Origin of the sequence: Pontibacter anaerobius, assembly GCF_026241195.1 — a bacterium.
GTDB classification, from domain to species: domain Bacteria; phylum Bacteroidota; class Bacteroidia; order Cytophagales; family Hymenobacteraceae; genus Pontibacter; species Pontibacter anaerobius.
In genome coordinates, this window is sequence record NZ_JAPFQO010000016.1 from 1 (window position 1) to 57671 (window position 57671).

At 51.9% G+C, this 57671-nt stretch carries 42 protein-coding genes, 1 rRNA gene and 1 pseudogene; 14 read left to right on the plus strand and 30 right to left on the minus strand.

Annotated elements, in window-relative coordinates; translation table 11 throughout:
- A 5S ribosomal RNA gene (gene rrf, locus OO017_RS19245) occupies window positions 1-93 on the plus strand; the annotation flags it as partial.
- A gap of 213 nt (window positions 94-306) precedes the next feature.
- Here the strand turns inward: rrf and OO017_RS19250 are convergent.
- The 5 genes from OO017_RS19250 to OO017_RS19270 form a co-directional block, all read right to left on the minus strand.
- On the minus strand, window positions 307-1590 hold the full coding sequence (locus OO017_RS19250) for a M16 family metallopeptidase (RefSeq protein ID WP_266054336.1): 1284 nt from the start codon (window positions 1588-1590) through the stop codon (window positions 307-309).
- A gap of 17 nt (window positions 1591-1607) precedes the next feature.
- Entirely contained in the window at window positions 1608-2741 is a 1134-nt protein-coding gene (porV, locus tag OO017_RS19255; protein ID WP_266054338.1) for a type IX secretion system outer membrane channel protein PorV, read from the minus strand.
- Between the two features lie 50 nt (window positions 2742-2791).
- Window positions 2792-6241, minus strand: coding sequence for a type IX secretion system sortase PorU (porU, locus tag OO017_RS19260; RefSeq protein ID WP_266054339.1), 3450 nt, complete (start codon window positions 6239-6241; stop codon window positions 2792-2794).
- A gap of 255 nt (window positions 6242-6496) precedes the next feature.
- A complete protein-coding gene (gene pssA, locus OO017_RS19265) occupies window positions 6497-7204 on the minus strand; it encodes a CDP-diacylglycerol--serine O-phosphatidyltransferase (RefSeq protein WP_266054340.1) in 708 nt (235 codons plus the stop codon).
- A gap of 24 nt (window positions 7205-7228) precedes the next feature.
- On the minus strand, window positions 7229-7864 hold the full coding sequence (locus tag OO017_RS19270; RefSeq protein WP_266054341.1) for an MBL fold metallo-hydrolase: 636 nt from the start codon (window positions 7862-7864) through the stop codon (window positions 7229-7231).
- 84 nt (window positions 7865-7948) lie between these two features.
- Between OO017_RS19270 and OO017_RS19275 the strand changes: the two genes are divergently transcribed.
- The 4 genes from OO017_RS19275 to OO017_RS19290 all read left to right on the plus strand — a co-directional run bounded on the left by OO017_RS19275 (window position 7949) and on the right by OO017_RS19290 (window position 13906).
- On the plus strand, window positions 7949-9040 hold the full coding sequence (locus OO017_RS19275; protein WP_266054342.1) for an NAD(P)/FAD-dependent oxidoreductase: 1092 nt from the start codon (window positions 7949-7951) through the stop codon (window positions 9038-9040).
- A gap of 4 nt (window positions 9041-9044) precedes the next feature.
- Complete coding sequence (locus OO017_RS19280) at window positions 9045-12248, plus strand: hypothetical protein (RefSeq protein WP_266054343.1); 3204 nt, start codon at window positions 9045-9047, stop codon at window positions 12246-12248.
- A gap of 14 nt (window positions 12249-12262) precedes the next feature.
- The gene (locus OO017_RS19285) at window positions 12263-13414 is read left to right on the plus strand and encodes a serine hydrolase domain-containing protein (RefSeq protein WP_266054344.1); all 1152 of its coding nucleotides are present in this window, start codon (window positions 12263-12265) and stop codon (window positions 13412-13414) included.
- A gap of 162 nt (window positions 13415-13576) precedes the next feature.
- Window positions 13577-13906 (plus strand): hypothetical protein, encoded by a 330-nt coding sequence (locus tag OO017_RS19290; protein ID WP_266054345.1) that lies wholly within the window; start codon window positions 13577-13579, stop codon window positions 13904-13906.
- A gap of 215 nt (window positions 13907-14121) precedes the next feature.
- On the opposite strand, the gene OO017_RS20110 is transcribed toward OO017_RS19290, so the two are convergent.
- From OO017_RS20110 to OO017_RS19300, 3 genes and pseudogenes are all read right to left on the minus strand, one after another.
- A complete protein-coding gene (locus tag OO017_RS20110; RefSeq protein ID WP_439651334.1) occupies window positions 14122-14400 on the minus strand; it encodes an STAS domain-containing protein in 279 nt (92 codons plus the stop codon).
- Window positions 14401-14577: 177 nt separating this feature from the next.
- A pseudogene (locus OO017_RS19295) lies at window positions 14578-15663 on the minus strand (SulP family inorganic anion transporter); the annotation flags it as partial.
- Window positions 15664-16111: 448 nt separating this feature from the next.
- Entirely contained in the window at window positions 16112-16255 is a 144-nt protein-coding gene (locus tag OO017_RS19300) for a hypothetical protein (RefSeq protein WP_266054347.1), read from the minus strand.
- 208 nt (window positions 16256-16463) lie between these two features.
- On the opposite strand from OO017_RS19300, the gene OO017_RS19305 reads away from it, so the two are divergent.
- Window positions 16464-17345 (plus strand): YicC/YloC family endoribonuclease, encoded by an 882-nt coding sequence (locus tag OO017_RS19305; protein WP_266054348.1) that lies wholly within the window; start codon window positions 16464-16466, stop codon window positions 17343-17345.
- Between the two features lie 69 nt (window positions 17346-17414).
- Here OO017_RS19305 and OO017_RS19310 read toward each other — a convergent pair whose 3' ends face one another.
- The 17 genes from OO017_RS19310 to OO017_RS19390 all read right to left on the minus strand — a co-directional run bounded on the left by OO017_RS19310 (window position 17415) and on the right by OO017_RS19390 (window position 42637).
- Window positions 17415-18719, minus strand: coding sequence for a M28 family metallopeptidase (locus tag OO017_RS19310; protein WP_266054349.1), 1305 nt, complete (start codon window positions 18717-18719; stop codon window positions 17415-17417).
- Between the two features lie 748 nt (window positions 18720-19467).
- The gene (locus tag OO017_RS19315; RefSeq protein ID WP_266054350.1) at window positions 19468-19803 is read right to left on the minus strand and encodes a VanZ family protein; all 336 of its coding nucleotides are present in this window, start codon (window positions 19801-19803) and stop codon (window positions 19468-19470) included.
- Between the two features lie 60 nt (window positions 19804-19863).
- On the minus strand, window positions 19864-20244 hold the full coding sequence (gene gcvH, locus OO017_RS19320; RefSeq protein ID WP_266054351.1) for a glycine cleavage system protein GcvH: 381 nt from the start codon (window positions 20242-20244) through the stop codon (window positions 19864-19866).
- Between the two features lie 59 nt (window positions 20245-20303).
- On the minus strand, window positions 20304-27476 hold the full coding sequence (sov, locus tag OO017_RS19325) for a T9SS outer membrane translocon Sov/SprA (protein ID WP_266054352.1): 7173 nt from the start codon (window positions 27474-27476) through the stop codon (window positions 20304-20306).
- 17 nt (window positions 27477-27493) lie between these two features.
- Window positions 27494-28084: a Holliday junction branch migration protein RuvA gene (gene ruvA / locus OO017_RS19330; RefSeq protein ID WP_266054353.1), complete on the minus strand. Its 591-nt coding sequence runs from the start codon at window positions 28082-28084 to the stop codon at window positions 27494-27496.
- Window positions 28085-30358, minus strand: a complete 2274-nt coding sequence (locus OO017_RS19335) for an NADP-dependent malic enzyme (RefSeq protein ID WP_266054354.1) — start codon at window positions 30356-30358, stop codon at window positions 28085-28087. It lies immediately after the preceding gene.
- 257 nt (window positions 30359-30615) lie between these two features.
- Window positions 30616-32130 (minus strand): lytic transglycosylase domain-containing protein, encoded by a 1515-nt coding sequence (locus OO017_RS19340; protein WP_266054355.1) that lies wholly within the window; start codon window positions 32128-32130, stop codon window positions 30616-30618.
- An 8-nt stretch (window positions 32131-32138) separates the two neighbouring features.
- Window positions 32139-33575, minus strand: coding sequence for an Asp-tRNA(Asn)/Glu-tRNA(Gln) amidotransferase subunit GatA (gatA, locus tag OO017_RS19345; RefSeq protein ID WP_266054356.1), 1437 nt, complete (start codon window positions 33573-33575; stop codon window positions 32139-32141).
- The gene (locus OO017_RS19350) at window positions 33572-33790 is read right to left on the minus strand and encodes a Sec-independent protein translocase subunit TatA/TatB (protein ID WP_266054357.1); all 219 of its coding nucleotides are present in this window, start codon (window positions 33788-33790) and stop codon (window positions 33572-33574) included. Before OO017_RS19350 ends, gatA begins: the two co-directional genes overlap by 4 nt.
- A 36-nt stretch (window positions 33791-33826) precedes the next feature.
- Complete coding sequence (locus OO017_RS19355) at window positions 33827-34039, minus strand: Sec-independent protein translocase subunit TatA/TatB (RefSeq protein ID WP_266054358.1); 213 nt, start codon at window positions 34037-34039, stop codon at window positions 33827-33829.
- 808 nt (window positions 34040-34847) lie between these two features.
- On the minus strand, window positions 34848-36083 hold the full coding sequence (locus tag OO017_RS19360; protein WP_266054359.1) for a murein hydrolase activator EnvC family protein: 1236 nt from the start codon (window positions 36081-36083) through the stop codon (window positions 34848-34850).
- Window positions 36084-36159: 76 nt separating this feature from the next.
- A complete protein-coding gene (gene lolB1, locus OO017_RS19365) occupies window positions 36160-36912 on the minus strand; it encodes a lipoprotein insertase outer membrane protein LolB1 (protein WP_266054360.1) in 753 nt (250 codons plus the stop codon).
- A complete protein-coding gene (locus tag OO017_RS19370) occupies window positions 36905-38668 on the minus strand; it encodes a tetratricopeptide repeat protein (protein ID WP_266054361.1) in 1764 nt (587 codons plus the stop codon). Before OO017_RS19370 ends, lolB1 begins: the two co-directional genes overlap by 8 nt.
- Before the next feature lie 3 nt (window positions 38669-38671).
- Window positions 38672-39679: a sugar phosphate nucleotidyltransferase gene (locus OO017_RS19375; protein ID WP_266054362.1), complete on the minus strand. Its 1008-nt coding sequence runs from the start codon at window positions 39677-39679 to the stop codon at window positions 38672-38674.
- A 176-nt stretch (window positions 39680-39855) separates the two neighbouring features.
- Complete coding sequence (dut, locus tag OO017_RS19380; protein ID WP_266054386.1) at window positions 39856-40305, minus strand: dUTP diphosphatase; 450 nt, start codon at window positions 40303-40305, stop codon at window positions 39856-39858.
- Window positions 40306-40323: 18 nt separating this feature from the next.
- Entirely contained in the window at window positions 40324-41820 is a 1497-nt protein-coding gene (locus OO017_RS19385) for a lipopolysaccharide biosynthesis protein (RefSeq protein ID WP_266054363.1), read from the minus strand.
- A gap of 34 nt (window positions 41821-41854) precedes the next feature.
- A complete protein-coding gene (locus OO017_RS19390; protein WP_266054364.1) occupies window positions 41855-42637 on the minus strand; it encodes an enoyl-CoA hydratase/isomerase family protein in 783 nt (260 codons plus the stop codon).
- A gap of 173 nt (window positions 42638-42810) precedes the next feature.
- On the opposite strand from OO017_RS19390, the gene mscL reads away from it, so the two are divergent.
- The 3 genes from mscL (at window position 42811) to OO017_RS19405 (ending at window position 44666) form a co-directional block, all read left to right on the plus strand.
- Entirely contained in the window at window positions 42811-43260 is a 450-nt protein-coding gene (mscL, locus tag OO017_RS19395; protein WP_266054365.1) for a large-conductance mechanosensitive channel protein MscL, read from the plus strand.
- 15 nt (window positions 43261-43275) lie between these two features.
- Window positions 43276-44223 carry a DUF3078 domain-containing protein gene (locus OO017_RS19400; RefSeq protein WP_266054366.1) on the plus strand — a complete coding sequence of 316 codons (948 nt, stop codon included), beginning with the start codon at window positions 43276-43278 and terminating at the stop codon, window positions 44221-44223.
- A gap of 92 nt (window positions 44224-44315) precedes the next feature.
- Window positions 44316-44666, plus strand: a complete 351-nt coding sequence (locus tag OO017_RS19405) for a hypothetical protein (RefSeq protein ID WP_266054367.1) — start codon at window positions 44316-44318, stop codon at window positions 44664-44666.
- Between the two features lie 129 nt (window positions 44667-44795).
- Here the strand turns inward: OO017_RS19405 and OO017_RS19410 are convergent, their stop codons facing one another.
- The 4 genes from OO017_RS19410 to rimP all read right to left on the minus strand — a co-directional run bounded on the left by OO017_RS19410 (window position 44796) and on the right by rimP (window position 50011).
- Window positions 44796-44987 carry a hypothetical protein gene (locus tag OO017_RS19410; protein WP_266054368.1) on the minus strand — a complete coding sequence of 64 codons (192 nt, stop codon included), beginning with the start codon at window positions 44985-44987 and terminating at the stop codon, window positions 44796-44798.
- Between the two features lie 108 nt (window positions 44988-45095).
- Window positions 45096-48155: a translation initiation factor IF-2 gene (infB, locus tag OO017_RS19415; RefSeq protein ID WP_266054369.1), complete on the minus strand. Its 3060-nt coding sequence runs from the start codon at window positions 48153-48155 to the stop codon at window positions 45096-45098.
- 121 nt (window positions 48156-48276) lie between these two features.
- Window positions 48277-49530 carry a transcription termination factor NusA gene (nusA, locus tag OO017_RS19420; RefSeq protein WP_266054370.1) on the minus strand — a complete coding sequence of 418 codons (1254 nt, stop codon included), beginning with the start codon at window positions 49528-49530 and terminating at the stop codon, window positions 48277-48279.
- A gap of 7 nt (window positions 49531-49537) precedes the next feature.
- On the minus strand, window positions 49538-50011 hold the full coding sequence (gene rimP, locus OO017_RS19425) for a ribosome maturation factor RimP (protein ID WP_266054371.1): 474 nt from the start codon (window positions 50009-50011) through the stop codon (window positions 49538-49540).
- Between the two features lie 341 nt (window positions 50012-50352).
- Here rimP and OO017_RS19430 point away from each other — a divergent pair, with 341 nt between their 5' ends.
- The 3 genes from OO017_RS19430 (at window position 50353) to OO017_RS19440 (ending at window position 54092) form a co-directional block, all read left to right on the plus strand.
- On the plus strand, window positions 50353-51492 hold the full coding sequence (locus OO017_RS19430) for an endonuclease/exonuclease/phosphatase family protein (RefSeq protein WP_266054372.1): 1140 nt from the start codon (window positions 50353-50355) through the stop codon (window positions 51490-51492).
- A 100-nt stretch (window positions 51493-51592) separates the two neighbouring features.
- Window positions 51593-53089 (plus strand): cysteine--tRNA ligase, encoded by a 1497-nt coding sequence (gene cysS / locus OO017_RS19435; RefSeq protein ID WP_266054373.1) that lies wholly within the window; start codon window positions 51593-51595, stop codon window positions 53087-53089.
- Window positions 53079-54092: a M28 family peptidase gene (locus tag OO017_RS19440; RefSeq protein ID WP_266054374.1), complete on the plus strand. Its 1014-nt coding sequence runs from the start codon at window positions 53079-53081 to the stop codon at window positions 54090-54092. The genes cysS and OO017_RS19440 overlap by 11 nt, the downstream gene beginning before the upstream one ends.
- A 93-nt stretch (window positions 54093-54185) precedes the next feature.
- Here the strand turns inward: OO017_RS19440 and OO017_RS19445 are convergent, their stop codons facing one another.
- The gene (locus OO017_RS19445; RefSeq protein WP_266054375.1) at window positions 54186-54734 is read right to left on the minus strand and encodes a hypothetical protein; all 549 of its coding nucleotides are present in this window, start codon (window positions 54732-54734) and stop codon (window positions 54186-54188) included.
- Window positions 54735-55016: 282 nt separating this feature from the next.
- Here OO017_RS19445 and OO017_RS19450 point away from each other — a divergent pair, with 282 nt between their 5' ends.
- Together OO017_RS19450 and OO017_RS19455 are read left to right on the plus strand one after the other, a co-directional pair.
- Window positions 55017-56318: an amidohydrolase family protein gene (locus OO017_RS19450; RefSeq protein WP_266054376.1), complete on the plus strand. Its 1302-nt coding sequence runs from the start codon at window positions 55017-55019 to the stop codon at window positions 56316-56318.
- Between the two features lie 99 nt (window positions 56319-56417).
- Window positions 56418-57632, plus strand: a complete 1215-nt coding sequence (locus OO017_RS19455) for an amidohydrolase family protein (protein ID WP_266054377.1) — start codon at window positions 56418-56420, stop codon at window positions 57630-57632.
- Window positions 57633-57671: the final 39 nt, after the last annotated feature.

Genomic DNA, 57671 nt, shown 5'->3' on the forward strand with positions numbered 1-57671 from the left:
GTGAGCACCTCTTCCCATTCCGAACAGAGCAGTTAAGCCCGGGTGCGCCGATGGTACTGGGGTCACACCCGGGAGAGTAGGTGGCCGCCAACCCATCAAGAGGACCGCCCCCACAGGGAGCGGTCCTTTTTTTTTGGCCCACACCCGACAGCCTTCCCCGTGGAACGGCAGGGGGGTATAAACACTGCGTTTTTACCTAGTGCCGCACATTATTATAAGCGCTTGCCTTGCGCAGCGTTAGCAAATAGCAACAGGAAAGCCCCTGCAGTAACGCAGGGGCTTTCCTGTTTTTAGAGGTTAATATTGCTAGTCTTTTCTACCTGCTACAGAAGTATAGAAGTCCTCCTCCTGGAGGTACTCATTAGCTAATTCTTGTAATTCAGGAGCGGTTACAGTTCTTACAGTAGTTACAAACTTGTTGTAGTGTTCTGGGGATAACTTATGTAAAACAATGCGCTTGTATCTGTCACACTGATCGAAGATGGTGTTAATATCGTTCAGGAACTTGCCAAGCATGTAGTTCTTTACTGTCTCTAGCTCATCTTCAGGAATTTGCTCCTGCTGCAACTGTTTAACTTCTTTCTTTACTTCTGAAATAGTGTTTTCTGTAACAGCGTAATTTACGTCAGTACCGACATAAAAAACACTGTCTTTTTCCTTAGGCGATATAACAGAGTAAACTCCATACGTATAGCCTTTGTCTTCTCTGATGTTGCGCATTAACCTGGAGCCGAAATAGCCGCCCAGTACTTCGTTAAGCACTAACAATTTCTGGTAATCAGCGTGATCAATTTTAGGGAAGCGTTTACCCATACGGATGGAAGACTGCAAACTATCGGCTATTGAAACCAGTTTATACTTGTCAGTGGCTGCTACTTCTTTAACTGGAATGGTTCCTGAAGTTGTGGTTGGTTGTAGTAGTAGTTTTTCTACCTCATGCTGAAGCTGTTGCTGCAGCATATCATCTATTGCTCCGCAGGCGAAAACCTCAAGCTCCTGCGTTACAAACCTTTCACTATAATAGGTGGCTACATCTTCTTTTGTAATAGCCTCCAGGACGCCTTCATCAAACCCAAAAGTATAAGGGTGGCTACTGCCGTACACTTGTTGTGTGAAATTGTGGGTGGCCAGGTAACTGTTCTTCTGGCGCTGCACCTTGAGGGATTGAACAGTGCGTTGCTTTAGCAGGTTGAACTCTTCTTCCGGGAAAGCAGGGTTCTGCAGCACGTCCAGGACAAGTGTAAGTAATTCTGAAGTATACTTTGCCAGGCAGTAAAGTGTAAACTCTGTGCGGTCGTAGCCGTGGTTGTTTTCGAAAGAGGCGCCATAGTAGCCGACCTTATCGGCTATTTGCTTGGCGGTATGGTTAAGGGACCCTTCCAGCAGCATTTTAGCAGCAAGGTCAGAGGTACCTTTCTTTTCTTCGAACCATTTACCGGCCTTAAAAACAAAATCCAGCCTGACAACAGGCTGGGTTTCGCTTTTGATAACATGCAGTCGGGCTCCATTGCTTAGGTGTGTTACCTCGGCTATCTGGATACTAACGGCATCTATTTCATATGTTTCAGGAGCTTTTGTTCTATCAAGCATTCTTTAAGTTGTATTTATTATTCCAGGTTAAGGGCAAGTGTAAACCGCCATGTATCGGCAAGTGGGTTGCCCTGGTCGTTCGGGATGAGGTAAGCAGCATCCAGGCCAAACTTCTGGTAGCGGATACCTAAACCGGCTGAGAAATATTTTCTGCCGCCTTTATCTGGGTGCTCGTAGAAATAACCTACGCGCGCTGCAAACAGCTCATTATACCAGTACTCTACTCCCGTAGAAAGGTTTACCTCCTTCATTTCTTCGCTGGCACCGCCCTCTGCATCTCCAAAAGATGAGAAGATACCGCCGATCACGCTTTGGTCTGTATCAGCACCCGGTGATGGTACCAGCAGCTTATTGGCATCGAGCAGCAACGTAAGCGAGTTATAAGCATCCAGGTTATACTTAAGAGCGGTACCTAATTTCAGGTTTGTAGGCAGGAAGCTTTTATCCTCGTCTTCAGAATAAGCTATTTTACCCCCGATGTTGGAGATATTGCCAGCCAATGCAAGGTTCAGGTTCTGACTTAGGTCTTTGTTATAGTACACACCCACATCTACTGCAGCTGTATTGCCTGGCTGCGACTCTGTGTTGCTTCCGCTCACGTTTACATCACCGGCAAGGTTAGAGTGAATAAAGCGGGCAGTTACACCAACGCTGAAGTTTTCGCTGAGGGCCTGACCATACGATACAGCCACGGCATACTCCTTCGGGTTATAGTTCTGAAGCGGGTTTTGCTGCGCATCAATAAACTGGATCTCGCCTAAGTCGAAATACATTAAGGACACAGCCAGAGCAGATGTTTCGTTCAGTTTCTTATACCCTGAAAGGTAGTTTAGCGACATATCGTCCACGATGTTGCGCAACCACGGCGAATAAGAAAAAGACACGCTCAGGTCGTTCTGCACAAAGCCGAGTTTTGCAGGGTTCCAGTAAGATGCGTTGGCGTCAGGCGATAAAGCCACACCAGCATCACCTAAAGCTGCTGAACGCGAATCAGGGCCAACAGTCAGGATCGGAACGGCAGTAGTAACCGCGTTAAGATCAGAGCCGGTAGAGGTGGCAGGCGGTGGCGTCTGTTGTGCAAAGGCAGCTGGCGCTGACGTTAAGGCAAACGCTAAAGCGGCGGCCTTCAGTATCTTACTATGTTTCTGCATATAAAGGGTATCAATAACTATATCAAATATAGAAAATATGTACTACTATTCTAATTCAAAATTACAAGTTTCTCAATTTTGGAGGCCTTGGCCCCGTCCTGCCGCGACTGTACATTTACTCTATAGATGTAAACGCCCGGAGTCAGCATATCATTGTACTCATTCCTACCATTCCAGGATATTTCTGCTACGCGCGTTTTGCTGCTGCGGCTGGTGGCCTGTAGCGTTTTAACCAGTTTGCCTGATATATTGTAAACCTGCACCTGGATATCCAGGTCTTGGCCGGCTCTGTTATGGTCAAAAAGGAATGTTGTTTCGGATGAGAACGGATTCGGATAATTTAATACATGCTCTAACGCAAGAACGGCATCATTAGATACATAAAATTCTATATAGGCTTCTGAAGAATTATTATGCGTGTCCCAGGCCTTCAGGCGGATGGTATGCGGGCCGGGCGGCAGATCTTTCAAAGTATACTTTACCTCGCCCTCCTGATAGCTGTCCGAGGCTGCCGTGTAGTAATCATTCAGAACAACCATTGAGCTCTGATTTTCATCTAGGATGGCTGTTATCTCATGCCCAATACCTATACCTGCCGTGTTAATGCCATTGTCATCGAACAGTTTTGCCAGCAGGGTAGTGGTTTGGCCGGTGGTGCCCCCGGACACAAAAGACTCATCATCCATGAACAAGTTAACGGTAGGAGGGGCATTATCCACAGGAACATTCTTGGCTGTGCCGCCAATTACTACCTGCTGGTTGGCACCCATGGCATCGTGGGTGCTGTTGCTGGCATACATACTTATCTTGCCCTGCCCATACTTGTAGGAGATATCTTTGGGAACCACAAAGGTTATCTCAAACTGGCCTTGCCGCACACTGGCTTTGCCATCGTAAAGTATGCTTTCGCGCACCTGTACCGGCACCTTCTGGCTACTTTCATCGCCAAGGGTTTGGAGCGTGGTCGGCTTCTCGTATACTTTCAGGTGCAGATCGCCGGAGAAATCATTGGCTAAAGTGCCGGAGCTGGTCTGTACATGCCCTTTCAGGGTTACCTTACTTAACGCGTTGAGTGTGTCAGAAGAAATTTCCTTGCCATTTATACTTGTAATTCGGGTTTCCAGGGCAGGGTAAGCCAACTGCATGGAGGGGTCGGAGAGGAGAGAGAAGTTGCGGTTGTTCACGCCCCTGGAGCCACTCGCATTATCCAGAATGCTGTTGTTCTTGGTAAGCATCACCAAATCGCCGAGGCGTGGCATACGGCCGTTAACGGGTGTAAAGGCAGTTTTAAAGAAGTTACGGTTGAGTACGCGGTTGCCATTGGAGTATACCGGCCGGGTGGTTGTAAGTAAGCCCACGGCGCCGCCCTCGCCATGCAGCAGCGCCAGTTCGGCACCGGAAGGACGGCCGGGGTCATCGTAGCGGCCAAACTCGCAGGTGGCGGTAAGCAGAAAGGTGAGGTTGCCTTTGTTCTTCCAGTTGCTGACCTGGGGCAGCGTGAGTACCTGCTCCGAAGCCCAGCTTACCTCGTTGCCGTGGCCGGTATAATTCGTGATGAGCGAACCTTGCTCTACAGCTTTATTGAGGGCAGCGGAAGCATCGGGTACGCGCTGGCCATTTGCCACGGCCTGCTGCTGGTACAAGTCAATGTATACTTTATCAGGGTTATACTTTGGATGGTGCTCCACCAGGTAGTTTGCCAAAAACTCTGCATCGTTCTGGTGCTCGTTGTAGTCGCCGTCGTCTGCTACAAATGTAACCCTATCGCGCCAGCTACCGAAGTGGCTGGGGCTATCATAGTTGATGATCTTGCTGACCATAGTGGCTGCCTCTGCCGTTGTTCTGGCCGGAAGCCTGCCTATGCCAATGTCCAGCAGGTGATCTCCCTGCGTATTTTCTGCCCAGTCGCCCTCATCCTCATCCAGAAAACCAAAATAATCCTCGGAGCTGTAGCTGGTAATCGGGTGCAGCGACTCTCTGGACTCATACACGGGTACAAAGTTGGTGTTGTTGCTAAGGCGGTTCTTGTAATCGTAAGAGGCATCGCCGAAGAGCAGCAGGTAGAGCACGTCGCCATTGGTTTTGCTGCTGCGGCTGTAGAGCATACGCATAAAGTCTCGGATGGCCGTTACGTCCTGCGCCCCCGACGAGAACTCATTGAATACTTGCTTGGTGGTAACCACCTGCACCTCCATGTGGCTGTGCTGCGCCCGGTGGTTTGCCAGCCGCTGCGCCTCCAGCAGAAATACCGGGTGCGCTACAATAACAAAATCCAGGGAGCCGCTCTGGTTAAGGCTGTGCAGGTTCTGGTTCTCCACACGGCCCACAGGTATAGGTTTTCTGTTGATGCTCTGGAACACCACAAACTCACGCAGCACATCGGTGGCGGCACTGAAACTGCCATTGCTGTGCTGCTGGTTTACAGGTTGCGTCGGCTGCGTGACATCCCAAACCACCATGTTTGCCGGGGCACCGCTGACGGTGAACCTGCTGACGGGCTGGGTTATACTTTGAAGGGAGCGAAATGCTGTCTGCTCACCGTAAAGTTTCAGCTGGCGCTGGTAGTGCAACTCCAGGTAGTTCAGGTAGCCCATGGCCGTAGAGCTGCCGCCGGTGTTAAAATTGAGCCCAACCGTAACCTCGCCCGGGTTGCCAAGTTTCTGCTGGTTTAAAGTATAGGACTTGGTGCTGTTTACGCCCTCCGGGTGGTAACTGTGCGTGCCGCGGCCGGAGATGTCCTGCGAGCCGAGCGCCTGGTTATTGAGTTGTACCGTAAAGCTACTGCTGGATGGAGAGTTGGCCATGAGTGCGGCCTCCAGCTGTACTTCAGAGCCTGCCATCACATCCGAAACCGGGAAGTTGAAACTACGGCTCGTCTGAAAGGCGCTGAACTCCTCTCCATACCACTCCCTACCCGAAAAAACCATGTTCTTCAGGTCCTTCTCATAAAAAAGGTGCTCGTTGTAGCTGTTTATACTTTGTGATGCTCCCACTGCCTGCCCGCGTGTGGCAATGCGTGCACCGGCGCTGTGGTTGAGCCGCAGGAAGTAGAAAGCGGTGTCGGAGTAGACGTTATACTTGTGGCGGAACTGCTGCGTAGCTTCGTCGTACTGCCAGGTGTGCGGGCCTTTTGCATAGAAAAGTATGTAGTCCGCATCGTCGAATTTGCCACCTTCCTCACCAATCACGGCAATGGCATTCTCCTGGAGGTCGTCGGGGCGTGGAGCACTGTTGGGCTGGGGCAGCATGCCGCCGCCGTTACCGTAGAGCTGTATTTTTGCTGGGTCTATACTTTGGGCGCTGATGCCGAGCGCCTGTAGCACGCTTTTATCGATCTTGTAAACACCGCTTTCGGTTACAGCCAGCTTATACCACTCGCCAGTGCTGAGGACGGAGTTATTGGTAAAAGAAGTGGGGGCTGCGGTTTGTGCGGAAGCGCTTGTCAGGCAGGTAAGCAGACAAAGAGCACATGCATAAACCAATCGCTTGAGCCACATCATAAGCAAGTACAAATTATGAAAAGCTGCCCGAACTATATAACGTACAGGCAGGCAGCATACTTATATCTTAATCAAAGATACGGTTAAAATATTGGAATACAGCAAGCTTTTGTACTTGCTTAGGCTTGGAAGTACGAAGCCCCATAATCGGCTGGGATATAGGTTAAAGGTTATAGCAGGCCTTCTTACCTTCTAGCAATTTCCGCCTCCAGGTTCAGGGTGATATTCGCTCCAAGGCGCACATCATCACTAACGCTATGGTGTATGCGATGTCTTCTTAATAACGGACAGTAGTACGTACAGCAGGATGATCAGCGGTATGGCCGCGAATTGAAGCATGGCCGCCAGGATTACCGACAAGCCCAGGAAAACAAAGCGAACAGCGTTATCCTGCCACGTAAAGTTCTTGAACTTAAGGGCAAACAGCGGCAGCTCCGCCACCAGCAGGAAAGAAAGTATAACTGTTAGCGAGAGCAGCACCGGGTAGTTCAGAATAAGCTCGAAGGCTAGCAGCCCCTCCGTCTCCAGGATTACCGGCAGTGAGGCCACAAACAGCGTATTGGCCGGCGTTGGCAACCCGATAAACGAGGTGGTCTGGCGGGTATCGATGTTAAACTTGGCCAGGCGCAGCGCCGAGAAAATAGTGATCAGAAAGCCGAAGAAGGGTATGATATCCGCAGGGATGCCTAAAACCGGTGCCTCCAGGCGGTGCAGCAGCATAAACATAACGGTGCCCGGCACCACGCCAAACGATACCATATCGGCCAGCGAGTCCAGTTGCTTGCCAATCTCGGAGTAGGCGTGCATCACACGGGCCACCATGCCGTCCAGAAAATCGAACACAGCGGCAATGCCCACCAGGTAAGCAGTGGTTACCAATTCCCCTTTAAAGGCAAAGTATAGCGCCAGGCAACCCGCGAACAGGTTAAGGCAGGTGATAGCGTTCGGAATGTGTTTTTTCATGCAGCAGCAAGTATGGCGGCAGGGTTACCGCAGAAAAGGGTTATACTTTTTCTCGTAGCCGATGGTGGTCTCCGGGCCGTGGCCGGGATAAACCGTCACCTCGTCGGGCAGCGTGAAAAGCTTGGTTTTTATACTTTGGATGAGCGTGTCGAAGTCGCCGCCGGGCAAATCGGTGCGGCCGATGCTGCCCTGGAACAGCACATCGCCGCCAATCATGGTTTTATCGGCCTTGCTGTAGAACACCACATGGCCCAGTGCGTGGCCCGGCGCAAAGATCACCTCCAGCTCCGTGTTACCAAACTTTATACTTTCACCCTCCTTCAGGTAAGAGGCCGGCAGCTGCTCTGCGTACTGCGCAAAGCCATAGTTAGACGAATAGGCAGGCACCGAGCGCAGCGTCTGCTCATCGTCCGGGTGTATCTCCAGCCCCACGTTGTAGGTATCGGCCACAAACTTATTGCCCAGCACATGGTCTATGTGGCAGTGGGTGTTCAGCAGGCGCACCACCTTCAGGCCGTTATCCTCGATATACTTTCTCAGCTGCTCCTGCTCCTGGCGATCATAGCAGCCGGGGTCTACCACCACGCACTCCTTGGTGTCGTCGTGCAGCAGGTAGGTGTTCTCCTGAAAGGGGTTAAACGTAAGGCAGGTAACCTTCATAGCTATCTCTTTTGATGATCGGGTATGCGCAAAATCAAAGCTCTAAGTTACTAATTTACGCGGTACATCTCGTAACTTGGCCCTATGAAATACGATTTTATAGTAGTGGGGCACGGCCTGGCGGGCGCTATTTTAGCGGAGACGCTACGCAGCCGCGGCAGCAAGGTGCTGGTGATAGACGAACCGAAAAAGAACTCTGCCTCCAGGGTGGCGGCCGGGCTGCTGAACCCCGTAGCGGGCAAGCGCTTTGCCAAGTCGTGGCTGGCCGATGCGTTTATACCTGCCGCCGATGCCTTTTACGATACCCTGGAGGCGCGCTACGGCCAGGAGCTGTTCTTCCATAAGCCCATCTATAAGATTTTCTCGTCCATAGAAGAGCAAAACACCTGGATGGCCAAGAGCGCCGGCGGTAACTGGGGCGACTACATCCTGGCCACGCACACCCAAAGTATGAACCAGCCGGGCATCGACGATCCATTTGGCGGGATCATGATCGGGCGCGGCGGCTACCTGCACGTGTTTGCCATGCTCGACCTGCTAACCGAAGACCTGCTGCGCCAAAACCTGCTGCTGCCGGAGCGGTTTGACATGGATAAACTGCAGCTGACGGAGAGCGGCGTAAAGTATAAAAGTATAGAAGCCGATCAGCTCATCTTCTGCGAAGGGTACCAGGTGGTGAACAACCCATACTTTAAATGGCTGCCCATACAGCCTACCAAAGGCGAGGTGCTGGAGGTGCAGACAGAGCAGAATTTCAGCCCGGAGTGCATCTATAACAAAGCCGTTTACGTTGTTCCGGAAGGAGTAGGTCGCTTCATCATTGGGGCCACCTACGACTGGCGAAACCCCGACGAGGAGCCAACACCACAGGGGCAGGAGGAGCTTTCGGAGCGCTTCAGGCAGATTACTTCAAAGCCGTTTCAGGTAACTGGGCACTGGGCAGGCATCAGGCCGGCTGTGCGTGACCGCAGGCCGCTGGCAGGTACGCACCCGCAGCACCCGCAGCTGGGCGTTTTTAACGGAATGGGCTCTAAGGGCGTGCTGATGGCCCCTTTTCTGGCGCAACGCTTCGCAGCCGCACTGGCCGGAGAAGAAGAGCTGATGCCGGAGATACACATTTTTAGATATTTATCGTTATATTACCAGTATATAGAACAACAGAACCAGCAACCCTAAGCGCATGCGTCTTTCCATCAGATTTCTACCGCTGTTCATCCTTTGCCTATTGGCGGCTTCTGCTGTGCAGGCGCAGCCTAACGTAGATTCATTCGGCAAGAGCCGGATACAGTACAAGAACTTTGACTGGAAGCTCTACAGCACCCAGAATTTTAATGTATACTTCTACCAGAACGGTCAGGAGGAAGCTGTAAACGCGGCGGCCTATGCCGAACGGGAACTCAAGCGCATTACCAGCCTGATCGGCTATTACCCCTACTCCAAGATCACGCTCATTCTTTACAATTCCCCTTCCGACCTGCTCCAGAGCAACATCGGCCTCAACAACGACCAGTACCAGACCGGCGGCGAGACACTTTTCATGAAGAGCAAGATCGAGCTCGCTTACGGTGGCACCCAAACCGAGTTTAAGCATGACCTGAATTACCAGCTGACGGAGCTGCTGATGAACGACATGATGTATGGCGGCAGCCTGAAGGAGGCGCTGCAGAGCAGTTACCTGCTGCGCCTGCCGGAGTGGTTCATTAGCGGGGTGTCGGCTTATACGGCAGAGGGCTGGAGCCTGGAAATGGACAGCTTTATGCGAGATATGTTGCTGAAGCAGGAAAAGCCCCGCCCGGAGAAGGTATTCCTGAAAAGCCCGAAGCTTGCCGGCCAGAGCGTCTGGAACTACATTGCCGAGCGCTACGGCTACACGGCCATCCAGAATATCCTGAACCTGACCCGCATTACCCGCGATGTGGAGATCGGCATTACAAGCAGCCTGAACATACCCTACAAACGTTTTCTGCAGGATTGGTATAACTACTATGTGCAGATAAACACCAGCTCTGAGAGTCCGTTGGTGCAGCTGCCCGCAGGAGCGAAGCTGTTTAAAAAGAATAAGGAAGGGCACTACTACGGCAAACCGGTACTAAACCCGGATGGCACCATGCTGGCTTACGTGAAAAACGACAACGGCATTTTCAAGATCTTTGTGCAGGATGTGCGCACCGGTAAAGACCGCGTAATATGGCGTGCCGGCTACAAGAACCTGGACCAGCAGGTTGATTTCGATATGCCGGTAATGGCTTGGAGATCTAACGCACAGCTGGGCTTTATGGAGTCCAGGAGGGGGAAGGTGGTGTTGCGCCAGGTAGATGCCCGCAACAGGTACTCCTTCATTCCATTTTATGAAAACCTGACCACCCCCGCCGCTACCCTGGAGCAGTTTGTACATGTAAACGGCATGGGCTACTCCGAAGACGGGCAGAATATTGTGGTAAGTGCCGTGCGCAACGGGCAGACGGACCTGTTCCTGCTGGGTAGCAACGGCCGGCTGGAGCGGCAACTTACAAACGATATTTTTGATGACGTAGACCCGGTTTTCCTGCGCAACAACGGCGGCATAGCCTTCAGCTCTAACCGCTGGGAAGATACCACGGGCACGGCAGCCCAACCAGACTTCAACAGCATTGTCAACAATTACGATATTTTTATACTTCAGCAGCAGGGCCCTGACAACAGTATCCGACAGCTCACCAGCTCTATTGCCAGCGAAACGGAGCCACGGCCAACCGCCGATGGCAATCTGGTGTACCTGGGCGAGGAAAGCGGCATCCGGAGCGTGTACCGCTACGACCTGAGCAGCGGCACCAGTAAGCCGGTTACAAACTTTGTGCAAGGTATAGAGCAGTTCGATTATGTGCCGTCGGCCAATGTGCTGGCCGTAGTAGCCAGCGACGAGGGAAACAGCTTTGTGTACCTGCTCCCCAACTATGAGCCCACCAGCCTGGATCAGCTGCCCCAGACATCACGCCAGATCATACTTGAAACACGGGCACGTACCTCTCAGGAGGCCGCCGCAGCCGCTACCCAACGCAGACTACTGGAGCAGGAAAAGAAGGGGCAGACTAATGTGCGCGAAGAGGGCGAGATCAACATTGAGGATTATGAGTTTAACGAGGCGCAGCGGCAAGCACAGCAGCAAAAGCGAAGCGCTGCACCCGTACGTAGGGCAAGCAGCGGTAGCAGCAGCGTAGACCTGGTAGGCCCACTGAATTACGACCTGCGTTTCAGCGTGCAGGAAATCATTACCTCGGTGCATGCCGATCCGCTACTGGGCTTTGGCATTGTGGCCGGCGTAGAAATGTCTGACCTGTTTGAGAACCACCGTATCCGGGGTACGGCCTTTATGCGCACCGATTTTGAGACGAACAACTTCTTCGCTGAGTACATGAACCTGACCAGCCGCGTAGACCTGGGCGTGCAGTTTGAGCGATCTACTCTGAGAGGAAGCCTCTTGAATGCGCCGGGTTCTATTGTGAACTTTACTAAAAACGAGCTTACTCCGGTACTTAAATACCCCTTCAGCCACAGCACCAGCCTGCACCTGAAGCCAAAGTTCGTGAGCACGCGCTTTACGTATAAAAACGATTTCTCTATACCTGACACGGTAGAGTCTTTCTGGGGTGGTAACGCGGAACTGGTGTACGACAACAGCGTGATTACAGGGGTAAACCAGCGTGAGGGCACCCGCTTTAAGTTAGGCTTTATGTCGCTGAAAGGCTTTGAGGGCTCACAGGGTAACTTTAACAAGTTTTACGCTGATTTCAGGCATTACCTCAAAATTCACAGGCAAATCATACTTGCCACGCATATTAGCTACGGCCGGTTCTTCGGTAACTCATCCAAGAAGTTCCTGATAGGCGGCATGGATAACTGGTTGCTGGCCGATGAGGACGAAGAGGCCGAGCTGAACGACGTGCAGGTAAACTCCCCGGCAGACCTGTTCTACCTGGAGTATATCACACCGCTCAGAGGCTTTAACTTCAACGTGCGCAGCGGTAGCAACCACTTGCTGGCCAATGCCGAACTTCGCATCCCGATTGTGCAGTATCTTTACAATGGCCCTATCGGGTCGGGCTTTTTCCGTAACCTGCAGCTGACGGCCTTTGCCGATGCGGGCTCTGCCTACAGCGGTGCCAACCCATTCTCTGGCGATAACTCCATCAACACCCGCATCACCGGCGGCTCCACCGGCCAGCTGAACGTGGATAAATTCGACATCACCGTGATCAACTACCGTAACCCGTTTCTGGTGGGGTATGGCTTTGGTGCCCGCACTACCTTGCTGGGGGTATACGGCAAGCTGGATGTAGCCTGGGGAGAGGAAGAGGATAACCGCGTAGGCCCCAAGTTCTACGTAACATTGGGCTACGACTTCTAAAACAATCATACCGCATGAACCTCAAAACCAAGCGCTATGGTTTGGGCGCATTGCTGTTGCTGGGCCTGATGGCCGCTTGGTTGCACATGGCTGATAAAAACTATGTGTACAAAGCCTTAATCTACAACCTAGCCAACATTGACGACAACACTATTTTTGACCAGCGCAAGATAGATGCACCCTTTACCGCGCAGCCCTGGCCGCTTGCAGAGAAGTATAACCTGGTGCAACTGCCGCAGGAACTGGAGCAGCTGAACGAGGAAATGGACCCGGTGGCATTTTTGGTGGTGAAGGATGACTCTATACTTTATGAGCAGTACTGGGATGGGTATTCGGATGAATCGCTGAGTAACGCTTTTTCTGTGGCTAAAAGTATCGTAAGCATGCTGGTGGGCGTGGCGATAAAAGAGGGCCATATTAAAAGTGTAGAACAGCCGGTGGGCGACTTCCTGCCCAGGTTCCGAAAAGGCGATAAAGCAAAAATCAAGATAAAACACCTGCTCTGGATGAGCTCCGGCCTGAACTGGGATGAATCCTACATTAACCCGCTTTCCATGACGACTGAGGCCTACTATGGCTCTAACCTGAAGAAAGTCATAAACAGGCTGGAAGCGGAGGAGGAGCCTGGAAAAAAGTTTATCTATAAAAGCGGCGATACGCAGGTGCTGGCCTTTGTGCTGCAGCAGGCCACCGGCATGAGCCTGAGCGAGTATGCGGAGGAGAAGCTATGGAAGCCGCTGGGTGCCGCCCAAGACGCAGAGTGGAGCATAGACCAACCCGAAGGCATGGAAAAAGCCTACTGCTGCTTTTTCTCCAACGCCCGCGACCTTGCCCGCCTCGGCAAGCTGTACCTGCACAACGGCGTCTGGAACGGCGATACCATTGTGCCACCCGCCTATGTAAAAGCCTCCCTCACACCTAACGGCCTTATTAACTCAGAAGACGGCAAAAAAGTGGATTTCTACGGCTACCAGTGGTGGTTGGTGCCGGACTACAAGGGGCAGGATATTTTTTACGCACGCGGCATACTGGGGCAGTACATCATTGTGATCCCGGAAAAGGGCATTATACTTGTGCGGCTGGGCAGGCAACGTGGCGGCTGGACCGGCGAACATCCAAGCGATCTGTTTGATATGATCGACGGTGTGAATAAAATGGTGGACTAGGATAAAAAATAGCAGCTTTTATACTTTGTGATTGCTGCAGCTATACTTTTGTAACTGTTCAGGGCCTGAGGAAATATGTAGTTTACCTCCTGCTGTTGCGATAGGCTCTGTAGGTGTTGTACCTGCATGAGGCTCATCTTTAAAGTAAAAACTAAACATTGCATGAGGACCTTGCTCATATTTGCCGCACTTATACTTTCTCTGGCTGTAAATAGCTGCGGCACACAAAACAAGAGTAAGCAGTATGATAAAAGATACGAGGATGCATTTTCAGAAAGCTTTAAAACCCTAAGCTTCTGTAAATGCCTTGAGTATGGCTACAGCAAAAAAATAGATTTACCCTCTGAAGATGCAAGTTGCCGGTATCCTGACTACTTGTATGGTGAAGGAAGCCTAATTGATAGTCTGGCAAGGTTAGAGAGCTTAAAATCAGGCAAGATTCTGTTAAGAGTATTGGGAGAGTGGCCGAAGGTATGGAGGGCAAGAAAGTAATAGCTGCCTGCATGGATTTTTACAAAAGCAAAGAACTTGATGCTTTGGCCAAGGCAAGGTATCAAGCTAGTCGTGAAATCAGGAGCCTTTAAATTTTTCCGTATACTTGAACCTGAGAGCACACTTATAGCAAACCGGCAAGTATAAAGTAAAAATCCCGCCGCCGTTCGTACTTAGAACAGCTGCGGGGTTTTTACTTTGGCAGCAGCCATACTTTATGCCAGCTTATCAGTTACTACAGCGTAGTGCGGGTCTTCCAGTATGTTCACGTCGATCACCTCCTCAGCATTTTTCAGCAGCAGGCGGCAATCCTCGCTCAGGTGCTTTAGGTGCAGTTTTTTGCCTGCCTTCTGGTAGCGTTCCGTTAACTTGTTCAGCGCATCTATGCCAGACATGTCCGCTACCCGACTTTCCTTAAAATCGATGATCACTTCCTGCGGATCATTCTGTACATCAAACTTCTCCGAGAAGGCTGTAACCGAGCCAAAGAACAGCGGCCCGTAGATCTCATAATGCTTCACACCGGCTGCATCGGTATACTTTCTGGCCCTGATGCGCTTGGCGCTCTCCCAAGCAAACACCAGCGCCGAAATGATAACCCCGATCAGCACAGCCTCGGCCAGGTTGTGTCGCCAAATGGTAATAGCAGCCACCAGAATGCCCACAAACACATCCTGCTTCGGCATTTTATTGATGATGCGGAAGCTGATCCACTCGAAGGTGCCGATCGCTACCATAATCATGACGCCCACCAGCGCAGCCATCGGCACAAGCTCAATAACGGGTGCGCCGACGAGTATGATTGTCAGGATGGCCAGGGCGGCAACGATGCCTGCCAGGCGCGCTCTCGCACCGGCCGACAGGTTAACCAATGTCTGGGCGATCATGGCACAGCCTCCCATTCCGAAGAAAAAGCCATTCAGCAGGTTGGCGCTGCCCTGGGCCACACACTCCCTGTTTCCGTTTCCCCTGTTTCCGGTTATCTCGTCAACCAGGTTCAGGGTAAGCAAACTTTCTGTTAAGCCCACGCCTGCCATAATCAGGGCATACGGGAAAACCACCTGCAGCATCTCCAGGCTCAGGGGCACCTCAGGTATATGGAAAGGGGGCAGGCCGCCGCTCACGGCTGCAATGTCCCGAACAATTTTGGTATCAATGCCAAAGCCAAGCACAAGGCTGAAAACAACGATGATGGCCACCAGCGATGGCGGAACGGCCTTGGTAATCCTTGGAAAGAAAATGATGATGGCAATCGTGAGGGCCACCAGGCCGAGCATTGTCCAGAGGGCAGTGCCAGACAGCCAGGCTAACTCGCCGTTCTCCATGGCCTTAAACTGATCCAGTTGCGACATAAAGATGATCACTGCTAGGCCGTTCACGAAGCCGTACATAACCGGCTGCGGCACCAGCCGGATGAATTTACCCAGCTTAAACAGGCCAACCAGGATCTGCAGGATACCGGCCAGCGCAACGGCTGCAAACACATACTCCAGCCCATGCGACTGCATCAGGGCGATCAGCACCACCGCCGTGGCGCCTGCCCCGCCCGAAACCATGCCCGGCCTGCCGCCAAAAACAGCCGTAACAAGGCCCATGATAAAGGCAGCGTACAAACCAACCAAAGGCGGAAAACCAGCCAGTATAGCAAAAGAGAGCGACTCCGGGATCATGGTCATAGCCACAGTGAGGCCTGCCAGCACTTCAATTTTATAATCAACTTTCTGGCTGAAGTCAAAGAGTCTCAGGTATTGTTTCATTTTTGTGATTCAGGAAGTAACGGAGCGGGTACTGCAGGCGCACAAGGGGCTATAGCCTTTAGCAACAACTGCCCTGATAAACGGGCGCCGGGGCAAAAACACATTGCAATGAGTTACTACCCAGACTCGCTCTTAAAGTATAAGAAAAAGGTGATGTTGAATGATGAAAAGCCGCCGATAGAGCAGCAAAGGTATGTTTAGGTAATATGGATTACCTGTTTACGGCACTATCAAGGTGGAGTAAGTAACATAACGTAAGGCGTCTTTCTCAATGGGAGTGCAAAAGTACGGTTTTTCTGCTTAAAATCAGTGAGTTGTACGCAAATTGGTCATTATGAGTGATTTAATGTGTGGGTAAAAGCAAACGAAAAGCCAGATGACAGCAGCTGTGGCTATCATCCGGCTTCAGGATTTTTATCAGGAAAAGATTTCTTTTATAGCGGCTAAACTAGGCGTTTGCCAGGTTCAGGTTATAGTCGAAAATGGCTCGGCCATTAGCGTTGCCCTGTTCCGGGTATACGGCACGCTCCGGGTGCGGCATCATGCCAAAAATGTCTTGCTGCACCTGCACATGATCTGGTCTTTGTGCCACAGCTTTTCGAATGCTTGGCCCTGATGGTATCAGCAAGGTCTTGGTCAGAGTTAGACCCCGGAAAAGCGATTACAACAGATTTTATACATTAAGGCCCAAGTAATTTATACTTGGGTCGCACATATTATCAGCGGCATTTAGCGGCGCTGGCTGCGCAAATCTGAATAATTATAGCTAATTTGCCAAAGTATCATTTTATAAAGAGCTTATGTTGCAGTCCATGACAGGCTTTGGCAGTGCCCGCCTCGATGCCGACCAGTATTGTATCTCCGTAGAAATCCGCTCGCTCAACTCCAAAAGTATGGACCTGAGCGTGCGTACCCCGAAAGTGCTTTCTGATAAAGAGTATGAGATCCGGAACATGGTGCAGAAGGCGCTGGTGCGTGGCAAGGTGAGCGTAAATGTGGAGTTCACGAAAAACAGAACGCAGAAGGCGCGCAACACGGTGAACAAGGAGCTGCTGAAGGCCTACTACACAGACCTAAGCGAGGTAGCCGACCATTTGGGAGCCGACAAGGGAGAGCTTTTCAGGCTGGCCCTGCACATGCCGGAGGTGATGCAGCAGGAGGAGCAGGACGAAGAAACCGCTGAAGCTGAGTGGAGCCTGGTGCAGCCGCTGCTGCAGGAGGCGCTGCAAAGTATAAATACCTTCCGGGCAGATGAGGGCAAGGCGCTTACGGCGGAAATAATGTCTTACATCGACCGTATCAGAATCCTGCTATCCGAAATAGAGAAGCATGACCCGGTGCGCATGGAGAACATTCGGACCCGCATCCGTGGCCACATTGCCGAGATCTCCACCTCCGAGCATTTTGACCAGAACCGCTTTGAGCAGGAGATGATCTACTACATGGAGAAGCTCGATATTGCCGAGGAGAAGGTACGCCTGGTAAACCACCTGCACTACTTCACCGAAACAGTATACCTGCCAGAGCCAACCGGCAAGAAGCTAGGCTTTATCTCGCAGGAGATTGGCCGCGAGATTAACACCATCGGCTCCAAGGCCAACGATGCCACCATTCAGCACCATGTGGTGGAGATGAAGGAGGAACTGGAGAAGATAAAGGAGCAGATCAACAACATCCTGTAAGTATAAAGTATAGCTTACAAAGTATAAAAGGCGAAGGCGCTGCAATAGTTTTGCAGCGCCTTCGCCTTTTTAGTTTATCTCTTCCTGATTTATTTCATCTGCCATCAGCGCCTCCGCAAAACTGGTTATCAGCTTAAACACCTCCGGGAATTTAGTGAGCGGTAGCTGTGCGGCATGGTCCTGCGGGTTGTGGTAAGCGGCAGTGCCACCCAAGGTATAAAAGAAGAATGCCGGTACGCCTGCCTCTGAAAAAGGGTAATGGTCGGAGTTAGCGGCCTTGCCCCGGCTCTTGATCTGGGGCAGGTAGTGGTGCTGCTCGTTCAAGCGCTGCAGCAGACCGAACTCCTGCTCGTGTACTTTGCCATTCACTACCATCAAGCCCTCATCGCCGGTGCCCAGCAGGTCCAGGTTCAGCAGGAAGGAAATCTGCTGAAGTGGGAAAAGCGGGTTTTGTACATAGTGAAACGAACCTAGCAAACCGGCTTCTTCGGCGGCAAAGGCGATAAACACCATACTATACTTTGGCTGATTTTCGGGGCGGCTGTAGTGCTGCGCCAGTTCCAGCAGCATGGTGGTGCCGCTGGCGTTATCGTTCGCACCCGGAAAGTATACCTCCTTGCCCTGGCTACCTAAATGATCGTAGTGGGCTGAGAACACCAGTACGGAGTCCGGCTGTTGGCTACCCGGTATAAAGCCGATTACGTTTTGTGTCTGGTGCTGCGGATTCAGGTCGGCCTGCACCGTAAAGTATACTTTCTCTGCTTGTTGCGGCCATGCGTTTTGCAGCACCTCCAGCACGGGCACCGCCTCCTGCTGCTTTGCTACGGTGGTTAGCAGGCTCTTAGGCTGAAGTATGATGTGCACTTTTGCCTGCTGCAGTTTTTGCTGGTAAGGCGCCGGCAGCTGGGCCAGCCGCTTCTGCTCCTGCTGCGGGTATACCAGGGCTTTATTCGTGAAATTTTTACGGAAGAACTTTTGGGCTACCCTGGCATCGGTAAAGACGAGCGTATCCAGCGGCAGCACTTTAGCCTTACCCGCTCCTGAGGCTGAGGAAGACCGGGCCACAAAATCCTGCCCCGGCACCAGCGTCCGGCCGTTTACCTGCAGCTGCGGCGTCTTCACAATGCGGTTTACCGGAAAACTGAACTCCTGAAAGTATGACTGGCCTTCCAGTGGTTGCAGCCCCATCTCATCAAACCGGTTCTTGATGTACAGGGCGGCCTTTAAATCCCCCTCGAAAGTATAGCCGCGGCCATACATGCTTTGGGAGGTAAGCGTATCTAAGGTCTGGCGTGCACGCGCCATGTCCTGGGCCTGCAGAAGAGTGGGAGCAGCAAGACAAAGGGTCAGCAGGAAAGTGAAAATTTTGTTCATAGTGCTAAGATAAGGGATAATCCGTAGTGTAGGCGCAGGAGGGCAACTACCATTGGCCCTCTATGGGTAAGGCGTAGGGCCGTTATTGCTGTGGGTAAAGTATAAGTTGCATGGTTGCTGCCGTTGCGCGGACAGGTCGCGACCTGTCCCTACGAAGGTGTAAACCCACCCCTGCCCCTCCTTGTCCAAGGAGGGGAATCATACCTCTCCCCAGCCCTCTCCTTTTCTCGAGGGCCCCTACCCCAAAACAGGAGAGGGAGTCCGGTCCCAGTGGTATAGCAACGGCTATCGAACTGATCCCAGTCTTTCCGTTGAGCGCCTTGTAGATTTCCGGTTTCGCTTCAGCGAAATTGCGACGCAGGAGCAAAGGAAATGTACACAGCGCGATGCGGGAAGACGAGCCCTCCCGGGCTGAGGGAGCCAAGGCTAGAAATGAAACGATGGGTTCATAAGGCTGTGGATTAACAGCAGCTAGCAAGGATAGCTTGGTTCAAATTGCAGGAAGCAGCGACTAAAGTATAAATTGACAGGTATAAAGTATAGCCAAAGTATAAAGTATGGCTACAGTTGAGTTACAAACGCAACATCATTGTAAGACACAAGTCTGAAGACTTGCGCCACCAGAGTTGGGGAAGTATAAATATGGCTCTGTAAGTAAGTCGTGTCCCAGACTTGGTTTCATAAGTAAGGAACAACTACAAATACTTGCGCCAGGAAAAGGGCAGCAGCTTAAGTCTAACTACTCCCGCTACCACACATAAATCAGCTTAAACAGCACAATACCCAGCAAACACCCGATCGTGTTAGCGAGTACATCGATAATATCGCCTTGGCGGCCATAGATGAAAAAATGCTGCATCAGCTCAATGGAAATGCCGAATAAGGAGCTGATAAACAGGCTGGCCCTGATAGCATAGTGGTGCAGGTGCGGGAAAGTATACTGTTTGGAAAGGCCCACGATCATCAGGAAGCAAAGCACACTGAACATGAAGGCGTGCGCAAACGAATCGAAAGAAATGAGCTCCCAGATAGAGAGGGTAGGAGGAAGGGAAGAAGAGGGCAGCAGTGTCGTCAGTAAGATCACTGCTGCCCAAATGAAAGTGAATAGATTGTAACGTAGTATCAAACCTATTCCTGTATTTTATTATTGACCGATTACCTCACGATAACCATCAGCTGTCAGCAGACCGTCGATTTCGCTAGCTTCGCTGATAGACATTTTAATGATCCAGCCATCGCCGTATGGGTCAGAGTTTACCAGCTCCGGGTTGTTCTCCAGCTTCTCGTTAAACTCCTGCACTGTGCCGGTTAGTGGGCTGAACAGGTCAGAAACAGTTTTTACGGCTTCAACAGTACCAAACACATCGTTCTGGTTGATGTCTTTGTCTACTGTGTCGATATCAACGTAAACGATGTCGCCAAGCTCGCTCTGAGCAAAGTCAGTGATGCCAACGTAAGCTACGTCGCCTTCTACGCGCACCCACTCGTGGTCTTTTGTATACTTTAGGTTTTCAGGTAGGTTCATGTGATATGTGTTTTTAGATTACTTTTCAAAAATACGGCCTTTTTCCGAATGCCAAAACTTTATTGCAGGCTTACCCGCAGCTGAACGCCTCCCTCGGTTACACTGTTGCGGAACGAGGTGGAAATCTTCGGATCTGACACCGTGCGCAGCACATAGAACTGCAGGTTCAGACGCTGGCTCAGCACATAGTCTATGGTAGGGCGCAGCTGCAGTTGGCGTGTGCCGTTGGTTATCTGGTTCTGGCTTCGCTCCGTGCCGGTGTCGTCGGTAGAGATGGCACGCTGCACCGTCTGGTTGTCGCGCACCTGCAGGTCCAGGCGCATGGTCAGCTCGTTATCCAGCGTGGTGCTGGTAAACGGTATCTTAAAGCTGGTGGTGCTGTAACCAAAGCCTACTACGTAGTCCTTCACATTCGTTTCGGTTATCTGTGCGTTCGTCAGGTTCAGCGACAGGTTTCGCTCCAGCTTATACTCCAGTCGGCCGGTAAGGTTAGTCTTTGTCCGGAAGTTAACGCCCAGCAGCGGGGCCAGGCGCTCTACCACTGTCAGCTGGTTTACGATGTAGTATGGCTCTATGCGCCCGAACTCGTTGAGCTGTGTAGGGAAACCGCTCGGCTCCTGCTGGTAAGCCAGCGAGGTAGAGTAGCTGGTAATGTTGTAGCTGGAGTTATAGGCATGCAGTATGCTGATCTGGCTAAACCATTTCTGGAAGAGCGGCAGGCGCTCCAGGCCGTTGTAGGTTACGCTCCAGTTAGGTATCGGCAGGCGGCTAAACGGGCTCTCAGCCTTGGCCTCGTAGCCGTTTATCTCCCGGCCCTGGTAAGCGTACAGGAACGACTTAAGCAGCACCTCCTGCGAGTTGAGGCTATAACCTGAATCTCCTGCGGCGGCGTTGGCATCTGTCAGCCTGTCGCGCACCACATGGCGGTTGCGTATAAACTGTTCAAAGGCATCTGATAAACCATCCTCTGTAGACTCAAACAAAGTTCCCAGTGCCAGGAACGAGGTGCTGAACGAGCCGGAGGTAAACGGATTCTGGCGCTGGTCCACAGTGCCTACGTCTCCGAAGTCATCAAACTCCTTGCGGTAAAACACTTCCTCTATCTCAGACTTGGCGCGGCGCACATCCACTGTCACGTTAAAGTTACGGAACGGCTCCAGGTTGGCACGGCCGGTAAAAGTTTCGCTGTAGATGCCGCTGAACGGAGTGTTCAGGTACTGGCTGCTGTCGGTGTACCAACCGTTGTTGTAGGCCCTGCTGTACAACTGGCTCAACTCATACTGCTTGCCAAGTATAAACGGCAGCCCCGGCGCGTTAAACTCATCATCAAACCCGAAGAACTCCGTGTCCGGTAAATAGCCCGGCAGCATGGAGCCGCGGTTCTCCAGGTAGGTCACGTTCAGGGTGCGCGTCATCATCAGCACGCGTGCCAGGCCTTTCAGTAACTTCAGGTCAGCCGGTGCCTTGGCAGCCGTGGTGTCATTAACGGCGGCCTGTGCTGGTTTGGCCGGTGTCGGCGAGTTCACGGCTTTCAGGAATTTTACCTTGTTGTATAATTTCACCAGGTCTACTCTGCCGTTCACGCTGAACTCCACGTTGTTCTCGGCAGTGTTGCCCAGCCTGAAAGTAGTATCCTGGTTCAGGGCTGTGGAGCCCGCCGTCCAGATGTAGGTGGTGGCGTAGCGGGTGTCCGCGCTCAGCCAGTCCGTCAGCGGAAACTTGTCGAATGGCAGTTTATAGTTCAGGGCAATCAACTGGTTGAAGTTGGTGTTACGACCGCCTTCCAACAGGTTCTCCCGGATGGTTTTGTTTTTATACTCCAGGGAGTCTATCTCGCTGTTGATGCGGCCATCCGGCTCATCTATCACGGAGCGGTTGGTGGCAGTATAATCCAGCGACAGGCTTTTGGTCAGGTCCCAGCGCATGTCATAAATGCGGTTAAAGAAGAACGACTTCTGGAACACCGGCTCTATACCACGGGTAGTTACAAAGCGTGTCTCAGGGTCAGGGCGCTGCAGGTAGGTTTCATTATAGAAACGGTTCAGGTCAGCCCGGAAAGAGAAGCGGCTTGGCAAGAGCGAGAAATTAAAGTCCTTGATCAGGCGCAAGTATGGCGAGTTTAGCTTTTCGCTTTTGGCAAAAGGCTGGTAGCTTCTCGGGGTGTTGTCATAAGTATAAGCAATACCACCGGTATAGGTTTTGGTATAGTCGCGGTCTGTTTCGATGTTGGTGAACAGGCGCTCCGAGTAAGAGTAGGAGAGGGCGAAGTTCTCGATGTCGTAAACCCGTACTTTGTCCTCTGGGTTTGTTCGCTCCTTGCGCACGTTCAGCAGGCTTATACTTTTGCGCGTCTCCTGGGTAATTACTTCTTTTTTATACTCGTCGCGGGCCTCATCGTTATCAAACTTTGTAAGCGACTGCTCCAGGGGCATGTCTTTGTCCAGCGGGTCGTACTGCGGCTCGGCAGAAGTAACACCATACTGCACCGTCATCGGCACTTTAACGCCCCACTGCTCCGGCAGGAATTTATCCAGCACCATGTTGGCGCTTACATCAAACTGGGCGATGTCGTCGCGGGACCGCAGGGAGAGTGGCTGCTGCAGTCCTCCAAAACCCACGGTAGTATAGGCACCGGTAGCGGTTACGTTGGCAAAGTCGGCTAGTTTCGCATTCAGGCGCGCGTTAGAGGCCCAGCCGGTTCGGTTCACAAAGTCAGCCACACGTAACTCGTTTACCCAGATACAGGCCGAGTGCGGACGCGCATCGGCGTTTGCCTCGGATGGATTTCGGATACCGATCATGATTCCCTCCACCTCACTAAAATCCGGGTTTCCCACCACGCGTATCAGCTTACCGTCGGCAGTGGTTACAGTATAAGGTACAAAGATGTTGCCCGGGGCATTCATGTTACGTTCTGCCTTGGCGTCTACCAGGTCCTGCAGCGGTATGTTCACTTCGTTCTCGGTTGGCCAGATGGAGGTTGCTGTGTTGCTGCCCGGCTGCGTGAATTTCAGCGGCACCACATACTCGTAGTAGTTCTGGGTAAAGTCTGTGCCGATGCGGATAAAGGCTTGCATTTCACCGTCCTGAATGCCCGGTTCATCCGACTGCGCATGTACAAACATCTTCAGCTCCTTATATGCCAGCAGGTCCAGGGAGATGTTCTTGAATACGGCTTTCGAGAAAGAATCTTTCAGGTCCTCTACGCACAGCTGCAGCGATTGCTCGTTTTGGCGGCGGTCGTTGGTAGAGGCATAATCGCGCAGGCGGTTGATGCCCGGAGGAACCACGTATGGTATATCGTTCTCCGAAACCTGTTTCTCCGGCCCATTCTCCTCTATATTAACTGTGGATACGGTAAAGCTGCGGGCATCGTCGGTACAGGTAAGGCAGGGCGTACCCTCTGTCAGCGGCTGGTCGAACTTGCGCCACTGGTTGGCTACAAACTGGAACTGGGCCATACGCAGCACCACCGGGTCAGCAAAGCCGGTCATGTAAAGGCGCATAAAACGGATGGATTTGAAGCCGTTGATGTTGCCTACTGTATTGGTTGGCTGGCGCACCGGTACCCGAAACTGGTACCAGGTGGTACCTTCTTCGCCTTCTACCTTATCTACTATGTAGTTCTGGCCTATTTCCAGCTGGCTTGGCGCCAGGTTTATCTTATACTCGTAGTACTGCTCCAGGTCCGTGATGACGTTGTCGCCGTTCAGGTCCTCTTTATCAGGGAAAGTATAGTTGGCAAAGCGGCTGTTTTCCGGAGAGTTATTCTCCATGCCGTTAAAATTCTTATAGCGCTGCAGTACACCGGCATTCTGCTGGTCATACACCGGGTCGAGGTGGTGGAAGAAGTTATCAGCCGAAGGGTCGTCTATTATAGATTGCGGCGGCGTGCCTGGTATGCGGTTCAGGAAGGAGCTGCGGAAGTAGCTGGCCTCATCTGCATCATTCAAACCATCCAGGCCAATATCCTGCAGTTGCCGGCCGCCGGGTATACCTGTAAACGCATCTGTCAGGAACTGTTGCTGCGTTACGCGGCCCCAGATCGTCTCTTCCAGGTTCTGTACATCTTCGGCATCGGCTGGCAGGCCGTTTTCGAAAGCGTATTCATTGTCTTTCAGGATGTCTTCTGACACACTGCCCAGGTTCAGTACCAGCTGGCCCGGATCCTGGCTGTTAATGTTGCCGCCAAAGGCACCGTCCCTGCCTTTGGGGCCTTCCAAAAACGGATCCATCAACCAGAACTCCACATACTCGATATTGGCATTATCAAAGTCGGTGTCGAAGGAGATCTCGCGGCTGATGCCGCCCCAGTTGTTGCGCGGGTCTCCGGCAAGCAGCCCTTGCGGCGTCAGGTTCGGGTTATAGTTATACTGGCCACGCTCACGCGGATAGTAGGCCAGGTCAAACGTATATTCATAGTTGTTAGATACCTCTGCATCGCGGCCCGGGAAGATTTCGGTACGACGCACGCCCCGCACATAGTGGTTGGCCAGCTCCTCATCCGTGATGTTATCGGGCTTCAGGTTGTTATTATCGCGGTAGAAGATCTGATCTATGGTGTACCAGGCCATTTTAGCTCGGTTGTAGGAGTACTCCAGACCCTGACCAGGTATAAGCGGGGCAGGGGTGGCTGCCACGCGCCAGGGGCTATTGGTAAAGCCACCCAGGCTGTAAGGCGTTTCGGCTCCCTCAAAGTCGTCTAAGTATGAAGCGCCGTCTTCGTTGGCGTTGGATTTAGACTTAGCCGGTACCAGCTGCGCAAACTCACTACTGAACGTGATCAGCGAGGGAGCTTTAGTCTGTATCAGCGGAATGGCATCTACAAAGCGCGTCAGCATCCTGGACTCCTTCTGCATGTTCACATCAAAGCCGTAGATGGTATTGTTGGTCGGCTCGTCGCCTATACTTACCCGGTTAATGAAGGTCTGCTCGTTCAGGTGCAGCACGGTGGCGCCCAGGTTCACGTCATCGTTCAGGCGGTAGTCGAAACGGGCGCCTAGCATGGTGCGTGGCTGTATGTTCAGCAGTTCGGCCTTCTCATAGGTTACACGCAGGTCGTTGGCTGAGTTCAGGTAACTAGGATTCAGGATCTTGATGCGGCCCAGGTCGTAAAATACCTGGTAATCAGTGCCCTCCTGCAGGCGGGTGCCTCCAGAGTATACCACTACAGAGCCTTCCGCAATCTGGAAGCCCGGCAGCATAATCTCATCCGTTGCGGTAGACTGTACCTTACCCTTTATGTAAAACTTCGCCTTTACATTATTCTGCTGTGCATCGGTCTGCGTCTGTTCATATAGTTCCTGGAAAACATACTGGTCTACCAGGTTCGGGTAGCCCTCCAGCTTGCTGGCCAGGTAATCGCCAAACGGCTCCACCTGCGGAAAGTATACCCTGCCGCTTTCTGTGTCGATGGTAATGCCGGGAAGGAAGTCGAAGTTGCCGTCGCTTGGCTTATCGTTGTTCGAGTTTACATTGTCCAGGTTCAACACTTCCACCAATGGGATGTTCTGGATCGGGCTTGGCTCTTTTAAGCTCGTCAGGTCTACACCGGTCTCATCATCCTTGTAAACAATCTGCAGCTTAAAGTCTTCGCGGTTTACCTGTGTTGCATCCAGCGCATACACGTTCTTCATCATCAGGTCCCAGGTGGGGTAGTTCAGAGAAGGGCTGGTGGCGCGGAGCAATTTCATATGAATAACCTGGTCAGACTCAAGGTTCTGGTAATTATCCATCAATTCGCCGACCCGGTAGGTTTTGCCGTTGTATGTATACTCAAAAGCGATACCCAGTACCTGGTCGGGTAGCAGGGCAGAGTTAAGCGATATATAGCCCAGCTGTGGGTTAAATTTATACTCGTTTGGCTCCAGCTTACGGGCACGCACATGCTCAAAATCTATCCCTTTCTCCAGCCCCAGCGACTGCAGGTAGGCATCCACGCGGGAGTTGCTGCGGGCGGCGCTGTTTTGTGGAGAGATCTGGCTATAGAGTGAGTTGGCCTGGTTATCGGCGGGGGCTGTGGCTGGCCTGCCGGTGTCAAAGGCTTCGCGGTAAGGATCGGCCTCACCAAGGTCCATGTAGGCCACTATGTTGCGCAGGTTCTCCGTTGCGCGGTTATTGTTCGTTACGTATAGCTCTACGCGCCGTATAACGATGCCGGAGTTTACGAGTGGCAGGTTCTTAAGAGCTTCGTTGTAACGCCCCCTGAAAAACTGCGACAGGTAAAAGTGGCGGTCACGATCGTAATTATCTACCCTGATCTCGAATGGTTTGTTCTGGCCGCCGTTCTGAATCACGACTTCATCATTGGTACCGCGCACGCTGGAGGCAATGGTGGTAACACCCAAGCGGCCAAACTGCAGCTGCGCCTTTACGCCAAACAGGTTCTGGGCACCTGTAATAAGCGAGTTATTGAGTGGCAGGCTTACGTTTCCGGCTTCCACTTTACGTATGATCTCCTCTTCGTAGCCGGTATAATCCAGCTTCATGTTGTTCTCGAAGTCGAAGTTGGCGTTGTTGTCCCAGTTAAAGTTAAGGCGCATTTTCTCGCCGATTTTACCTACCAGGTTCAGGGAGATGTTCTGCTCAAAGTCAAAGTCGCCGGTGCGCTGTTGGCTGAGCGGTATAGTGGGGTTCTCGTTGCGGTTAAAGCGTGCGCCGAATTTCAGCGACACGTTGCCATTCGGCTGTATATCCACGTAGTTGCCGCCAAAGATGCGGTCAAACACCGGGCTGATGTATAGCTTCGGAATCAGGCGGTTGCTGCTCACTACGCTCTCGCCATCCAGGCCGGCAGACTTGGCGCGCCAGTAGTTGCGGATGGCCTCGCGCTGCTGCCACTCCGAGTACTCCCGCATCGACATGGAGGAGGGCGTACGGTATAGCACGCTATCGCCAATGGTCTCGGTAATATTGTAGAGCTGCAGGCTGTCGTCCAATTCTACGTTAAGTTGCAGGTTGCTTGGTTGGCCAAGCAACAGCGGCGAGTTACTGCTACGGGTACCGAACGGACTACCGCGGCGGTCAGACGGAACAAAGGTTGGTTTCCGGCTCGGGATATATTTTGCGGTGTCCTGGCGAACGGTATCCTGCCAGTATAGGAAATCTTGAAAAGTAGACAGAATTTTCTGATCCGGCACACGTAGCCCTTCCGCCCGCGACCACCAGGCCAGCAAAGATACAGTAGCAACCGTGGCAAGCAGCAGGTTGTGCTTTTTACTTTTCCAGATCAAAATAGGATATCTCTCTCTTATGAAGATTTCAACGCAAACTTAATTAACTCCTCTACGCTCAGGTTGCCGCCTTCGCGCTTAATAATTGCGTCCAATGTTTTCTCGGCAACGTTCTTGGCAAAGCCCAAGGTTACTAATGCTGATAACGCCTCGGCACGGTTGGTATTGTATGCTACAGCAGAGACAGGAGCATCGGTCAGCAGCACCTCCTTTTTCATTTTATCTTTCAGTTCCAGAATGATGCGCTGGGCCGTTTTGGCGCCTATCCCTTTTACGTGCTGAATGGTGCGTACATCCTCCCGCACAATGGCCTGCTGTATCTCTTCCACCGACAGCGAAGACAGGATCATTAATCCCGTATTAGGGCCAACGCCGGAGATGGAGATCAGGTGCAGGAAAGCCTCCTTCTCTGCCACGGTGGTGAAGCCATACAACGTATGAGCATCCTCTTTTATGTGCAGGTACGTATGCAGCTTGCAGCGCTCACCGGTCGGCAGCGAAGAGTAGGTGCTGAGTGATATCTTGATCTGGTAACCTATGCCATTAGCTTCGATAATGACATAGGTTGGATCTTTGTGCGTCAGTTTGCCATCAATATAGGCTATCATCTATATATGTTGATTGTTATAGTTCTGAGCATCTACGACAGCAATGGCTACCATGTTCACGATGTCGCGGATGGAGGAACCGAGCTGAAGTATGTGTACCGGTTTGCGCATACCCATCAGCACCGGTCCAATTACCTCAACACCACCTATTTCCTGCAGCAGTTTGTAAGCAATGTTGCCCGCCGTAAGCGTCGGGAAAACAAGTGTGTTGGCGCCTTTTTCCGCCAGTTCGCTGAACGGGTAGTGCTCGCGCAGCATGTTTTTATTCAAAGCCGTGTTTGCCTGCATTTCTCCGTCTATCAGCAGGTCCGGGTAGCGCTGTTTTGCCTTGCGAACTGCTTCGGCTCCTTTGTCCGGAATGTCGCCGCGCACGGAGCCGAAGTTAGAAAACGAAAGCATGGCCACGCGTGGCTCTGTATCGAAGAAACGCACCGTACGGGCCGTCAGACCGATGATATCCACCAGTTCATCAGCAGTTGGGTTCACGTTTACCGTCGTGTCTGCAAAGAAATATGGCTCCTTCTGGCCAAGCACAATGTACATACCGGCCACTTTGTTTATGCCTTCTTCCACGCCGATTACCTGTAGCGCCGGCGAAATGGTTTTGGAGTAGTCGCGGGTAAGGCCGGAGATAAGGGCATCAGCCTCGCCGGTGTGCAGCATCATACTTCCGAAGTAGTTGCGGTCGCGCATCAGGCGGCGTGCATCGAACAGCGTCACGCCTTTTCGCTGGCGCTTCTTGTATAGTATCTGTGCGAATTCCTCTTTCTTAGCTTCCTCCACCAGCGGGTCGATGATCTGCGCGCCATGGAGGTCCATGTTGTTCTCTTCGATGATGGCTTTGATGCGCTCCGGGTTGCCAAGAAGTATAGGTTTGGCTATTCGCTGCTCCTGCACGATCTGGGCAGCCTTCAGAATCTTGTAATTATCTGCCTCGGCAAATACCACCGTCTTAGGGTCTTTCTTGGCCTGCGTAGTAATACGCGACATCAGTTTCTGGTCTATACCGATACGCTCTTTCAGTTCCACTTCGTAGGCCTCCCAGTCTGTAATCGGGCGGCGCGCCACACCGCTTTCCATCGCTGCCTTTGCCACTGCCGGTGATACGGTTGTGATCAGGCGTGGGTCAAGCGGTTTCGGGATAAGGTAAAAGCGGCCGAAGTTGATGGTGTTGTCTCCATAGGCTTTGTGCACGATCTCCGGAACGGGCTCTTTTGCCAGTTCTGCCAGCGCACGTACGGCGGCCAGTTTCATCTCCTCGTTAATTTCCGTGGCACGCACATCTAACGCTCCCCTGAAAATGTATGGGAAGCCTAGTACGTTGTTTACCTGGTTAGGATGGTCGGAGCGTCCGGTAGCCATAATCAGGTCCTCGCGGGTAGCCATCGCCACCTCGTAAGGGATTTCCGGATCCGGGTTAGCCAAGGCAAAGATGATCGGGTCGTTGGCCATTAACTGCACGAACTGCGGTGGCAGCACGTTGCCTGCCGAAAGGCCCACGAACACATCAGCGTCCTGCATGGCTTCTTCCAGCGTATTTATCTTGCGCATCGTAACGAACTGCGCTTTGTAGATGTCCAGATCGTCACGCTCCGGCCGGATAATGCCTTCCTTGTCAAACATCACGATGTTATCCATCTGAACACCCAGTGCCACATAGAGCTTGGCACAAGCAATGGCAGCAGCTCCGGCACCGTTCACCACCATTTTTATACTTTCGATTCTCTTGCCTACAAGCTCCAGCGCGTTTAGCAGGGCGGCAGACGAAATGATAGCCGTACCGTGCTGGTCATCGTGCATCAGCGGGATGTTCATCTGCGTCTTGAGCGCATTCTCGATCTTGAAGCTCTCCGGCGCTTTAATGTCTTCTAGGTTGATGCCGCCGAAGGTAGGCTCCAAAGATTTTACAATGCGGATGAACTCCTCCGGGTCAGTACAGTCAATCTCAATGTCAAACACATCAATTCCGGCAAACTTCTTGAAAAGTACGCCTTTCCCTTCCATTACCGGTTTAGAGGCATCCGGCCCAATGTTACCGAGCCCTAGTACGGCGGTTCCGTTTGATATTACACCTACCAGGTTGCCCTTGGCGGTATACTTGTATACATTGTCCTTATCGGCGTGAATTTCTTTACAAGGTTCTGCAACACCCGGGGAATATGCCAGCGCTAAATCGTGCTGCGTGCTTACCATTTTGGTGGGCACTACCTCAATCTTCCCGGGTTTCCCTTCCATGTGGTAGTTCAGGGCGTCCTCTTTGTTTACTCTAATCATTTGTTGTGTTGTTGTAAGTCGTGTACTTTCTCAACCTTGCCCGCCTGTCTTTAACTTTCCCCCAAGTACATCTGGTTAAAGACCAATTTTGCAAGAATTTACGGTTAATCCAAAGTTGAGCCTCCAAAGATAAGCGGTGCAATAGTTATGAGTGCAGAAATTGTTGTTTTTTTAACATGAGCGTAACGGAGCCAAGTATAAACAAAGAGCACCTTCTGTACGGAAGGTGCTCCTGGTGTAGCGGGTAGTGCTATACTTTAGCTCAGGATCAGTTTCTGGCCTGGCTTCAGGTTGTTAGATTTTAGCTTGTTCAGTTTTTTGATCTGCTCTATCGTGATGCCGTCATACTTGCGGGAGATTTGCCAGAGCGTGTCTCCAGGCTGCACATGGTAAATCAGCTCTCTTTTCTCCACAGCAGACTTAGCGTTGCTTTTAGCATCGTTGTTAACTGCCAGCACGGCTCCTGTTGGCTGACCCTGTTGCAGGATCTGTAGTTTCTGGTCTGCTGCTATATAGCTGCTGTTCAGGTTGTTCCACTCTTTTAGCTGGTCTACCGTTACATCATGGCGCCTGGCAATGCTGCTCAGGTTGTCGCCGCGCTGCACGGTGTACGTAATGTTAGAGGTTTTAGCAGAAGCCCTAGGCTCTGGTGCCTCTTCCGTTTTGGCGGATGCCAGCATTACCGGTGCCTGCTCCTGCACTTTTTGCTGGAGTGGGGCAGGGGCAGCGGCCATAAGTATACAACTCTTATCCTCGTTAGTGGCCAGAAGGCTGGCTCTGCTAGACGGGATGCGGAGTTTATACTTGTTGCCAGGTACGGTGTTTTTCTTCAGCTCAGGGTTTAGGGCAAGGATCTCTTCGGGTGTAAGGTGCAGCTCTGCCGCCAGTCTTTCCACTTCCAGTTCCTGCGTTACCTCCAGGTAGGCTACCTCCGGCTGGTAAAGTATGGAGTCGGAGAAAATGTTGTGCTCTCCGGCATAGTTCATGGCGTAGCGCACGGCTGTCATACTTGGCACATAACCTCTCGTTTCGCGCGGCAGGTAAGGGAAAATGTCCCAGAATGATTTTTTGCCGCCAGCCTTACGAATGGCTTTGTTTACGTTGCCCTGGCCACAGTTATAGGCCGCCAGCGCCAGTTCCCAGTCGTCGTAGTATTTGTACAGCCGGCGCAGGAAGAGCATGGCTGCCTCCGTGGATTTCTCCGGGTCCAGGCGCTCGTCTACATACTGCGTCTGGTGCAGGCCATACTCGCGGCCGGTAGGCTTCATAAACTGCCAGAGCCCGGCGGCCCCAACAGGGCTCTGCGCCAACGGGTTCAGGCCAGACTCCACAATAGCCAGGTACTTGAGTTCATCTGGCATGTTATGCTTCTTGAGGTACTTCTCAAAAAGCGGGAAGTATACGTTCTCCCGCGTGAGCATGGTGCGCGTATACTTGCGGTTACGGATGGTAAAGTAATCGATAAAATTCCTTACGAAGTCGTTGAACACCAAAGGGATGTCCGACTCAATGCAGCTCAGCCTGTCGGCAATTACATCGTCGGGCTCGTTGGGTACAGTTTCTACCATCAGCGCCAGTTCCTCAGGCGACAGCATGAATACCGACGTATCTGTCACCGTGGTAACTTGCAGCTTTAGAGAGTCTACGGAGACGGATAAAGAGTCGCTGGATGGCACCTCAAGCAAACGGCTATGGCCGATAGCACTGGCGTTTACAGACCAGATGCTGCCAGCCATAGCCGCAAGCAATGTAAAGAATTTGCAGTAAGTCATGTCAAGGTTTATGCTTCAACGGTTATCTTGTCCAGTATGTAATTTGAGAAAGCGAGCAACTGCGGCTCCTCAAATGAGCGGGTCATTAACTGCAACCCGATGGACAGGCCGTTGGCATCGCGCCCAACCGGAATAGAGATGGCTGGAACGCCTGCAAGTGAGGCCTGGACCGTAAAGATATCAGCCAGGTACATGGCTAATGGGTTCGCTGTGTTTTCTCCTATTTTAAAAGCAGTAGTAGGAGCGGTAGGCAATATAAGAAAATCATATTGCTGAAGCAACTCGTCGGTCTTCTCTTTTATAAGGCGTCTCACCTTTTGTGCCTTGGTATAGTAGGCATCGTAATAATCGGCGCTGAGTACAAAAGTGCCCAGCATGATACGGCGCTGTACCTCCTGCCCAAAGCCTTCGGCTCTTGTCTTCTTGTACAGCGATGTCAGGTCGGTTACATTGTCGGAGCGGTAGCCATACTTCACGCCGTCGTATCGGCCCAGGTTAGAGCTGGCTTCGGCGGTGGTAAGTATGTAGTAGGTCGGCACCATAAAGTCCAAGTATGGGAAGTCCACAGCCTCTACTTCATGGCCTGCATCGCGTAGCATATCCTTCACGCCGAGTATGGCGTCTTTTACCTCTGTCTCAAGGCCCTCACGCTCAAAACAGTCGCGGATATAACCAATTTTATACTTTTTGTCTGTTTGCAACAGTTGGCTGTAAGCTGGCACCTCGCGCTGGCTGGCCGTGCTGTCCATGCCGTCCTGTCCGGCCATTACCTCCAGCAGCAGGGCCGCGTCCTCTACGCTCTTTGTTATCAGGCCGATCTGGTCGAAAGAAGAGGCATAGGCGATAAGGCCATAGCGGGAAATGCGGGAATAAGTCGGCTTTAAGCCAATTACGCCGCAGAACGAAGCAGGCTGACGCACTGAGCCACCTGTATCCGATCCGATAGAGGCCAGGCACAGGTCGGCTTGCACAGCCACGGCAGAACCACCAGACGAGCCGCCCGGTACACGGGCAGGATCATCGGCGTTCAGTACATTTCCGAAAGAGGAATTCTCATTGGAGGCACCCATGGCAAACTCGTCGCAATTCTGGCGTCCGATGATGATGGCATCCTCGGCAAGCATGCGCTGCACCGCCGAGGCAGTATAAAGCGATTTGAAGCCGTTCAGGATCTGGCTGGAGGCCTGCAGGCTGTGTCCCTCGTAGGCCAACACGTCCTTTATGCCTATTACCATACCTGCCAGCTTGCCGGCTGTGCCGTCGGCTAACTTCTTGTCAACAGCATCGGCCTGGGCCAGTGCTTCTTCTTCAAAAGTTTCCAGGAAAGCATTCAGTTCGGCTTTCTCCTTAATATTCCGGAGGTAATGTTCTACCAGTTGCCTGCAGGAAACCTGACCGCCGGCAATGTCTGTGCGAATGTCGCGTAGCGAATTATACTGTCTCAATCTTTTTTGGACTTAGGATCGTCTTTAATGGATTGCTCGAGCTCGTGTTTGATGATGTTTGTAGCGTCTTTGAACTCCCGCATGCCACGGCCAAATGAGCGGGCAATGCTCGGGATTTTATCAGCGCCAAACAGCAAAAGGATGGCGGTTATAATAACCATCATCTCACCTCCTCCCAGGTCTCCCAGGAAAAGGAAAATGGTATTAAGGCACATATCTCTACCTTAAAAACTAAATTGTGCGGGAAGAGACTACTTTGTGGTGTTGTCGTCTTTTACTGAGCTCTCGATGTCGTTCTTGATCTCTTTCGTAGCATCTTTGAACTCCCGGATGCCGCGGCCCAGGCCTTTAGCAAGTTCAGGAATTCGCTTAGCGCCGAACAGCAACAGGATAGCAAACAGAATAAGGATAACTTCTGTACCGCCTAGGCCTCCAATAAACAAGAAAATGTTGGTGATACCCATGTCTTTAATCTTTTAAAGTGTGTTACAAAATTAGGGTTAATATTTTAAATAAACCCACATCAGTCGGGATAAGTTTAAAACGCCCCAAAGTAAGTATAAATGTGCAGGCTGTCACGTAACCAAAAGAAAAATTTGTTTCTCTCACATAGAAGCTGGGGTGAAGAACTGAGCCGAGGTGAAATCGTCTGCTTCCGTTTTTGGGAAAATTGCATTGAAATTAATCCCAAAAACGGAAAAATGCATCTTGGGTGATTATTGTAACAATTTGTTATTTAGCGTATTATATGTTATTTCCCTTGTGGTATAGAACTTGTTATGCCAGGTTTTAGGTAGAAGGCCGAAATGCGTTCAAGTGGCACTACCTACAGTTAGCGGAGCTGCTGCTAATTTTAACCTTAAATGCAACTTTATTGCATCGCTGTCTGTTTCAAAAATAAGGAACAAAAATTCTGAAACCTTATTTTTAAATAGTAGTATAGCTATACAAAGATGCTTGCTTACTCGCAATTTGTTTTTGCCTCAGTGTTGCATTTTTATAAACGAGGTTGTAATTTAGAGACATGAAATCTCAGCAGAGCCCTTAGGCCTGCTTATAGATATAAATATTAAGTTTGTTTTCATAGCTTGGAAAGGCACCCTGCACTGTGGGGTGTTTTTTTATTTTTACACAGCGCTGTTATGTTTTCTAACACAAACGGCCTTTAGTTATTATAGTTTGTTTTGCCTGGGGGAGGCAAAGCTAAAAAAGAAAGCCACGGCATCTGCTGTGGCTTTTTTAATTTTAGCTCCTGGAGCTTTGTGTCCTTTGTTACGGTTTTGCAATCCAGCTCTCGGGGTTCATGTTTGAGCTGTTTTTCCAGACCTGGAACTGTAACTCCGTGGTGCCGTCGCTGTCGGTGTAAACGGTGCCGATTGTATCTTTCAGCTTTACATCCTGCCCAGGTTTTACCGATACTGTTTTTAGCTTAGCATAAACAGTAAAGTATTCGCCGTGCTGCACCATCACGATGTTATTCATACCTGGCACGGAGGCTACTGTTAACACCTTTCCTTCAAATATGGCGCGGGCAGTAGAGCCTTGTGCTGTCTGGATGTCGACGCCGCGGTTCTCTACCACTACCCCTTTAAGCACCGGGTGGTTATGGCGGCCAAACTTCTGCGAGATAAACCCGCGCTCTACAGGCCAGGCCAGTCTACCTTTGTTACCCGCGAAGGAGGATGAAATAAGCGCTGCCTCTGGCGTGAGGGTTACTTTGTTAGGGCTTCCGCTGGTTTCCTTGCCAGCCGCACGGGCCTCTCTGGCTGCCCTGGCAATCTCTTCCCGAACAATGTCGGCAATCAGGTTGTCCAGTTTTTTAACGGCCTGCTGGCGTTGCGCCACTTCTTTTTTCAGGCTGCTTTCCTGCTGGCTCAGGCGCGAGATAACCGTGCTCTGCTGCTGCTGCAGGCCCTGCAAGTTCTTATTTTCAGCTAACTGTTTATTTAAAAGGCTTTTCTTCTGATCCTTCTTCGTCTCCAGCACCGCCAGTTGCCCGTTTAAGGCGGCCTGTACTTTGCTGATCAGTTCTACCTGTTTCTTGCGTGCCTCTGAGTATTGCTGAAGGTAGCGCAGCCGCATCACAAACTGATTAAATGAGTCGGAGGCAAACAGGAACATGAGCTTGTTATAGCTGTTGGCTGTTTTGGCGGCGGCGTATACCATGGTGGCGTACTCATCCTTCAGCTTTTGGAGGTCGTTCTGCAGCGCACCCACAATGCCCTCAGTCTCCTTCACATCGGATTCCAGTAAACTGATCTCGCGGGAGATGTTCTCTATAACTCCCTGCTGTACCGTTATTTTCTCTTTGATGGCATTGAGCTGGCCAATAGAAGCTTGCTTCTGCTTCTGGGTTTGCTGCAGAATTTGGTTTGCTTCTTTTATGCGGGTGAGGTTTTCCTTTTTCTCCTTCTCCAGCTGCGCCTTAGACTTTGCTTTTTGGGCCGCGGTAACCAGCGGCAGGCTCAGCAGAAACAGGAAAAAGGCAAATCTGTAAAGGGCCTTCATCAAAATGTATGGTTCTTCTACTCTTAGATTACAAATATGGTGAATCTAAAACGGAAGAACCAGCAGGGGCGTGTATTTAATTAAAATTGAGGTGGGTATAGTCGCTGGGCACACCGAACGGGAAAGATAGCGGCTCCTCCGAAACGGTAACGCGGCTGTGCTTCAGGGTAAAGTCCGATACCTGGCCTTGCTGCAGTACCTGCGCGATCAACTCATAGGCAAAGGGCACCTGGCCCACAGGCTCAAAACCGTTATACTTTACTGTGATGGTATTGCCGGTATTGATATCCTTGGCGTTGAGTTGCTGCAGTTTATTATTCAGGTTGCTGATGAAGTAATCGAACGTGAGGTTCTGGCGCTGCTGCTGCACATGTTGGCGGTCTTCCAGGCTTATTACCTTCTCGGCACCTACTGCCTGGTAGTTCCCCAAAAGTATGGCCTGTAGCACCTCGAAGTTTACATCCACCTGCAGCTTGTTCCTAAGGAAGCTGTAATCTGTTGCCACGTACTCTTTCTTCAGTCGGTTCATAAAGTGTACCGAGTCCTGGGTCAGCATCATGCGGGCGGCCTCAATCCCAAGCCCTGGCTGCACCGACACCCAGATCACGCTATCCTTCTGCATACGGATGCTTACACCTGATGAAAGGTTATCGTTTTTATCGTTTAAAGTTATCTGGCCTTTGCTGCTGAGGTAGTTGAAATTAAGGTTGTCTACTTTTACTTCGCCAATAGTAGTGGTGGCGGCAGTGGCTGAGGTAGGTACAGTATTCTTCTTACAGCTTGCCAAAAGCAGCAAGCCGAACAGGAAAAGCAATAGATGCTTACTCATAAAGTTTCTTCTCTTTTATCTTTCTGTCTATAAAGGCGGAGGCTTCGCCTTTAAGTTTGGCCTTTTGCCATTGGCTTACGGCTTCATCTTTCTTACCTAGCTTGTACAGCACATCGCCATAATGCTCCACTATGGTGGCATCGTCTGAAATGGCTACGGCCTGTTCTAAGAATTTGCGGGCTTCTGTATAGTTACCCATTTTATACAGTACCCAGGCATAGGTGTCCAAGTAGGTAGGGTTTGTAGGGTGCTGCTTCACCAGTTGCTCTGACATCTGCTTTGCACGATCCAACTTTTCGCCTCTCAGTGAAAGGAAATAACTATAGTTGTTAAGAACGTGCTCGTTGTTAGCATCCTGCACCAGCACGGCTTCATAGGCTGAGTCAGACTTTTTGAAATCTTTCAGGGAGTTATACCCGTCGCCCAGCTGCATGTTGAATTGCATTTCCAGCTCAGGCTCGCTAACAGACAGGCGCTTACCATACTCCAGCGCCTTCACGGCCTTCTCAAAATTCTTCTCTATGAGGTGGCCGGTACCGCTGTAAAACCAAAAAACCGCCTGGTTCGGAAACAGTTCCAGGGCCTGCTCTGCGTGCTCCACCATTTCAGCGGGTTGTTCCAGCTCTGCATCCAGCAATACGATCTGCTGCCAAATCTTAAAATGGGAATCATCTAACTTTACTGCCTTCAGGTAATTATCGCGGGCTATTGCTTTTTTGCCAACTATGGTCTGCAGGTCGGCGGCCACGGCGTACGCTTTAGCTTCTTCCGGGTGTTTTTCTATCGTCAGGTCCACCAACTCCAGGGCAACAGGCTCTATCTGCGGGTTAGGCAACTGACGGATAAAATCTACCAGAATACGCACCTTGGTGTCTATGTCGAGCTCACTGCTGGCAAAAGCCAGTTTTACCTGCTTCTCCGATTCTTTAAACTCACCTTTTTGGCGGCTCAGGTCCGACAGCATGAGGTGGGCAAAAGGATTACCCGGCTCCAGGCGCAGTGCTTTGTTCAGGGTACTAATGGCTTCGTCGGTGCGGCGGGAGGCGTTGTACAGCTCTGCCTGCGACAGGAAATAGCGTATTTCGGTAGGGTTGGACTTTAACAGCTTCTCGCCCTCGGCAATGGCTTTGTCTACGTTTTTCTGGCGCAGGTATATCTGCTGGCGGTTTACCAACAGTTGCTCCATATCGCCAAACTCCTTTTCTATGCGTTCATAGGTCTTCAGGGCGTCGTCGTAGCGCGACTGCGATAAGTATAGATCTGCCAGGTTAAAGAGATACTCGTTGGAGTTAGGTACGTTGGCCAAAAGGGCATTGAAGGCCTGAGCGGCGGCATCGTACTGCTGCTGCTCGGTGTGCAGTTGGGCCAGCAGCAGGTAATAGTATGCGTTCTTTTTCTCCAGATTCACGGCTGCCTGGGCAAAAGGCATAGCCGACTTAGGCTCCTTCAGGTGCAGGTAAGTCTCGCCGATCTTGTAGTTCAGGGCGGCGTTGTCAGGGGTAACGGTGTAGGCTTTTTGAAAAAGCTGGAGGGCTTGTTGGTAGTCCTCCAGCATAAAATACTTCATCCCATCCAGAAACATCGCTTCGCTGATCTGCCTGTCTCGCTCGCTTGGGGCCTGCACCTGTACTTGTGGTGCCGGTGCCTCCTGAGCGGCTTTGGCTTTCTTCTTCTTAGAGGATTGCGCCGTGCTTTCGCCTGTGGCTACAAGGGCCAGGCAGCAGGTGGCAATCAGGATGTTTCTGAATGTATTCATGGTTTACTCCGCAAGTGTATTGTAGTCGCCGAGGCTGAGGTCAGACTGGCGTCCCTCATACACAACAAAGTTGCCGAGCATTGAGTTTGCAACGTTGCCGTTTTTGAGAATGGTGTTCTCCTGAATAATGGAGTTGCTCACCACGGAGTTGGTTACGTTTGTGCCATTGCCTATCGAAACATGCGGGCCAACCACCGAGTTGGTGATCTGTGCGTTTTCGCCAATGTATACAGGCGGGATAATCACTGCGTTCTCCAGCTTCGCCGACGAGGCCACCAGGCCTTCCTCATCCTTTATATACTCTAAATAGCGTTGATTAGTATAAACAGTTGCGTTTTTATTTCCACAATCTAGCCACTCAGAGATAACGGCAGGTATAAACTTGGTGCCCTTGTTCTTCATGTTCTCCAGGGCATTGGTCAACTGGTACTCGCCTTTGTCCTTAATGTCGTTATCGAGCAGGTACTGCAGCTCGTCGCGCAGATAGGCGCCATCGCGGAAGTAGTAGATGCCTATGATGGCCAGATCGGAGATAAACTCCTGCGGTTTCTCTACAAAGTCGGTAATCTCGTTGTTCTCGTTCAGCTTGATCACGCCAAACGGACGCGGGTCCTCCACGCGCTGCACCCAGATGGTACCGTCGGCGTTGGTGTCGAGCTGGAAATCTGCTTTGAAAAGCGTGTCGGCAAAGGCCACTACTACTTTTCCCTCCAGTGATTCTTTGGCGCAAAGTATGGCGTGCGCTGTGCCCAGAGCTTCCTCCTGGTACACGATAGTGCCTTTGGCGCCAATCTTCGTGGCGATCTCCCTCAGGTCGTTTTCCACCTCCTCGCCGAAATGGCCAATAATGAAAGCCACCTCTTCGATAGGCTCGTGGCATACTTTCGCGATGTCCTCTACCAGGCGCTGCACAATCGGCTTGCCTGCAATTGGTATAAGTGGTTTAGGAACCGTAAGTGTGTGGGGGCGCATGCGCTTGCCCATTCCGGCCATCGGTATGATAATCCTCATAGCTGTTTTTTAATGTTCAAAGTTTTATTTAAGGCTGCAGCTTCTGCTGTAGTAATCGTTTACTCGCTGTTGGTTACTGGTTGTCAGGTATGCGTTGTTAGTGCGTTTATACTTTGGGTAAGCCTTATACAGGATCAAGTATTTCCCCAAATAACTAACAATGACGTAACAATCAACTATTTGGTGCCGGTGCTGCCGTAGCCGCCTGCACCGCGATCGGTGTCGGTAAGGCTGGCGGCTTGCTGCCACTCCACGCGCTCATACCTGGCCACCACCATCTGGGCGATGCGTTCCCCGTCTTCCACCACAAAATCCTGGTCCGACAGGTTAACGAGCAGCACTTTTATCTCGCCACGGTAGTCGGCGTCTATGGTGCCCGGGCTGTTCACGATGGAAATGCCATGCTTATACGCCAGGCCGCTTCTCGGTCGGATCTGTGCCTCGTGCCCCTCCGGCAGTTCTATGAAAATCCCTGTCGGGATGAGGGCGCGCTGTAGTGGCTTCAACGTAATGGGTGCCTCCAGGTTTGCCCGCAGGTCCATGCCGGCGGAGTGTATGGTTTGGTAACTTGGTAACGCATGCCTGGATTGGTTTATGACGTTAACCGGCAGGTTCTTGTTGTTCATCATCTTTAAATTTACACATTAAAGTTTAAGGAAGCGAGGGCGCTCCCGCAGCCATACTATCACCAGGAAGGCCGCACAGATGCCCAGGTGGTACGCGTGGCGCAGCCACCAGTTCTCTACATCGACCCCTAAAGCCAGCCAAACCAGCGCTGTTGCCAGCAGCACGTAGCCCATAATTGTTTTAACCGGATAGGGGATAGGATAGTGGTTCTGGCCCAGCAGGTAGCTGGCCAGGGCCATGCTAAAGTAGCAGACAAACGTGGCAATGGCAGAGCCCATGTACCCGATTACAGGTATGAGCAGCAGGTTGAAAAGTATGGTAATGGCCGCTCCCCCAAAGCTGATGTAGGTGCCATACTTCGTTTTGTCCGTCAGCTTGAACCACACCGAAAGGTTATAGTATACGCCCAGGAACAGGTTGGCCAGCAGCAGCACCGGCACGATCATGATGCCCTCGCGGTAGGCTTCGCTGCGCAGGAACAGGGCAAAATCCTCGAGGTTGGCTGAGATGAAGAGGAAGATAAAGGCGCAGGCGATCACAAACCACTTCATGATGAGGGCAAAGGTATGCGGTGAGTTCTTATCCTCGGCCTGGGAGAAGAAGAATGGTTCCGCGGCGTAGCGGAAGGCCTGTATGGCCAGTGTCATGAAAATGGCCAGCTTGTAGCAGGCACTGTAGATACCTACCACCGCCTCGTTGGTGTGCTGCGGGTAGAATCCCTCGGGCAGCCACTCCTCCAAAAGTATACGGTCTATCACCTCGTTCACCATGCCCGCCATTCCCATAAAAAGGAGCGGGTAGGCGTAGGCCAGCATCGGGCGCAGCAGTTTCTTGTTCAGCTCGAACCGGAAGATACTGAACTCGCGCCACAGCATCGGGATAAGCAGCGCGTTGGCGACCAGGTTGATCAGGAAGATATAGCCGATCCCGAAGTCAGGGTCATAAATATGCGCGACCAGCGGCCTTAGCCCCTGCAGGTACTCGCCTTCATAAACATTGCGGCAGATAACCAAAAAGAACAGGTTGGCACCTACTGTTATAAGTATATTGGCCAGCTTGATGGAGGCGAACTTGACAGCCTTGTTCTGCAGCCGGAGCCATGCAAATGGTATGGCCACAATGGCATCGACGGCAAGTATAAGCGCCAGCCAGATAATGTAGTTTTGCTCCTGCGGGGAGTAGTCTTTGTAATCGGCTATGGCACCGGAGGCAAGTATAAGTATGGCTGTAAATAGAACACTAGAGCCGATAATAAGGCTGAGTACCTGGTTGTAGAGCCTGTGCCTGTCTGCATCCGGCTTGTTGGCAAACCGGAAAAAGGCCGTCTCCATACCATAGGTATAAAGTATGTTGAAAAAGCCCACAAAGGCATACAGGTACGACACCACGCCATACTCTGCCGGCAGGAACACGGCAGTGTAAACCGGTACGAGCAGGTAGTTCAGGGCTCTGCCCACTATACTGCTTAATCCGTAGGCAGCAGTTTGCCCGACCAATTTCTTGGCTATACTCATGCGTTCTGTTTCTGGGTCGGGGAGGGGCTAATGCTTAGTTTCCGGTGAAGTTGGCTTTGCGCTTCTCTATAAAGGCACTGGTGCCTTCCACAAAATCTTCGGAGGTGCAGCAGCGGGCAAAGGCGTTTGCTTCTGTCTGGTAGCCGTTCTCGTCGTTGTTGTACACAGCGTTTACGCACTCTATCACCAGGCCAACAGCCAACGGTGCCTTGCTCATGATCTTCTCCATGATCTCCACGCACTTGTCCATCAGCTGCTCCTGCGGTACCACATGGTTTACCAGGCCAAGTTGCAGGGCGTCCTGCGCGTTCACCATATCGGCGGTCATCATCAGTTCCACGGCTTTACCTTTTCCTATTAGCTGGGTCAGGCGCTGGGTGCCGCCGTAGCCCGGTATCAGGCCCAGGTTTACCTCCGGCTGCCCGAAACGCGCGTTTTCTGAAGCCACGCGGATGTGGCAGGCCATGGCCAGTTCACAGCCCCCGCCCAGAGCGAAGCCGTTCACGGCGGCAATCACGGGCTTGTTGCTGCGCTCGATCATGGCAAACACGTCCTGACCGCGCTCGGCAAAGCTGCGGGCCGTTACCTCGCTCAGTTCGGCGATCTCTGTAATGTCGGCTCCTGCCACAAAGGCTTTCGGGCCTGCACCTGTAATAATCGCCCCTTTGATACTGGCATCATCATACACCTGCTGCATTGCATTCCTAATTTCTCTGATGGTTTCAATGTTCAGCGCGTTCATTTTGTCGGCGCGATTGATGGTGATGAACAGGATGCCGTTTTGCTGGTCTAGCAGCAGGTTTTCGTATATGGCCATATTTTTTGGTGTCAATTCTGGTTAGAATCTGTTTTCTTTGCCACAAATATAAGGATTTAGTTCAATCCGGAACAGCGGTTAACAGTGTAGCCCATGTGTGGGTGAGGTTGAAGATACGAGGAGTGGATCGCTTTAGCTGCAGATGACTTACGCAATCTATAAACTTTATACTTATGGGATTCTTATCCGAGTTTAAAAAATTTGCCGTGAAAGGCAATGTTATTGACCTGGCTGTGGGCGTGGTGATCGGCGCGGCTTTCGGGGCCATTACCAAATCATTGGTAGACGACATCATTATGCCGCCGCTCGGCCTGCTGATCAGTGGCATCGACTTTTCTTCGATGCAGCTGGTACTGAAGGAGGCGGTGCTGGAAAACGGAGAAGTAGTGAAGCAAGCCGTCGCTATCCGTTACGGCAACTTCCTGCAGGTGCTGCTCAATTTCCTGATCATCGCTTTTGCCATTTTCCTGCTGGTGCGCACCATTAACCGCCTGCGCGAGAAAGAGGCTGCTAAACCGGCCCCGCCTGTAAACAAGCAGGAGGTACTTTTAGCCGAAATCCGCGACCTTCTGAAGGGCCAGCAGCCTGAGTCTGCTTCTGAACCCCACAACAAAATTGTTTAAGTATAGTTATTGCTCATGTTTTTTACTTATTGCCGTTCCTTTTTACTTCTATCTACTTTTATACTTCTTTATACTTTAAATGCCGCAGCGCAGGCGCCCGCTGATACTGTTAACATCTGGGATTTTGGTGGTATCGGCACGGTAAACTTTAGCCAGGTAAGCTTGTCGAACTGGGCGGCCGGCGGGCAAAATACGGTGTCGGTGCTGGGCAACGCTAACCTGTATGCCAATTACGCGAAGGGCAAAAACACCTGGAACAACTCGCTGGACCTGACATACGGCCTGGTGAAATTGGAAGGGCGGCGTGTGCAGAAGAGCGACGACAAGCTGGAACTGAACCTGAAGTATGGCTACCGCGCCTCCAAAAAATGGTTTTATACTACCCAGCTAAACATTAAAACGCAGCTTACGCCAACCTACACCATCACACGCGATACCCTGCGTTCCAACTTCTTCTCACCTGCTTTTGTACTTGCCTCTTTGGGTATGGACTATAAGCCAAACGAGAAGCTGTCGGTTTTTATTTCGCCTTTTACAGGCAAGTTTACCGTCGTTGCCAACCAAGGCCTGGCCGATAAGGGGGCTTTTGGTGTGGAAGCTGGCGAGAAAGACATTGAGGGGAATATCATACCGGGCACTGGCGAGCATTTGCGTAAGGAGTTTGGTGGCTATGTAAACGTGCGCTACAAAACCGAGATCCTGAAGAATATCTCCCTGCAGTCCAAATTGGATCTTTTCTCAAACTACCTGCGCAAACCGGAGAATGTGGACCTGAACTGGGAGAACCTGATCAACTTTAAAGTGAACAAAGTAGTGTCGGCAAGTTTCTTCGCGCACATGATTTACGATGATGATATTATGGTAGACGTGGACCGCGACGGCGACGAGAAAACAGACGGCAGAGGCCCTAGGCTGCAGCTTAAGCAGACGATGGGTATCGGGATATCGTACAAGTTTAAATAGCAGGAATTTTCTATAGCAGCTTTGTGTTTAATAAAAAATGTATACTTTTAGATAGTGTTTACGTTGTATACACTAAACATTAGCAAGCTGTTATGAAGAAACTAACCCTTTTGCTGTTTACTCTTGGAATTGTACTTTTTATTTCAGAGGCCAAAGCTCAATCTTCTTTGAGTAGCGATAGCGGCAAAGATGAGTATTGGGGCACTGCCAAAGCTGAGACAAAGGGCACTGCCGTAGATGCAGTAGGCCGCCGTTCCGCTGGTCTGGATGCGCGCTTTAATACATATGAAGGCGAGAAACGATCCAGCTTTGCCAAAAAGAGGATAGCCAATAGCAAACGCATGAAGGAGATTCTGAAGAAGGAAGAGAAGATGATGAAAAAGCGTAAGCGCGATCGTAATCGGCTGAAGCGTATGGGGCTTCTTAAGAATCCGAACGATTAGATCTCCTGAGACTACTTTGTGTGGTAATAGTATAAAAGGGCCGCTCCGATTGAGCGGCCCTTTCTGTTTTTATACTTTGTGGGCTTGTAAAAGTATGATTGGGCTGCAGTTTATACTTTTGCCCGCGCATTAAAATGTAAAACCCTCAGCTGGCCCGACTTTTTCAGAGAGTATATTCATGTCCTTCATGCGTTGCTCTTCTGTGTAATTATACTTGCTGATGGTGGAGCAGGGGGGGAGAGCCCTGGATTCAAAGTTCTGCTTCTTGTGCACTGCAGCATCTGACTTTATACTTTGGGCTGCGGGCTTGCTGCTCTCCAAAGTATAAAGTCTCTAATTTGGAGGCTCTACCAAAGTATAACTAAAACAAAAATCCCCCCGCAGCTTTTGGCCACAGGGGGATTTTATACTTAGAGCTTACGCTTAGAACTACAGCGTACGCTTCACTTCTTTCTCTACATAGGCTTCGATCACGTCGCCAACCTGGATGTCGTTGTATCCTTTGAGGCTGATACCGCACTCGTAACCCTGTCTTACCTCGGCAACATCGTCTTTGAAGCGCTTCAGTGCCAGGATCTCGCCATCGTGAACCACGATGCCTTCGCGTACCAGGCGTACCTTAGAGTTACGCTGTATCGAGCCATCCGTTACCATACAGCCGGCAATGGTACCCACCTTGGTGATCTTGAACACCTCACGTACCTCTACGTTACCAGTGACCTCCTCTTTCAGGGTAGGGGCAAGCATACCTTCCATGGCGTCTTTCACCTCGTTGATCGCATCGTAGATGATAGAGTACAGGCGCACGTCAATTTGCTCCTGCTCAGCCAACTTACGGGCGTTAACCGATGGACGAACCTGGAAACCGATGATGATCGCATCAGATGCGGAGGCAAGCAATACATCAGACTCGGAGATAGCACCCACACCTTTGTTGATAATGCTTACCTGCACCTCAGGCGTAGACAGCTTCAACAGGGAGTCAGAAAGTGCCTCTACGGAACCGTCCACGTCACCTTTCACAATCACGTTAAGCTCCTTGAACGTACCGATAGCCAAACGACGACCGATCTCATCCAGTGTAATGTGCTTACGTGTGCGCAGGCTTTGCTCACGCTGTACCTGCGATCTGTTAGAGGCGATCTCTCTTGCTTCACGCTCAGAATCCATCACCACGAACTTATCACCCGCCTGTGGTGCACCGTCAAGGCCGAGTAGCTGTACCGGTGTTGACGGTCCTGCCTCTTTCATTTTCTTACCGCGGTGGTCGGTCATGGCTTTCACTCTACCGTAGTGAGATCCTGCCAATACAACATCACCAATCTTCAGGTTACCTGTCTGCACCAGTACGGTGGCAACATAACCACGTCCTTTGTCCAGGGATGCTTCGATTACAGTACCGATAGCCTGGCGATTTGGGTTGGCTTTCAGCTCAAGCAATTCAGCTTCCAGCAATACTTTCTCCAACAGGTCAGGTATACCTTGGCCGGTTTTCGCTGAAACTTCCTGTGCCTGGTACTTACCACCCCATTCTTCCACCAGAATATTCAGTTGGGCCAGCTCCTCGCGAACTTTGTCCGGGTTGGCGCCTGGCTTATCAACTTTGTTCAGGGCAATAATGATTGGTACACCTGCAGCCTGTGCGTGGTTGATGGCTTCTTTTGTCTGTGGCATCACTGAGTCGTCAGCGGCTACCACAATAATAACTACGTCCGTTACCTTGGCACCACGTGCACGCATGGCCGTAAAGGCCTCGTGACCTGGTGTATCCAGGAAGGTAATGGTGCGGCCGCTTTCTGTCTTTACCTTGTAGGCACCGATGTGCTGCGTAATACCGCCTGCCTCACCGGCTGTTACGTTGGCGTTACGGATATAGTCGAGCAGGGATGTTTTACCGTGGTCAACGTGGCCCATGATCGTTACGATCGGAGCGCGCTCTTCCAGGTCCTCCTCATTCTCCTCTACAATATCCTCCAGTCCTTGCTCTTCCTCTGTGGTGATGAAATCCACGTTGTAACCAAACTCATCAGCAATGATGGTGATGGCTTCGGCATCGAGGCGCTGGTTGATGGATACGAACATACCCAACTGCATACACACCTTGATCACGTCGTTCACGCTTACATCCATCAGGGAAGCCAGGTCGTTAGCCGACACGAATTCAGTTACGCGCAGTGTCTTAGACTCTGCCTGCTCCTGCATTCTGCGCTCCTCGGTAGCATCGGCAATGGCCGAACGCTTCTCGCGGCGGTATTTGGCACGGTTGCCTCCGCCTCCTTTGCCTCCGCTAAGCTTGGCAAGGGTCGCTTTAATCTGCTCTTGGATTTCCTTATCCGTAACCTCAGCTTTCTCAGCTCTGGCTGGTCTGCCTTTGCCTCCTCCTGGCTTTGGCGGGCGCTGCTGGCCACCACCCGGGCGCCCGGCATGCTGGGCCGGTTGTACCGGACGCTGGTTACCCTGACCCGGGCCTTGCTGTCCGCCACCTGCCTGCTGCTGGCCTTCGGTAGCCACCATAATGCGCTTACGTTTCTTCTTTTTGCCCTTGCGATCGTCAGACGAGGCAACAGGCTTGGCGCCTTTTCTGCGCGACTCTACCGGCAGTTCAATCTTGCCAAGTACAGTAAGACCTTTTAACTGGTCTGCTTTTGCTGTAATCTTTTCTATGTCTTCTTTAGTTTCTGTGCCTTTGTTTGCCTCTGCAGGTGCGGCCGGTTGCTGTGGCTCCTTCTCTGCGGCTGGCTGCTCTTTTGGTGCTGGCGCAGCCGGCTTCTCAGCGGCTGGCTGGGCTGGGGCCTCTTGCTGCTTCGGCGCTTCAGGCTGCTGAGGCGTGGCAGGCGCCTCAGGTGCTTTCGCGGCAGGTGCGGCAGGGGCTTCCGGCTGTTTGGCTGGCTCTTCGGCCTTCGGTGCCTCAGCTGGTTTTGCCAGTTCTTCGGCTTTAGGTGCCTCAGGCGTTGGGGCCGGAGTTGGCTTCTCCTCAGCTTTCGGAGCCTCCGGCTGTTTGGCCGGTTCCTCAGCTTTTGGAGCCGCTGGCTCAGCCTTAGGCTCGGCCTCCGGCTGCTTTGCAACTGGTCGGCCCTTGGCGTCCAGCTCTATTTTGCCGAGCACCTTAATGCCTGGCAGCTTAGAGGCCGGCTCTGCGGCAGGCTCTTCTTTTTTAAGCGCTGCCGGTGCCTCCGGCTTCTTAGCGTTTTTAATTAAAATCTCTTCCTCTGGCTCACTTGCCTTCTTCGGCTCGTGGGCAGGCTCAGACTCAACCACCTGGTTGCTTTGCGGCTTTTTACCAATGTTAATCTCATCCGCCTCCTGCTTTTCCTGCATAGACGCGGCGAACTCTTTAGCCAGCATACCGAACTGCTCTGCCGTGATTTTGGTGGTTGGCTTGTTTTCCACCTCAAACCCTTTAGCAGAGAGGTAATCCACGATCGTGGATGTACCAATGTTTAAAGTAGTCGCAACCTGTTTAAGCCTCCTTGTTTTTTCTTCTGCCATTTTGTTCTAATATGCTGTCTTGTTATTCTGTATTTACTGTATAGTTGCCTTACCTTGAAGGTCTAAGCTGTGCCCCGGCGTAACTTTTCTCAAAATTAGCGCAACGGAGCACAACTCACAACTATTGATTGTCTTCTTCTTCCAACTCTTCGCGGAGGATCGAGAGCACATCATCGATGGTTTCTTCCTCCAGCTCCGTGCGGCGCAGCAGATCTTCTTTGCTTATAGCCAGCACGCTCTTGGCGGTATCTAAGCCAATGCGGCGCAGTTCTGCAATTACCCAATCCTCGATCTCATCGGTGAACTCCTCCAGGCTGATATCCTCCTCGTACGATTCAGACTCACGGAACACGTCGATCTCCATATCCACAAGGCGGCTGGCCAACTTAATGTTCTGGCCACCCTTACCAATTGCCAGGGAAACCTGGTCTGGCTTCAGGAATACAGACACACGCTTGTTCTCGTCATCAATCTTCATGCTGGTGATCTTAGCCGGGCTCAGGGCACGCTGGATATAAAGCTCCAGGTTCTCTGTGAAGTTGATCACGTCGATATTTTCATTCTCCAGCTCGCGCACAATGCTGTGGATGCGTGAACCTTTCATGCCAACGCAGGCACCTACCGGGTCTATACGATCGTCGAAGGATTCTACGGCTACCTTGGCACGCTCGCCTGGCTCACGCACGATTTTCTTGATAGCGATCAGGCCATCGAAAATCTCCGGAACCTCGTTCTCGAACAGGCGCTCCAGGAAGGTAGGGGAGGTACGGGAAAGTATGATCTTCGGGTTACCGTTCACGATCTCCACGCGCTGCACTACCGCTCTTACTACGTCGCCTTTACGGTAACGGTCTTTCGGGATCTGCTCTGCCTTAGGTATCAGCAGCTCGTTCTCGTCCTGGTCCAGCAGTAACACTTCGCGGTTCCATACCTGGTATACTTCGCCGGAGATGATCTCACCCACCAGGTCTTTATACTTCTGGAACAGCAACTCCTTCTCCATGTCCTTGATGCGCTGGATCAGCGTCTGGCGGGCAGTAAGTACGGCGCGGCGGCCAAAGTCCTCCAGCTTCACCTCTTCCGATACTTCCTCGCCAACCTCGAAGTCGGGCTCAATCTTACGGGCATCCGTAAGGCTGATTTTGTCTGTGTCCCAGATGTCCTCGGAGTTGTCGTCCACGATCTCGCGGTTACGCCAGATCTCCAGGTCTCCCTTCTCCACATTCAGGATGATGTCGAAGTTCTCATCGGTGCCCCACTTCTTGCGGATCATGGTGCGGAACACATCCTCGAGGATGCGCATCATGGTCGGGCGGTCTATGTTCTTGAATTTCGCAAATTCGGCGAACGACTCGATCAGGACTGAACTGTTCATTATCTTATCATTTAAATGAGATTACAACATTTGCTTTTACAATGTCCCCGAAGGGTATCTGCACAGGCACATACGTTGCCTTTTTTCCTTTTTGTTTTACTTCCTCCATCAGGTTAAGCCCTGTTTCGGTTACTTCCTCCAGCTTACCGGTTTTCTCGGTGCCGTCCTGCAGCTTTACCTTCAGGCTGCGGCCCGTGTGGCGCTTAAACTGCTGCGGCTGGGTGAGCGGAAAATCCACGCCCGGTGAGCTTACCTCCAATACGTAAGACATGTCCGGGCCGAACTGCTCCTCAATCTGTTTATTTATGCGGCGGCTGATGGTAGCGCACTGGTCTATGGTAATGCCCTGCTCGCCATCGGCCAGCACCGTTATCTTTGGCCTGGCCGGTGAGTCCGATACAGAAACATCCACAATAAACAGGTCGGTATCCGGCAGGCCTGCCTGCGCCATCTCTCTTATATTCTTCGCGGTAAGGGCCATATCAAACGGTTAAGAAATAAAGAAGGGGACTTCGTGTCCCCTCAGCTCCTTGGAAATATTGCTGCAAATTTACTACAAATTCATTATATACACAACTTATTGTGCAGCGATGCCCTGTATTAAATTATTACTGCCATGCAGCAGGTTAGATTCGGGTTAAAATGTACCCCATGCTGGCAGTGCAGCAGCCGGGACCTTGTAGCATAACAGCAGGGGATATATTTTAGTTCGCCTATAGTTTTGAAGTATAAGTTAGGCCTCAGGAGCCGTTTAGCAGGGTATGCAGATATTCTGCAGCACAGCATAGATAAGATAGATACAGAATTCGTAAGTTTGCTCTCGTGTCAGGTACATTCAAATCAATTCGCAGGCGGGTATGGCTCATTCTGAACACCCTGGTGGTGCTCTGGATGCTGCTGGGTGTGCTATGCCTGCAAGTGCCGCCCAGCGAGTTCTGGCCGGCCGGCTTTGTGGCCTTCTCGCTGCCGGGGGCGCTTGTGCTTAACTTCCTGTTCCTTTTTTACTGGGTGCTGCGCCGCTCCTGGCTGCTGGTGCTGCCCCTCTCGGCATTCATACTTGCCTGGAACTATTACGCCCGACTGGTTACCATCAACTTTGAGAAAGAGATTCCGGACGGGGCCAAAACGCTGCAGGTAATGAGCTTTAACACGCATGTTTTTAACGCTTACGACAAAATTGTGGAGGGCGTGCCGCAGGTATCCACCGACATGATAGACTGGGTAGCCGAGCACCCTGCCGATGTGTTCTGCCTGCAGGAGTTTTACAGCCGCGTTAATTCTTTGGAGTATAACAACTTCAACCGCATCGGTACCCGCTACGGCAAGTATAAATTTGCCTCAACCTCGGTAGGAGATCGTATTAAAGCAGACCTCGGTATCGTTATTTTCTCAAAGTACCCCATCGTAGAAAGTGGCACACTTCGCTTCTCCAACACCAGGGACCGGAGCGCCAACCGTGCTGCCTGGGCTGATATTGATGTGAAAGGCGATACGGTACGGGTGTACGCTGTGCACCTGCAGTCGATGAGTATAAAATCGGAGGATATTGAGAATACTTACTCGGCCATTGGCGACGAGACAAGTTTTAAGAAGGAGAGCCGTAACCTGGCGCGCCGCCTGCGGGGTGGGTTTGTTTCCCGTGCAGCCCAGGTGCAGGAGTTGCTGGGGCACGTGCAGGCATCGCCTTACCCCGTAATTGTGTGCGGCGATTTTAACGATATCCCCTTTAGCTATACTTACAGTGAGCTGGCGGAAGTGCTGGATAATGCCCACGTTAGAGCCGGCAACGGCGTGGGGGCCACCTACAACGGGCCGCTCCCGTTCCTGCGCATCGACAACCAGTTTTACAGTGCCGGCCTGGAAGCCTACAACTTTGAGACACATTACGAAATGGGGCTTTCGGACCACTTCCCGATATCGGCTACGTATGTGTTGCAGCCAAAGGACGCAGAACAGCGTTAGGAGAAGGAGGGCAATATTTTTAGTTTTGAACCATAATTGGCCTGAAGGGCTGAGATCTTTAAAAGTGCGGCATCCGCTGGGTGCTTATACTTGGTAAACCATGCAACAGAAACTGAACCTGTACAATACGCTGACGCGAAAGAAAGAGGAGTTTGAGCCGCTGCACGCCCCGTTTGTGGGCATGTATGTATGCGGGCCAACGGTATACGGAGAGCCGCACCTGGGGCATGCCCGAAGCGCCGTTACCTTTGATGTGCTGTACCGTTACCTGAAGTACCAGGGCTACAAAGTACGCTACGTGCGCAACATCACCGACGTGGGGCACCTGGAGAACGACGCCGACGAGGGCGAGGACAAAATCCAGAAAAAGGCGAAGCTCGAGCACCTGGAGCCGATGGAGGTGGTGAACCACTACACCAACATCTACCACCAGGAGATGGACAAGCTGAACGTGCTGCAGCCGGACATCGAGCCGCGCGCCTCCGGCCACATCATAGAGCAGGTGCAGATGATACAGGAAATACTGGACAACGGCTTTGCCTACGAGGTAAACGGCTCGGTATACTTTGATGTGCAGGCCTATGACAAGGAGCACAAGTATGGCAAGCTGTCGGGGCGCGTGATAGATGACCTGCTGAACAACACCCGTACTCTGGAGGGGCAGGAGGAGAAGCGCTCACCGCTGGATTTTGCCCTCTGGAAGAAGGCCTCGCCAACGCACATCATGCGCTGGCCCTCGCCGTGGAGCGACGGTTTCCCGGGCTGGCACCTCGAGTGCTCGGCCATGAGCCGTAAGTACCTCGGCACCACTTTTGATATACACGGGGGAGGACTGGACCTGATGTTCCCGCACCACGAGTGCGAAATTGCGCAGAGCCAGGCCAGCTGTAACCATACCGATGCCGCCAAGTACTGGATCCACAACAACATGATCACGGTGAACGGGCAGAAGATGGGCAAGTCGCTGGGCAACTTCATTAATTTGAGCGAGCTGTTCAGTGGCAACCACGAGATGCTGGAGCAGGCTTACACGCCCATGACCATCCGCTTCTTTATACTTCAGGCGCACTACCGCAGCACCCTCGACTTCAGCAATGAGGCGCTGCAGGCGGCCCGCAAAGGCTACACCAAGCTGATGAACGGCCTGCGCGTGCTGAAAAAGCTGCGCTTCCCGGAGGAGCCGGAGGCCGTGGAGCCAGACGCCAAACTGAACGAAGAGCTGCAGAAACTGACCCAGGACTGCTTCCGTGGCCTGAACGATGACCTGAACACAGCCAAAACAATAGCCTCCCTTTTTAACCTGCTCAAGAAGATCAACAGTTTATACTTAGGGCAGATCAACATCGCACAGCTCTCCAGGGGCACTTATGACCTGGTGCGGGATACCTATCAGGAGCTGGTGCTGGATGTGCTAGGGCTGAAGGAGGAGCGTGTAGGCGATATGGAGGAGATGCTGGACCTGGTGCTGACGTTTTACAAAGAGGCCAAAGAGCAGAAGGCCTATGATAAGGTGGATGCTATCCGGGCGGAGCTAAAGCGCCACGGTATCGTTATCAAAGACATGAAAACCGGAATTGACTGGGCTTATGAAGAATAAAATGAACATGCTGGCGCTAATGTTATGCGGTTCCCTTTGCTTTGCCAGCTGCGACTCTGCCGAGAAAAGCGGTAGCCAGGTAGCCGCAGTGGAGGAGGAGGCCCCTGCTGCCGTGCAGGCCCCGGCTTTTAACCCCGACTCGGCTTATGCCTTTGTGGAGAAGCAGGTAGCTTTCGGGCCGCGCGTGCCTAACTCGGGGCCGCATTTTCAGACCGGCGAGTGGATTGTGGCCAAGCTGAAGGAGTATGGCGCGCAGGTGCAGGAGCAGAAGTTCCAGGCCAAAGCCTATGATGGCACTACGCTGAACTTGCGTAACGTGATCGCCTCTTATAACCCCGGTGCTGCCAACCGTGTGCTGCTGGCCGCCCACTGGGATACCCGGCCTCTTGCCGATAAAGACGAGAACAATCCTGAGAAACCCATAGACGGAGCTAACGACGGAGCCAGCGGGGTAGGTATACTTCTGGAGATTGCCAGAACCATACATGCGGCACAGCAGAAGCCGGATGTAGGCGTAGACCTGATCTTCTTCGATGGGGAGGATTATGGCCAGCCGGAGGATAGCTCCGCACCCTACGTGGAGGACTCCTGGTGCCTGGGCTCGCAGTACTGGAGCAAGAATAAGCACGAGCAGAACTACCGTGCCAACTACGGCATTCTGCTGGATATGGTAGGGGCCGAGAATGCGCGTTTCTCCCGCGAGGGGTACTCCAGGCAATTCGCCAAGGAGATCGTGGACAAAGTATGGAAGGCCGGCAACAACATCGGTTACTCCGATTACTTCAAGTATAAAAACGCCCCCGCCATTACCGACGACCATTACTATGTGAACACGCTGGGTAAAATCCGCATGATCGACATCATCGAGCTAAACCCCAATGCCGGTAACGGAGATATCTTCGGCCCATACCACCACCGCCATACCGACACGATGGACATCATAAGCAAAAACACCCTGAAAGCCGTAGGGCAGACAGTGCTGCACGTGGTGTATAACGAGTAGAACAAAGCATACTTTTAACAGAAACCGCCCGTGCTTCCTGTACTTTGGAAACACGGGCGGTTTCTTTTTCCCAATCAGAGTTCCCCCGCGCCTTTACTTTATCAGGTTCTCCTGCGCCAGTTGGTTTACCGTAAGCTCGGCAAGCGTTACAGAGGCTTTGCGGAGGCTGGCGGGGCTATGCGACTGCGATTGTGCCGACCACTGCAGGTTTTCTGTTGCTACGTCGTAGAGGTTCGTCTCCAGGAAGTATGTTTTCTCCTCGGTATAATAGCCGGGGTCATAAATAGTAGGGTACCAGTAAGTATAGTATCCCCTGAATCTGCCGTACCAGCCAAAGCGGGTAATAGGCGTATAGCCGTAGGCGCCCGGCACATACCTGGTTTCTGTTTCCTCATCCAGCAGCGCCACTGTCATAATGGCGTCGTAGTTCTGGTCCTTTACTTTTTTAAGCAGCATGTTTACATCAGGGCCTTTCTGAGAGACAGTTGGCGGAAACATATCTATACTTCTGGTGGCCTCTATGCCGCGCTGCTGCAGCTGTGTCTGCATGTCGGTTTCCACGGTTTGCCTTGCCCGTATATTATCCGTTAAGGCGGCCACTACTACTTTCTCGTAGTTCCTTGCGCTTATTTCAGGGTTCATCCAGGTGCCTGTTATCCGGGTGGCTGGGGCGCATCCCCATAGAAATATACCAGCTGAAACAGTAAGCAGCAGTGTAATGAAGCTATGTATACGGCGGGGGTTTTTGATTCGAATATCCATCGGTTTAAGTATGTATTGGTATTTAAATACTAACGAATTTAAATTTGTTTTGATTCTCGAGGAGGCAGGGCTGTAGCGGCAAAGGCAGGAGGTTTTATATTACCTATAAAATAGGTAGGTTGTAGGGCTAAACTATTCTAACCTTATTACCCATACTATTTTATGATTTCCAACAGTCGATTATTGGCTTCGCTGGGGCTGGCCTTGCTGCTTGGTACTGGCACGGCAACTGCACAGGAGCAGCCGCATGTTTTCAGAGGCGCCCGGATTATCCCCGTGGTGGGGCAGCCAATCGAGAACGGCGTGCTGGTAGTGCAACACGGGAAAGTCACCGCCCTGGGCACCGCTAACAAAGTGCGCATCCCGAAAAACGCGAAGGAGTTTGATGTAACAGGCAAGGTGCTGATGCCGGGCCTGGTGGACACGCACTCGCACCTGGGCGAAGGCTCCGGCGGCGACGGTTCCGCACCGCTGCACCCTGATGTACGCATTGTGGATGCCATCAACCCGCTGAGCGATACCTTTAAGCGCGCGCTGGCCGGAGGCATTACCACCGTAAATGTTATGCCGGGCTCGGGCCACCTGATGAGCGGGCAGACGGTGTACCTGAAAATGCGTGAGGGCAACACCATCGGCGACCTTACCTTCTGCGAGGATGTGACCAACGGTATCTGCGGCGGCATGAAAATGGCTAACGGCACCAACCCCATGAAAGCCGCCCCCTTCCCGGGCACACGCGCTAAGTCTGCGGCCATGGCCCGACAGTTGTTCCTGGATGCCCAAGCCTACAACAAAAAGATAAAGGCAGCCAAAGGCAAGGCCGATAAAATGCCGGAGCGCAAGCCTAATCTGGAGCCGCTGGTGGAGATACTGGACGGCAAGCGCATCGTGCATTTCCACACCCACCGCTACGACGATGTGCTGACGGCCCTGCGCCTGCAGAAGGAATTCGGATTTAAGCTGGTGCTACACCACGTGAGCGAGGCTTGGAAAGCCGCCGACGAGATAGCCAAGGCCGGGGTACCCGCCTCCATCATCACCCTCGACTCGCCGGGAGGTAAGTCGGAGGCAGTGGAAGTGAGTAATACCAACGGTGCAGCGCTGGAGAAAGCAGGCGTGCTTACCGCCTTCCACACCGACGATGGCATTACCGACTCGCGCCTGTTTATGCGTAACGTGTCGCTGGCGGTGCGGGCTGGTATGAGCAAAGAGAAAGCGATAGAGGGAATGACCATTGCCGGAGCGAAGATGCTGGAACTGGACAACCGCGTAGGCTCGCTGGAGAAAGGAAAGGATGCGGACTTTATCGTGCTGAGCGGGGAGCCTTTCAGCGTGCATACTAAAGTAGAACAGACGTGGGTGGAGGGGCAGAAGCGCTTCGACCTGAGCAACCCCGAGGATAAGAAGTACGCCACCGGCGGCTTCAGGGCTTATGACGGCGTGTTGCACTACCACGCACATTAAGCTGGTTAAGAGTTGAGAGTAATGAGTTGAGTAGTTAGCATTAGCCAAAGTATACTTTCAGCTCATACTTATACTTGCATTATTTACAGAGAAATCAACATGAAAAAGCATATACAACTGGCAGCAGCCATACTTGGCGGAGTGGCCATACTTAGCATGCAGCAGGCCGTGGCGCAGATTGCCGTGAAGGGCGAGACGGTTTACACCATGGCGGGCAATCCCATCAAAAACGGGGTGGTGCTACTGAAAGATGGTAAGATCGAGGCCGTAGGGGCCAACCTGCAGGTGCCGCAGAATTATAAAGTATACACGGCCAAAGTGGTAACACCCGGTTTGGTGGATGCCCATACTTCGGTAGGGCTCGCCGGTATTTACAACATACCCGCCGACCAGCAGCAGCTGGAGAAAACGGCACCCATACAGCCGGAGCTCCGCGCCCTGGATGCTTACAACCCAAGCGAGGAACTGGTAGAGTGGGTGCGCAGCTATGGCGTTACCACCATTAACACTGGTCACGGCCCGGGGGCGCTCATCAGCGGACAAACCATGACCATCAAGACCTCTCCCGAAGGTTTTAGCTCGCTTATAGACACCACCAACATGATAGCCTTCACGCTGGGAAGCTCGGTGGGGGAGAACTACAACTCACCCAAGACATCGGCCAAAGGTATGGCCATGCTGCGGGCCGAGCTGCAGGCGGCGCAGGCATACGCCAAGAAAATGGCCAACGCGGATGCCGGCAAACGCCCCGACCGCAACCTAAAAACGGAGTACCTGGTGGACCTGCTGAACCGCAAGTATAAGACACTGATCACGGCCAACCAGTCGCAGGACATCATGGCGGCGCTGCGCCTGGCCAAGGAGTTTAACCTGGATCTGGTGCTGGATGGAGGTGCGGAATCATACTTGCTGGTGGATGAAATCAAGGCTGCCGGGGTGCCGGTTATACTTCACCCGACCATGGCGCGCTCCTACGGCGACAGCAAGAACATGTCGTTTGAGACGGCGGGCGTGCTGGCGAAGGCGGGTGTGCCGGTGGCCATACAGAGCGGTTTTGAACAGTATGTGCCGCGTGCCCGCGTTATACTTTTCGAGGCAAGTGTGGCCGTGGCTAATGGCATGGACTCCGATCAGGCGCTTGCCTCCATCACCTCCACACCGGCTAGCATACTTGGGCTAAGCGATCGGGTGGGCTCCCTGGAGAAAGGCAAGGATGCTGACCTGGTACTTTTCGACGGTGATCCGTTTGAGTATACCTCGCATGTATGCGCCGTACTGATAGATGGCAAGGTGGTGAGCGAAGAATGTAAATAAGGGGGTGCCGGTACCCTATACTTTTACAGAAATGTGTAG

What these genes read in the sequence shown, in the direction of transcription:
- OO017_RS19375 (WP_266054362.1), bottom strand. Translation starts at nt 39,679, where the DNA reads ATGAGGATTATCATACCGATGGCCGGAATGGGCAAGCGCATGCGCCCC.
- OO017_RS19275 (WP_266054342.1), top strand. Translation starts at nt 7,949, where the DNA reads ATGAAATACGATTTTATAGTAGTGGGGCACGGCCTGGCGGGCGCTATT.
- pssA (WP_266054340.1), bottom strand. Translation starts at nt 7,204, where the DNA reads ATGAAAAAACACATTCCGAACGCTATCACCTGCCTTAACCTGTTCGCG.
- OO017_RS19440 (WP_266054374.1), top strand. Translation starts at nt 53,079, where the DNA reads ATGAAGAATAAAATGAACATGCTGGCGCTAATGTTATGCGGTTCCCTT.
- OO017_RS19450 (WP_266054376.1), top strand. Translation starts at nt 55,017, where the DNA reads ATGATTTCCAACAGTCGATTATTGGCTTCGCTGGGGCTGGCCTTGCTG.
- gcvH (WP_266054351.1), bottom strand. Translation starts at nt 20,244, where the DNA reads ATGAACCTACCTGAAAACCTAAAGTATACAAAAGACCACGAGTGGGTG.
- porU (WP_266054339.1), bottom strand. Translation starts at nt 6,241, where the DNA reads ATGATGTGGCTCAAGCGATTGGTTTATGCATGTGCTCTTTGTCTGCTT.
- mscL (WP_266054365.1), top strand. Translation starts at nt 42,811, where the DNA reads ATGGGATTCTTATCCGAGTTTAAAAAATTTGCCGTGAAAGGCAATGTT.
- OO017_RS19250 (WP_266054336.1), bottom strand. Translation starts at nt 1,590, where the DNA reads ATGCTTGATAGAACAAAAGCTCCTGAAACATATGAAATAGATGCCGTT.
- nusA (WP_266054370.1), bottom strand. Translation starts at nt 49,530, where the DNA reads ATGAACAGTTCAGTCCTGATCGAGTCGTTCGCCGAATTTGCGAAATTC.
- OO017_RS19355 (WP_266054358.1), bottom strand. Translation starts at nt 34,039, where the DNA reads ATGGGTATCACCAACATTTTCTTGTTTATTGGAGGCCTAGGCGGTACA.
- OO017_RS19270 (WP_266054341.1), bottom strand. Translation starts at nt 7,864, where the DNA reads ATGAAGGTTACCTGCCTTACGTTTAACCCCTTTCAGGAGAACACCTAC.
- lolB1 (WP_266054360.1), bottom strand. Translation starts at nt 36,912, where the DNA reads ATGAGTAAGCATCTATTGCTTTTCCTGTTCGGCTTGCTGCTTTTGGCA.
- OO017_RS19310 (WP_266054349.1), bottom strand. Translation starts at nt 18,719, where the DNA reads ATGAACAAAATTTTCACTTTCCTGCTGACCCTTTGTCTTGCTGCTCCC.
- OO017_RS19385 (WP_266054363.1), bottom strand. Translation starts at nt 41,820, where the DNA reads ATGAGTATAGCCAAGAAATTGGTCGGGCAAACTGCTGCCTACGGATTA.
- OO017_RS19405 (WP_266054367.1), top strand. Translation starts at nt 44,316, where the DNA reads ATGAAGAAACTAACCCTTTTGCTGTTTACTCTTGGAATTGTACTTTTT.
- rimP (WP_266054371.1), bottom strand. Translation starts at nt 50,011, where the DNA reads ATGGCCCTTACCGCGAAGAATATAAGAGAGATGGCGCAGGCAGGCCTG.
- OO017_RS19290 (WP_266054345.1), top strand. Translation starts at nt 13,577, where the DNA reads ATGAGGACCTTGCTCATATTTGCCGCACTTATACTTTCTCTGGCTGTA.
- OO017_RS19390 (WP_266054364.1), bottom strand. Translation starts at nt 42,637, where the DNA reads ATGGCCATATACGAAAACCTGCTGCTAGACCAGCAAAACGGCATCCTG.
- OO017_RS19335 (WP_266054354.1), bottom strand. Translation starts at nt 30,358, where the DNA reads ATGATTAGAGTAAACAAAGAGGACGCCCTGAACTACCACATGGAAGGG.
- ruvA (WP_266054353.1), bottom strand. Translation starts at nt 28,084, where the DNA reads ATGATAGCCTATATTGATGGCAAACTGACGCACAAAGATCCAACCTAT.
- OO017_RS19360 (WP_266054359.1), bottom strand. Translation starts at nt 36,083, where the DNA reads ATGAAGGCCCTTTACAGATTTGCCTTTTTCCTGTTTCTGCTGAGCCTG.
- infB (WP_266054369.1), bottom strand. Translation starts at nt 48,155, where the DNA reads ATGGCAGAAGAAAAAACAAGGAGGCTTAAACAGGTTGCGACTACTTTA.
- OO017_RS19340 (WP_266054355.1), bottom strand. Translation starts at nt 32,130, where the DNA reads ATGACTTACTGCAAATTCTTTACATTGCTTGCGGCTATGGCTGGCAGC.
- OO017_RS19400 (WP_266054366.1), top strand. Translation starts at nt 43,276, where the DNA reads ATGTTTTTTACTTATTGCCGTTCCTTTTTACTTCTATCTACTTTTATA.
- dut (WP_266054386.1), bottom strand. Translation starts at nt 40,305, where the DNA reads ATGAACAACAAGAACCTGCCGGTTAACGTCATAAACCAATCCAGGCAT.
- cysS (WP_266054373.1), top strand. Translation starts at nt 51,593, where the DNA reads ATGCAACAGAAACTGAACCTGTACAATACGCTGACGCGAAAGAAAGAG.
- OO017_RS19285 (WP_266054344.1), top strand. Translation starts at nt 12,263, where the DNA reads ATGAACCTCAAAACCAAGCGCTATGGTTTGGGCGCATTGCTGTTGCTG.
- OO017_RS19280 (WP_266054343.1), top strand. Translation starts at nt 9,045, where the DNA reads ATGCGTCTTTCCATCAGATTTCTACCGCTGTTCATCCTTTGCCTATTG.
- porV (WP_266054338.1), bottom strand. Translation starts at nt 2,741, where the DNA reads ATGCAGAAACATAGTAAGATACTGAAGGCCGCCGCTTTAGCGTTTGCC.
- OO017_RS19305 (WP_266054348.1), top strand. Translation starts at nt 16,464, where the DNA reads ATGTTGCAGTCCATGACAGGCTTTGGCAGTGCCCGCCTCGATGCCGAC.
- OO017_RS19350 (WP_266054357.1), bottom strand. Translation starts at nt 33,790, where the DNA reads ATGTGCCTTAATACCATTTTCCTTTTCCTGGGAGACCTGGGAGGAGGT.
- OO017_RS19455 (WP_266054377.1), top strand. Translation starts at nt 56,418, where the DNA reads ATGAAAAAGCATATACAACTGGCAGCAGCCATACTTGGCGGAGTGGCC.
- OO017_RS19370 (WP_266054361.1), bottom strand. Translation starts at nt 38,668, where the DNA reads ATGAATACATTCAGAAACATCCTGATTGCCACCTGCTGCCTGGCCCTT.
- OO017_RS19445 (WP_266054375.1), bottom strand. Translation starts at nt 54,734, where the DNA reads ATGAACCCTGAAATAAGCGCAAGGAACTACGAGAAAGTAGTAGTGGCC.